Origin of the sequence: Nocardioides sp. NPDC059952, from assembly GCF_042730435.1 — a bacterium.
Lineage (GTDB): Bacteria > Actinomycetota > Actinomycetes > Propionibacteriales > Nocardioidaceae > Nocardioides.
The window spans coordinates 1-48,256 of record NZ_JBHWLY010000044.1; the positions used below are offsets into that span (position 1 = coordinate 1).

Annotated in this window: 47 protein-coding genes; 35 read left to right on the plus strand and 12 right to left on the minus strand. The window is 69.7% G+C overall.

Annotated features, from left to right (window positions below; all coding sequences use genetic code 11):
• Positions 1-369: 369 nt before the first annotated feature.
• On the minus strand, positions 370-1,236 hold the full coding sequence (locus ACFV9G_RS19245; protein ID WP_378729121.1) for a GNAT family N-acetyltransferase: 867 nt from the start codon (positions 1,234-1,236) through the stop codon (positions 370-372).
• Positions 1,237-1,252: 16 nt separating this feature from the next.
• On the minus strand, positions 1,253-2,302 hold the full coding sequence (locus tag ACFV9G_RS19250) for a DUF695 domain-containing protein (protein WP_378729122.1): 1,050 nt from the start codon (positions 2,300-2,302) through the stop codon (positions 1,253-1,255).
• 94 nt (positions 2,303-2,396) lie between these two features.
• On the opposite strand from ACFV9G_RS19250, the gene ACFV9G_RS19255 reads away from it, so the two are divergent.
• Together ACFV9G_RS19255 and erpA are read left to right on the plus strand one after the other, a co-directional pair.
• A complete protein-coding gene (locus ACFV9G_RS19255; RefSeq protein ID WP_378729123.1) occupies positions 2,397-3,494 on the plus strand; it encodes a glycerate kinase in 1,098 nt (365 codons plus the stop codon).
• A gap of 63 nt (positions 3,495-3,557) precedes the next feature.
• Positions 3,558-3,911, plus strand: coding sequence for an iron-sulfur cluster insertion protein ErpA (gene erpA / locus ACFV9G_RS19260; protein ID WP_091049906.1), 354 nt, complete (start codon positions 3,558-3,560; stop codon positions 3,909-3,911).
• An 81-nt stretch (positions 3,912-3,992) separates the two neighbouring features.
• Here the strand turns inward: erpA and ACFV9G_RS19265 are convergent, their stop codons facing one another.
• A complete protein-coding gene (locus ACFV9G_RS19265; protein WP_378729124.1) occupies positions 3,993-4,208 on the minus strand; it encodes a hypothetical protein in 216 nt (71 codons plus the stop codon).
• Positions 4,209-4,327: 119 nt separating this feature from the next.
• Here ACFV9G_RS19265 and ACFV9G_RS19270 point away from each other — a divergent pair, with 119 nt between their 5' ends.
• Entirely contained in the window at positions 4,328-5,311 is a 984-nt protein-coding gene (locus tag ACFV9G_RS19270; RefSeq protein WP_378729125.1) for a carbohydrate kinase family protein, read from the plus strand.
• 5 nt (positions 5,312-5,316) lie between these two features.
• Here ACFV9G_RS19270 and ACFV9G_RS19275 read toward each other — a convergent pair whose 3' ends face one another.
• On the minus strand, positions 5,317-5,553 hold the full coding sequence (locus ACFV9G_RS19275; RefSeq protein WP_091049914.1) for a sulfurtransferase TusA family protein: 237 nt from the start codon (positions 5,551-5,553) through the stop codon (positions 5,317-5,319).
• Positions 5,550-6,659: a cysteine desulfurase family protein gene (locus ACFV9G_RS19280; protein WP_378729127.1), complete on the minus strand. Its 1,110-nt coding sequence runs from the start codon at positions 6,657-6,659 to the stop codon at positions 5,550-5,552. Before ACFV9G_RS19280 ends, ACFV9G_RS19275 begins: the two co-directional genes overlap by 4 nt.
• Positions 6,660-6,834: 175 nt before the next feature.
• On the opposite strand from ACFV9G_RS19280, the gene ACFV9G_RS19285 reads away from it, so the two are divergent.
• The 10 genes from ACFV9G_RS19285 to ACFV9G_RS19330 all read left to right on the plus strand — a co-directional run bounded on the left by ACFV9G_RS19285 (position 6,835) and on the right by ACFV9G_RS19330 (position 16,388).
• The gene (locus tag ACFV9G_RS19285; protein ID WP_378729128.1) at positions 6,835-7,728 is read left to right on the plus strand and encodes a cytochrome c oxidase subunit II; all 894 of its coding nucleotides are present in this window, start codon (positions 6,835-6,837) and stop codon (positions 7,726-7,728) included.
• Complete coding sequence (gene ctaD, locus ACFV9G_RS19290) at positions 7,725-9,407, plus strand: cytochrome c oxidase subunit I (RefSeq protein ID WP_378729129.1); 1,683 nt, start codon at positions 7,725-7,727, stop codon at positions 9,405-9,407. The genes ACFV9G_RS19285 and ctaD overlap by 4 nt, the downstream gene beginning before the upstream one ends.
• Before the next feature lie 5 nt (positions 9,408-9,412).
• Positions 9,413-9,829 carry a cytochrome c oxidase subunit 4 gene (locus tag ACFV9G_RS19295; protein WP_378729130.1) on the plus strand — a complete coding sequence of 139 codons (417 nt, stop codon included), beginning with the start codon at positions 9,413-9,415 and terminating at the stop codon, positions 9,827-9,829.
• A 151-nt stretch (positions 9,830-9,980) separates the two neighbouring features.
• Complete coding sequence (locus tag ACFV9G_RS19300; protein WP_378729131.1) at positions 9,981-11,189, plus strand: Ig-like domain-containing protein; 1,209 nt, start codon at positions 9,981-9,983, stop codon at positions 11,187-11,189.
• 209 nt (positions 11,190-11,398) lie between these two features.
• The gene (locus tag ACFV9G_RS19305; RefSeq protein WP_378729132.1) at positions 11,399-12,124 is read left to right on the plus strand and encodes an HAD family hydrolase; all 726 of its coding nucleotides are present in this window, start codon (positions 11,399-11,401) and stop codon (positions 12,122-12,124) included.
• On the plus strand, positions 12,118-13,083 hold the full coding sequence (gene phnD, locus ACFV9G_RS19310; RefSeq protein WP_378729133.1) for a phosphate/phosphite/phosphonate ABC transporter substrate-binding protein: 966 nt from the start codon (positions 12,118-12,120) through the stop codon (positions 13,081-13,083). The genes ACFV9G_RS19305 and phnD overlap by 7 nt, the downstream gene beginning before the upstream one ends.
• Positions 13,080-13,844: a phosphonate ABC transporter ATP-binding protein gene (gene phnC / locus ACFV9G_RS19315; RefSeq protein ID WP_378729134.1), complete on the plus strand. Its 765-nt coding sequence runs from the start codon at positions 13,080-13,082 to the stop codon at positions 13,842-13,844. The genes phnD and phnC overlap by 4 nt, the downstream gene beginning before the upstream one ends.
• A complete protein-coding gene (phnE, locus tag ACFV9G_RS19320) occupies positions 13,841-14,665 on the plus strand; it encodes a phosphonate ABC transporter, permease protein PhnE (protein WP_378729135.1) in 825 nt (274 codons plus the stop codon). The genes phnC and phnE (ACFV9G_RS19320) overlap by 4 nt, the downstream gene beginning before the upstream one ends.
• Complete coding sequence (gene phnE, locus ACFV9G_RS19325; RefSeq protein WP_378729136.1) at positions 14,662-15,540, plus strand: phosphonate ABC transporter, permease protein PhnE; 879 nt, start codon at positions 14,662-14,664, stop codon at positions 15,538-15,540. Before phnE (ACFV9G_RS19320) ends, phnE (ACFV9G_RS19325) begins: the two co-directional genes overlap by 4 nt.
• On the plus strand, positions 15,537-16,388 hold the full coding sequence (locus ACFV9G_RS19330; protein WP_378729137.1) for a MurR/RpiR family transcriptional regulator: 852 nt from the start codon (positions 15,537-15,539) through the stop codon (positions 16,386-16,388). The genes phnE (ACFV9G_RS19325) and ACFV9G_RS19330 overlap by 4 nt, the downstream gene beginning before the upstream one ends.
• Positions 16,389-16,473: 85 nt before the next feature.
• Here the strand turns inward: ACFV9G_RS19330 and ACFV9G_RS19335 are convergent, their stop codons facing one another.
• The 5 genes from ACFV9G_RS19335 to ACFV9G_RS19355 all read right to left on the minus strand — a co-directional run bounded on the left by ACFV9G_RS19335 (position 16,474) and on the right by ACFV9G_RS19355 (position 21,379).
• The gene (locus tag ACFV9G_RS19335) at positions 16,474-16,824 is read right to left on the minus strand and encodes a hypothetical protein (RefSeq protein WP_378729138.1); all 351 of its coding nucleotides are present in this window, start codon (positions 16,822-16,824) and stop codon (positions 16,474-16,476) included.
• 110 nt (positions 16,825-16,934) lie between these two features.
• The gene (locus tag ACFV9G_RS19340; RefSeq protein WP_378729139.1) at positions 16,935-18,662 is read right to left on the minus strand and encodes a cytochrome bc complex cytochrome b subunit; all 1,728 of its coding nucleotides are present in this window, start codon (positions 18,660-18,662) and stop codon (positions 16,935-16,937) included.
• Positions 18,659-19,822 carry a Rieske 2Fe-2S domain-containing protein gene (locus ACFV9G_RS19345; protein WP_378729140.1) on the minus strand — a complete coding sequence of 388 codons (1,164 nt, stop codon included), beginning with the start codon at positions 19,820-19,822 and terminating at the stop codon, positions 18,659-18,661. The genes ACFV9G_RS19340 and ACFV9G_RS19345 overlap by 4 nt, the downstream gene beginning before the upstream one ends.
• On the minus strand, positions 19,819-20,700 hold the full coding sequence (locus ACFV9G_RS19350) for a c-type cytochrome (RefSeq protein WP_378729141.1): 882 nt from the start codon (positions 20,698-20,700) through the stop codon (positions 19,819-19,821). Before ACFV9G_RS19350 ends, ACFV9G_RS19345 begins: the two co-directional genes overlap by 4 nt.
• A gap of 13 nt (positions 20,701-20,713) precedes the next feature.
• On the minus strand, positions 20,714-21,379 hold the full coding sequence (locus ACFV9G_RS19355) for a heme-copper oxidase subunit III (protein WP_378729142.1): 666 nt from the start codon (positions 21,377-21,379) through the stop codon (positions 20,714-20,716).
• 138 nt (positions 21,380-21,517) lie between these two features.
• Here ACFV9G_RS19355 and ACFV9G_RS19360 point away from each other — a divergent pair, with 138 nt between their 5' ends.
• Positions 21,518-21,928, plus strand: a complete 411-nt coding sequence (locus ACFV9G_RS19360) for a hypothetical protein (protein WP_378729143.1) — start codon at positions 21,518-21,520, stop codon at positions 21,926-21,928.
• Positions 21,925-22,962 carry an anthranilate phosphoribosyltransferase gene (gene trpD, locus ACFV9G_RS19365; RefSeq protein ID WP_378729144.1) on the plus strand — a complete coding sequence of 346 codons (1,038 nt, stop codon included), beginning with the start codon at positions 21,925-21,927 and terminating at the stop codon, positions 22,960-22,962. The genes ACFV9G_RS19360 and trpD overlap by 4 nt, the downstream gene beginning before the upstream one ends.
• 115 nt (positions 22,963-23,077) lie before the next feature.
• On the opposite strand, the gene ACFV9G_RS19370 is transcribed toward trpD, so the two are convergent.
• Complete coding sequence (locus ACFV9G_RS19370; RefSeq protein WP_378729145.1) at positions 23,078-24,121, minus strand: methyltransferase domain-containing protein; 1,044 nt, start codon at positions 24,119-24,121, stop codon at positions 23,078-23,080.
• A gap of 26 nt (positions 24,122-24,147) precedes the next feature.
• Positions 24,148-25,140 (minus strand): glycosyltransferase family 2 protein, encoded by a 993-nt coding sequence (locus ACFV9G_RS19375; RefSeq protein WP_378729146.1) that lies wholly within the window; start codon positions 25,138-25,140, stop codon positions 24,148-24,150.
• 153 nt (positions 25,141-25,293) lie between these two features.
• Between ACFV9G_RS19375 and ACFV9G_RS19380 the strand changes: the two genes are divergently transcribed.
• From ACFV9G_RS19380 to ACFV9G_RS19475, 20 genes are all read left to right on the plus strand, one after another.
• Positions 25,294-25,548: a hypothetical protein gene (locus tag ACFV9G_RS19380; RefSeq protein ID WP_378729147.1), complete on the plus strand. Its 255-nt coding sequence runs from the start codon at positions 25,294-25,296 to the stop codon at positions 25,546-25,548.
• A gap of 18 nt (positions 25,549-25,566) precedes the next feature.
• A complete protein-coding gene (gene ftsY / locus ACFV9G_RS19385; protein WP_378729166.1) occupies positions 25,567-26,709 on the plus strand; it encodes a signal recognition particle-docking protein FtsY in 1,143 nt (380 codons plus the stop codon).
• A gap of 30 nt (positions 26,710-26,739) precedes the next feature.
• Positions 26,740-27,945: an ROK family transcriptional regulator gene (locus tag ACFV9G_RS19390; RefSeq protein ID WP_378729148.1), complete on the plus strand. Its 1,206-nt coding sequence runs from the start codon at positions 26,740-26,742 to the stop codon at positions 27,943-27,945.
• Positions 27,946-28,100: 155 nt separating this feature from the next.
• Entirely contained in the window at positions 28,101-30,233 is a 2,133-nt protein-coding gene (locus tag ACFV9G_RS19395) for a PQQ-dependent sugar dehydrogenase (RefSeq protein WP_378729149.1), read from the plus strand.
• A 232-nt stretch (positions 30,234-30,465) separates the two neighbouring features.
• On the plus strand, positions 30,466-31,746 hold the full coding sequence (locus ACFV9G_RS19400; RefSeq protein WP_378729150.1) for an ROK family protein: 1,281 nt from the start codon (positions 30,466-30,468) through the stop codon (positions 31,744-31,746).
• On the plus strand, positions 31,743-33,302 hold the full coding sequence (locus tag ACFV9G_RS19405) for a sugar ABC transporter ATP-binding protein (RefSeq protein ID WP_378729151.1): 1,560 nt from the start codon (positions 31,743-31,745) through the stop codon (positions 33,300-33,302). Before ACFV9G_RS19400 ends, ACFV9G_RS19405 begins: the two co-directional genes overlap by 4 nt.
• Positions 33,299-34,351 (plus strand): ABC transporter permease, encoded by a 1,053-nt coding sequence (locus ACFV9G_RS19410; protein ID WP_378729152.1) that lies wholly within the window; start codon positions 33,299-33,301, stop codon positions 34,349-34,351. Before ACFV9G_RS19405 ends, ACFV9G_RS19410 begins: the two co-directional genes overlap by 4 nt.
• An 80-nt stretch (positions 34,352-34,431) precedes the next feature.
• Positions 34,432-35,469, plus strand: a complete 1,038-nt coding sequence (locus tag ACFV9G_RS19415; RefSeq protein ID WP_378729153.1) for a substrate-binding domain-containing protein — start codon at positions 34,432-34,434, stop codon at positions 35,467-35,469.
• Positions 35,470-35,561: 92 nt separating this feature from the next.
• A complete protein-coding gene (locus ACFV9G_RS19420) occupies positions 35,562-36,737 on the plus strand; it encodes a Gfo/Idh/MocA family protein (protein WP_378729154.1) in 1,176 nt (391 codons plus the stop codon).
• Positions 36,738-36,815: 78 nt separating this feature from the next.
• Positions 36,816-37,637 (plus strand): ThuA domain-containing protein, encoded by an 822-nt coding sequence (locus tag ACFV9G_RS19425; RefSeq protein WP_378729155.1) that lies wholly within the window; start codon positions 36,816-36,818, stop codon positions 37,635-37,637.
• A complete protein-coding gene (locus ACFV9G_RS19430) occupies positions 37,634-38,797 on the plus strand; it encodes an inositol-3-phosphate synthase (RefSeq protein WP_378729156.1) in 1,164 nt (387 codons plus the stop codon). Before ACFV9G_RS19425 ends, ACFV9G_RS19430 begins: the two co-directional genes overlap by 4 nt.
• Positions 38,794-39,642, plus strand: coding sequence for an SCO3242 family prenyltransferase (locus ACFV9G_RS19435; RefSeq protein ID WP_378729157.1), 849 nt, complete (start codon positions 38,794-38,796; stop codon positions 39,640-39,642). Before ACFV9G_RS19430 ends, ACFV9G_RS19435 begins: the two co-directional genes overlap by 4 nt.
• Positions 39,639-40,517 carry a sugar phosphate isomerase/epimerase family protein gene (locus tag ACFV9G_RS19440; protein WP_378729158.1) on the plus strand — a complete coding sequence of 293 codons (879 nt, stop codon included), beginning with the start codon at positions 39,639-39,641 and terminating at the stop codon, positions 40,515-40,517. Before ACFV9G_RS19435 ends, ACFV9G_RS19440 begins: the two co-directional genes overlap by 4 nt.
• A complete protein-coding gene (locus ACFV9G_RS19445; protein WP_378729159.1) occupies positions 40,514-41,110 on the plus strand; it encodes an EboA domain-containing protein in 597 nt (198 codons plus the stop codon). The genes ACFV9G_RS19440 and ACFV9G_RS19445 overlap by 4 nt, the downstream gene beginning before the upstream one ends.
• The gene (locus ACFV9G_RS19450) at positions 41,110-41,967 is read left to right on the plus strand and encodes a TatD family hydrolase (protein WP_378729160.1); all 858 of its coding nucleotides are present in this window, start codon (positions 41,110-41,112) and stop codon (positions 41,965-41,967) included. The genes ACFV9G_RS19445 and ACFV9G_RS19450 overlap by 1 nt, the downstream gene beginning before the upstream one ends.
• The gene (gene eboE, locus ACFV9G_RS19455) at positions 41,964-43,148 is read left to right on the plus strand and encodes a metabolite traffic protein EboE (protein ID WP_378729161.1); all 1,185 of its coding nucleotides are present in this window, start codon (positions 41,964-41,966) and stop codon (positions 43,146-43,148) included. The genes ACFV9G_RS19450 and eboE overlap by 4 nt, the downstream gene beginning before the upstream one ends.
• Positions 43,145-44,509 (plus strand): alkaline phosphatase family protein, encoded by a 1,365-nt coding sequence (locus ACFV9G_RS19460; protein WP_378729162.1) that lies wholly within the window; start codon positions 43,145-43,147, stop codon positions 44,507-44,509. Before eboE ends, ACFV9G_RS19460 begins: the two co-directional genes overlap by 4 nt.
• A gap of 17 nt (positions 44,510-44,526) precedes the next feature.
• Positions 44,527-45,534: a sugar phosphate isomerase/epimerase family protein gene (locus ACFV9G_RS19465; protein ID WP_378729163.1), complete on the plus strand. Its 1,008-nt coding sequence runs from the start codon at positions 44,527-44,529 to the stop codon at positions 45,532-45,534.
• Positions 45,535-45,565: 31 nt separating this feature from the next.
• Positions 45,566-46,522: a sugar phosphate isomerase/epimerase family protein gene (locus ACFV9G_RS19470; RefSeq protein ID WP_378729164.1), complete on the plus strand. Its 957-nt coding sequence runs from the start codon at positions 45,566-45,568 to the stop codon at positions 46,520-46,522.
• A 175-nt stretch (positions 46,523-46,697) separates the two neighbouring features.
• Positions 46,698-48,256, plus strand: a 1,559-nt coding sequence (locus tag ACFV9G_RS19475) for a glycosyltransferase (protein WP_378729165.1), incomplete at its 3' end; no start/stop codon positions are given.

Here is a 48,256-nt window from a genome sequence, read left to right on the forward strand (position 1 = left end):
AAACATAGACGCTTCTTTTCTCGATCTGGCCCGGAGTCCAGGACCGCCGAAGGCGGCCGGCGAAGCCGGCGCCCGCAGGGCGTCCTTGACGCCGGACCAGATCGAGAACACCCTCCCGGAAGGGTCGGCGGCCCACGGTCCCCCGAGAACCAGTCTCCAACCGATGTCCATCAGGGGATCGCGGCAACCTTGCCGGGAGCAGACCAGACACCGGAAGCGACCGTGTTGGTCTCGACACGCTCGCTGGCGCTCGCGGCTCGACCAGCGGCGCAGGCGGTCTTGTCGACGAGACAGATACGCCGATTCGGCGAGACTCTCGGGAACCTAGCGGCTACGACGATTGGCAACTTGATCAGGCAAGGTGTCGTTCTAGAGAAGCGCCCCATGATGCAGGTAGAGCGACGGCGGAGCCATGCCGCGTACGCCCAGAAGACCCTCGGCGCCGATCGCCAGCCGGGCAGCCAGGCCGACGTCGACGGCCCACTGGTTGGCGCCGGTGACATGGCCCACCGTGGCCGGGCCAGTGGTGCGAGCGAGGCACTCCCACATCAGCCGGATAGCCGTCGACTCGTCGAGCGCGGCGAGCAGGATGGGACCGCTGAGCTCGGTGTAGGCGTACCCTCGCCCGGCGGTGTCGACGACAAGGGTTCCCGCGGCGCTGAGCGCCGCATGATCGCGCCCGTGACCGGCGCCGCGGACCTTGCGGTCGATGTCGTCGACGAGATCGAGGTCGGATGCGGTTCCTTCGCGGACGCCGTCGACGGCAACCAGCAGCGAGCGGTCGATGGTTCCGTGGAGCATGAGCTGGGGATGGAGGTCGAAGCCGGCCAGCCGATAGCGCCGCAGCGCCTTGGGGTCGTCGCTGGCCGACAGCATCCAGCGCGGGCACCCGGAGCCGTACGTCATCGCAGCATCCAGCAGCCGCTTGCCGAGCCCGAGGCCTTGGAGCCCGGGGCGGACGGCGAAGGTGGACAGGATCCACAGGACGTCGTCGCGCCGGATCGAGGCGGCGAAACCGGCCAGCCCTTCGGAGTCGTACGCCACGAAGCAGCCCTCCGCGTCGGTGGCCAGGAACTTCGTGGTCCGAGCGATCCAGCTCGCCACCCGGGCCTCGGAACGCCGCTGCGCGGGTGGGTCCGAGGCCCGGCGCGACTGGACCGCGGCCTCGTAGAAGGCGTCGTCGCTGAGCTGCTGAGCCAGCGGCACGTCCTCGGGGTCCATCGGCCGGATCTCCATGGCCGGTGAACGTATCTCAGGCGCGCAGGGGCCGGACGGCCTCCCAGGCAGGGTCGGTGTCGACCCGGGTGACGACGTCGCCGTGGACCCAGCCGTCGACCGTCTCCTCGAGTCGTTGCGGGGCTGAGGTGGTGGGGTCGACGTAGGCGTGCAGAAGGCGTACGCCGTTGGTGGTCTCGTGCGCCACGACACGGCCGTCGGGGCCGAGGGTCGAGGCGAGCCGGTCCTCGAGCTGGTCGAGCTCGAGCAGAGCGTCGGGGGAGGGGAGACCCCGCTCGGCGAAGCCGACATAGGGGACCATCACGCCGACATGATGGGTCAGGTTGGGTGCGGTGACCGGGTGCAGGGGCACGACCGCGCTCGCGATCACCGGTCCCTGCGGGCTCTCCGCGTGGAGCAGCACCCAGGCCGGGTTGCCGTCGGGGTCGACGTACTCCGTGCGGAGGTTGCCTACGGCGACGCGCAGCCCGTCGAGGCCGAAGCCGTCGCGGGGGCGGGCGGCGGTCGTCTCGACCTCGCCGATCCACAGCTCCGTGCTGGACTCGCCCAGCGCCGTGTCGAGGGCGTGGAAGGCGACCTGGAGGCGAGCGTCGTCGGTGAGGTCGGGAAAGGCCGGGTGGAAGAGGGTGAGGTCGAAGTGGGCGCCGTTCTGCCGGGCAGCGACCAGCACGTCGGCCAGCCGGATCGCGTCGCCGCCAGGGGTGGTGAGCACCGCCTCGACCGGATCGTCGACGGGCGGGCGCTGGTCGCTGAACTCCCAGGCCGAGACGTCGTCGGGCTCGGGGGCGGCGAGCAGCCAGCGGCGGGCCAGCGCACGATGGTCCGGGTTGCCGCCCGCGGAGACGACCAGCAGTCGGCCGCCCAACGGCCCGGGCCCGACCTCCCAGCTCAGGCCCGCCTCGATCGCGTCGATCCGCCTGGCCAGCAGTGCGACGAGAGCCTTCTGGTCGTCGGCGTCGAGCGCCGCGCCGCAGGCCAGAGCGCCCTTCTGGGCCCACCAGCTCCAGAAGCCGTTGATCCGCCTGGTCTCTGAGTCGCTGGCCCCGCGCCGCCCGAAGATCCGCACGAAACGACCTTAACGCGACGCATGCGGAATGTTTGCGACACCGAGAACCTCAGGTGGAACGTCCGATGCTTCCGTGCGCGGGTAGGTTTCGGCCATGCGAGTGCTGATCGCCCCCGACAAGTACGCAGGCACCCTCACCGCCTCCCAGGCGGCTGCCGCGATCGCGGAGGGCTGGCGGCGTACGGCGCCCGGGGATGAAGTCGTTCTGGCGCCGATGTCCGACGGCGGGCCCGGGTTTATCGACGTTCTCTACGAGACGCTCGGGGGAGAGATCGCAACATCATACGTGCGCGGCCCGTTGGAGGAGATGGTCATTGCGCGGTGGCTGCTTGTCGATGACACGGCCTACATCGAGTGTGCCGAGGCGGCCGGGCTCCACCTGGCCGACGGCACTGACGCCGCCATGGCCGCGCGGGCGAGCTCTGCCGGCGTTGGCGACCTGATCTTTTGCGCGTGCGAGGCTGGAGTGTCAAAGATCGTGGTCGGGCTCGGCGGTTCGGCGACTAGCGATGGGGGAGCAGGGCTGCTGGCGGCGCTCGGGGCAACCGCTGATCGGCCGCTCGACCAAGGAGTCGCTGGGATCGAGGGGGTCACGTCCGTCACCCTTCATGATCGTCGTCCACCAGCGGAGATCGTGATCGCGTCAGACGTCGACAACCCGCTGACCGGGCTCTTTGGTGCGATCAAGGTGTTTGGGGCCCAGAAGGGTCTCGCCGAGGAGGAGATGCCGCGTTGGGACGGAGTGCTCCAGGACTTCGCCGCCGCGACCTCCCGTGCGATCGCGACCGAGAAGGGCGCCGGTGCCGCGGGTGGGATGGGGTTCGCGCTGCTGCTTCTCGGCGGCACTCGGCGATCCGGGTTCGACGTCGTCGCCGGGTCCAACGGACTGCGTGAGCAGGCAGCACGCGCCGACCTGGTGATCACCGGCGAAGGCTCCTTCGACCCGTCCAGCACCGCCGGCAAGGTCCCGATCGGCGTGGCGAAGGCCGCGGTCGACGCGCTGCGCCCCTGCATCGTGCTGGCAGGCAAGGTCAGCATGAGCGGGCGGGAGATGCGTACGCTCGGCATCGACGCCGCCTACTCCCTGGTCGACAGCGTCGGCGAGGACCAGGCGCTCGGCCAGGCGTACGACTCCCTGGTCCAGGTCGCGGCCAGGGTGGCCAGGACCTGGTCCGTCGACCATCGGGAATAACCGAGGATGTGCGACGATTGACCTTGAGACACACCCGCACCCACGCACAGGGAGCCCAGCTACATGACCGAGCAGACGACCGAACGCCGCGCCGACTCCATCAACCTGAGCGACGTCGCCGCCGGGAAGGTGAAGAGCCTCCTGGAGCAGGAGGGTCGCGACGACCTGAGCCTGCGCATCTCCGTGCAGCCCGGTGGCTGCTCCGGCCTGCGCTACCAGCTCTTCTTCGACGAGCGCACCCTCGATGGTGACGTCGTCACCGACTTCGACGGCGTCTCCGTCGTCGTCGACCGGATGAGCGTCCCCTACCTCAACGGCGCCATGATCGACTTCGTGGACAGCATCGAGAAGCAGGGGTTCACCATCGACAACCCCAACGCCACCGGCTCCTGCGCCTGTGGTGACTCGTTCCACTGAGTCTCAGCACGTCAGCAGCCCCTGCCCGGTAGGCAGGGGCTGCTGGTATTTGGTGGCCCCTCGTTGCGGGGCCGAGACCGATCAGGTCAGGGCGAGGTCGTCGGCGACATGGCCGCAGGCCTCGAGCATGGCGGTGTGACCCGGCTCCCGGGCCTGCATCCGCACGGCCGGAGCCGGGCGGGCCGTATCGCGCACCCGTGGCGCGGGCAGGCGCAGCGCGCTGTCGGCGGCGGCACAGTCGGCGCAGAGCTGCGCTGGGCTGTCGAGGTCGTCGTACGGAACGCGGATGTCGGTCATGCAAACGACGGTAAGCACTACCAACGGGTAGCAGAAGGCGGACTCAACGGTAATATTTCATCTCCCGTCCACGGCCGAGCCTTAACATCGCCCGAGGTCTCGCCGGTAGGGTTCCGCGCATGTCCGGTTCACTCCTGATCGCAGGCTCCATCGCCACTGACCACCTGATGAGCTTCGGTGGAAAGTTCGCCGATTCGCTGGTCGCCGACCAGCTCGACAAGCTCTCGGTGAGCTTCCTGGTCAACGACCTCGAGATCCGCCGCGGTGGCGTCGGCGCCAACATCTCCTTCGGCCTGGCCAACCTCGGTCTGGCGCCGGTGCTCGTGGGCGCGGTCGGCGAGGACTTCGCCGACTACCGTTCCTGGCTCGAGCGTCACGGCGTCAACTGCGACCACCTGCACGTCTCCGAGACGCTGCACACCGCCCGGTTCGTGTGCACCACCGACACCGCGATGGCGCAGTTCGCGAGCTTCTACCCGGGCGCGATGGCCGAGGCGCGCGAGATCGAGCTCGGCCCGATCGCGGACAAGGTCGGCGAGCCGTCGTTCGTGCTGATCGCGCCGGACGATCCCGACGCGATGAAGCGTCACACCCAGGAGGCGCGTCAGCGCGGCTACACCTTCATCTCCGACCCGAGCCAGCAGCTCGCGTTCGGCGACGGTGAGCTCATCCGCGAGCTCGTCGACGGCGCCGCCTACCTGTTCACCAACGAGTACGAGTCCCACGTCCTCCAGCAGAAGACCGGCTGGTCCGCCGACGAGGTCCTGGCCCGCGTCGGCACCCAGGTCACCACCCTGGGCAAGGACGGCGTACGCATCCAGCGCAAGGATGGGGACTCGATCGAGCTGCCGGCCGCGAAGAACGTCGACGCGGTCGAGCCCACCGGGGTCGGCGACGCCTTCCGGGCCGGATTCCTGGCCGCGCTGGCCTGGGACTGCGAGCTGGAGCAGGCCGCCGAGGTCGGCTGCGTCCTGGCCGCCTACTGCGTCGAGACCGTCGGCCCGCAGGAGTACTCCTTCACCGCCGAGGAGTTCGTGGCCCGGGTCCGTGAGTCCTACGGCGATACCGCCGCCGACCAGATCGCACCGCACATCAAGAACTGATCCGTTCAGCTCAGACGGCGTATCCGATAGACGGGTACGCCGTCTTCTGCTTCCACCTCGCCGACGAACTCCTGCCCGCGCATGCGGGCCCAGGCGGGTACGTCGTGATGGGCTGCCACGTCGTCGGCCGCGACGGCGATGACCTCGCCGACCTCGACGTCGCCGAGGTGGCGGCCGAGCTCGATGATCGGTCGCGGGCAGGCTTGGCCGCGGCAGTCGAGGGTGACGATGGGCGCGCTCATAGCCCGGCCTCGGCGCGCAGGTCCTTCACGATCCCGGGCAGTGCGTCGAGCACGCGCTCCACATCCTCTCGCGTCGTGTCGCGGGTCAGCGACAGCCGAACGTTACCGTGTGTCAGCGCTCCCATGGCAGCAAGAACGCGAGAAGGTTCGCGGGTATCGGACGTGCAGGCCGAGCCGCTGGCGACACCGGCGCCGATGCGGTCCAGCGCGGTCACCAACGCCTCGCCGTCGACGTACAGCGCCGAGAACGTCACCAGGTGGGGGAGCCGGTCCTCGGCAGGGCCGGCGACGTCCACGTCGGGGATCTCGGCCCTGACCCGTTCCCTCACCAGCGCGACGAGCTCGTGCTGGCGGGCGTTGACCTCCTCGCGCTCGGCGACGACCGCCTGGAGCGCTGCCGCGGCCGCCAGCGCCCCGGGGATGTTCGTGAACCCCTGATCCGTACGCGACCACTCATCGCCCGGGAACGGCCAGCACCACCGGGCGGATCGGCGCACGACCAGCACTCCGACGCCACCGGGGCCGCCCCACTTGCGGGCGGAGCCGGCGATCGCGTCCCCGACCGAGGGCAGCGGCAGCCGTCCCATGGCCGCGCCGGCGTCGACGAAGAGGGACGCCGGGCCGGCGGCGGAGGCGACCTCGTCGAGGGGCTGGAGCGTGCCGACCTCGTGGTTGGCCTGCTGGACGGCGACCACATCGACGTCTCCGGTCTGCACCGCCTCCCGCACCGCGTCCACCTCGACTCGTGCCTCGCCGTCGACGGTCAGCTCCGTGACGGGGGAGCGCTGCGACCAACGTGCGGCGTCGATGACCGCCTGGTGCTCGACGGCACTGTGACCGATGCCACGTGATCCGAGCCCCAGCAGGCCCGCGTGCACGGCGGAGGTGCCCGACGATGTGAAAAGCACCTCATCGCGACGTACCCCCAGTGCCTCGGCGACGACCTCGCGGGCGTTCGAGAGCAGAAGCCCGGCGCTACGGGCCGGCCGGTGGAGGCGGCGAGGGTCGGCGTACCCCTGCTCTGCCGCGGCGAGCAGCACTTCTCGTGCGGCGGGATGGAGCGGTTCGGCCGAGGCGGCGTCGAGGTAGGTGAAGCGGTCGGTCACAGAACCCAACGGTAGCCATACGCGACATGAGGAACCCCTGAAGATGAATCCGGAGTCGCTCGCGGTAGTCTGCCGACATCTGAGTGTTCGCATGAGAGAGAGGCTCGTAGTGGGTCTGCACTTGCCAGGGGCCGGATCGACTCCGTCCCACGCCCGCGCCCGACGTGGTGCGCTGGTGGCGACGCTGACGGCCGGCGCCCTCCTGCTGAGTGGCTGTTCGGACGAGGCGGCGCGCTTCGGCTTCCCCGAGCCACGTTCTGAGCAGGGGGAGCACAACCTCGCCCTGTGGCAGGGCGCGTGGATCGCCGCGTTGATCACGGGTGTCCTGACCTGGGGGCTCATCTTCTGGGCGATCTGGCGCTACCGGCGCCGCAGTGACGCCGACGTCCCGGTCCAGACGCGTTACAACCTGCCGTTGGAGATCTTCTACACGATCGCCCCGGTCCTGATGGTGATCGTGTTCTTCGACCACACCGTCAAGGTCCAGAACGAGATGCTGGACAACGGCAACCCGACCAACGTGATCGAGGTGACCGGCCAGCAGTGGCAGTGGACCTTCAACCACGGCATCGGTGAGCCCGACCTCGCTGCCGATGACAACCTCGTCGACGACGAGTTCGCCTACGACAGCTACGGCTACGTCGTGGGCACCGGCTCGCACATCCCGACGCTGGTCCTCCCGGAGAAGACCACCACGCGGTTCAACCTGCGTTCGGCCGACGTCATCCACAACTTCGGCGTTCCGGAGTTCGGCATGAAGATGGACGTCGTCCCGGGTCGGGTGAACCACTACTCGATCACCACGAAGGAGGCCACGGCCACCTTCGACGCCAACGCGGAGGACCTCATCGATGGCACCACCTTCCGTGGCGCCTGCTACGAGCTCTGCGGCGTCTACCACGCCCGGATGATCTTCAAGGTCGCGATCCTCTCCGAGAGCGACTACAAGTCCTACGTCGACACGCTGGCGCAGAACGGCTTCGAGGCCGATCGCCCGCTGCTCGGTGGTGGCAAGTCCACCCGCCCCGCCGACGACGTCGCCGCTCACAACGAGGAGGAGGGCGAGTGACCGCCACCGCTGCACCCCCGGTCGCAGGCGGCCGCAAGCCGCTCGGCAAGCAGATCTACCAGCTGCTGACCACCACCGATCACAAGCTGATCGGCAAGATGTACCTGGTCACGTCGTTCGTCTGGTTCCTGATCGGCGGCCTGATGGCGCTGCTGATGCGTTCGGAGCTGGCGTTCCCCGGACAGCAGGTCGTCAACGACGAGCTGTTCAACCAGCTGTTCACGATGCACGGCACGATCATGCTGCTGCTCTTCGCGACGCCGCTGTTCTTCGGTTTCTCCAACGTCATCATGCCGCTGCAGATCGGCGCTCCTGACGTCGCCTTCCCGCGACTCAACATGTTCAGCTACTGGCTCTACCTCTTCGGTGGTCTGATCGCGGCCAGCGGCTTCTTCACCCCGACCGGCGCGGCCGACTTCGGCTGGTTCGCCTACACGCCGCTCTCCAGCGCGCAGTACTCGCCGGGCGTCGGCGGCGACCTGTGGATCATGGGCCTCTACATGGCCGGTCTGGGCACCATCCTCGGCTCGGTCAACTTCATCACCACGATCATCTGCATGCGGGCGCCGGGCATGACCATGTTCCGGATGCCGATCTTCACCTGGAACACCCTGATCACCGCGCTGCTCGCGCTGATCGCGTTCCCGATCCTGGCCGCCGCGCTGCTGATGCTCGAGTCCGACCGCCAGTTCGGTTCCCACGTCTTCGACGCCGCCCATGGTGGCCCGATCCTGTGGCAGCACCTGTTCTGGTTCTTCGGTCACCCCGAGGTCTACATCATCGCGCTGCCGTTCTTCGGCATCATCTCCGAGATCCTCCCGGTCTTCAGCCGCAAGCCGATCTTCGGCTACATCGGCCTGGTCGCCGCGACCCTCGGCATCGCGATCCTCTCGGTGGCGGTGTGGGCGCACCACATGTTCGTCACCGGCGCGGTCAACCTGCCGTTCTTCTCCGGCATGACCTTCCTGATCGCGGTGCCGACAGGCGTGAAGTTCTTCAACTGGATCGGCACGATGTGGGGCGGATCGGTCAGTTTCGACACCCCGATGCTCTGGTCGATCGGCTTCCTGACGACCTTCCTCTTCGGTGGTCTGACCGGCATCATCCTGGCGAGCCCGCCGCTCGACTTCCAGGTCTCCGACTCCTACTTCGTGGTCGCGCACTTCCACTACGTGGTCTTCGGGACCGTCGTGTTCGCGATGTTCGCCGGCTTCTACTTCTGGTGGCCGAAGATGACCGGCCGGATGCTCGACGAGCGCCTCGGCAAGGTCCACTTCTGGCTGCTGTTCGTCGGCTTCCACGCGACCTTCCTGGTCCAGCACTGGCTCGGTGTCGAGGGTATGCAGCGACGCATCGCCGACTACCTGCCCAGCGACGGGTTCACCTTCCTGAACCAGTTCTCGACGGTGGGCGCGTTCCTGCTGAGCCTGTCGATGCTGCCCTTCTTCTACAACCTCTACGTCTCCCGCAACGCTCCCAAGGTCGAGGTGGATGACCCCTGGGGTTGGGGCCGTTCGCTGGAGTGGGCCACCGCCTGCCCGGCGCCGCGCCACAACTTCGTCTCCATCCCGAGGATCCGTTCGGAGTCCCCGGCCTTCGACCTCCACCACCCGGAGATCGCCGCGCTGGAGAACGATGAGGACGACCTCGCCTCCACCAGCTCCAACAAGGAAGGCTGACCCCGATGAAGTCTGAAGCCTGGATCTTCGTGGTCTGCACCGTGTTCATGGTGCTGGTCACGCCGGCCTACTGGTTCATCACCGCGGCCTCCGAGGAGGGCGGCGACTGGACCGGCACCTCGGCGCTGGTGATGTGCACGCTGCTGTTCACGATGATCACCATCTACCTCGGCTTCCACGCCATCAAGATGGACCCGCGTCCCGAGGACCGCGAGGACGGCGAAATCGCCGAGGGCGCCGGGGAGTACGGCTTCTTCCCGCCGTTCTCCTGGTGGCCGCTGTGGGCCGCGCTCACCTTCGGCCTGGTCGTTCTCGCCGTCGCGATGGCCGCCTGGTGGCTGGTCATCATCGCCGCCGTGCTCGGCATGCTGGCCACCGCCGGCTGGAACTTCGAGTACTACCGAGGCGAGTTCAAGCACTGAGCAGATGAACGCCAGCGGGGCCCGATCCAACCCGGATCGGGCCCTGTTCGCATTCTTGGGCAGCTCTTGGTGATGCCCGGTAGGGTTATCGCGCCCACGCCCCGGTTCGGGGCGCGGAGGTAAAATGAATCAGGTCTGGAGCAGCCTCACCGTGTCAACGCAGTCACCGTTTCACCGTTCGTCCCTGCTCGCCCGCCGCCGGGTGCTGTTGACCACGGCAGCAGCGGCCCTCGCGCCGGTGCTGGCCGCGTGCGGGGCGGACTCGGCCTCGAAGGAGCCCAAGAAGCCGGCCGAGCCGACGGTGCAGATCACGCCCAACATCGAGAACGACGCCACCGGCGTCGCGGTGGACAAGGTCGTCAAGGTCGATGTGGCCAAGGGGCGTCTCGACGAGGTCATGCTGACCGGTGCCAAGGGCACCAAGGTGCGGGGCACGATGACCGAGGACGGGCTCAGCTGGAGCGCGGGGGAGGTGCTCGAGCCGACCGCCTCCTACATCCTGGCGGTCACCGCCACCGGTGACGACGGGCTGGAGCAGACGAGCGAGATCAAGTTCTCGACCGAGGATCTCGGCCTGGACCGCCAGACCTTCCCGTCGATCGCGCCGCTCGACGGCGAGACGGTCGGTGTGGGGATGCCGATCATCGTGACGTACGACCTGCCGGTGAAGAACAAGGCCGCCTTCGAGAAGAAGATGATCGTCGAGTCGACCCCGAAGCAGGAGGGGTCCTGGTACTGGGTCAGCGACAAGGAAGTGCACTACCGCCCGCGCGAATACTGGCAGGCCAACTCCACGATCAACGTGAAGCTCAACATCAACTCGGTTCCTGCCGGTGGCGGGATCTTCGGTCAGAAGGACCGTGAGATCACGTTCAAGACCGGTGACGCGCACATCTACCGGGCCAACGCGCAGACCCACCAGATGGAAGTCATCAAGAACGGGCAGAAGATCAGGACCATCCCGATCACGACCGGCAAGGAAGGGTTCATCACCCGCAGCGGCGTGAAGGTGATCATCGAGAAGTTCAAGCGTAAGACCATGAACTCCGAGACCATCGGGATCAACCAGGGCGACCGGGAGTACTACAACATGGAGGGCGTGAAGTGGGCCATGCGGCTGACGTTCTCCGGAGAGTTCATCCACGGCGCGCCGTGGTCGGTCCCGCAGCAGGGCAATGCCAACGTCTCCCACGGCTGCACCGGGATGAGCGACGAGAACGCCAAGTTCCTCTACGACATGACCCGCCGTGGTGACGTCGTCGAGACTGTCGGCACCAACCGGGAGATGACCTTCAGCAACGGCTGGGGCGACTGGAACACCTCCTACGACGAGTACCGGGCGGGGTCTGCCCTCGCCTGATCGCGGCACGCCGTCGCCCCGGCGTGAGTCTGATCGACCGGTGTGAGTCGTTATTCTGCACTGCAGTAAATAACGTGTGACATCGAGCGGTTCGCGCTTGCCCTCAGAAGCCGCATTACCTACGTTCCGAAGAACACGTAATCGCGTTGCGCGACGCCGACCCCCGACGGCCCCGCGCTCTGGAAGGTGGGCTCGTTTTGCCTCGGCCGGTGCTGGTTCTCGACCTGGACGGCACGGTGTGTCTCGGAGACACGCCTGTGCTCCTGTACGCCGAGAGGGTGGCCGCCTTCACGGCGGCCCCTGAGGCGCTCCTGGAGGCCACTGAGGCCTTCTTGGGGCAGAGGCTTCCCGAGACCGCCCCCCAGACGCTCACAGGGGCTCAGGACGGCTACGAGGCGGTCAAGATCATGGGCCTGACCGCCGGGGCCTCCGAGGAGCAGTTGAGCGCCGCGTACGTCTCGAGCCGGGCGGCGATCAGCGAGCACCCGGGTGACATCCGCACGCCGGAGGGACTGGTCGATCTGCTCGGCGGGATCGACGCGCACCGGGTGGTCCTGACCAACTCGCCCGGCGGCAGCGGCCTGGACGCGATCCTGGAGCACCTCGGCGTACGCGACGTGGTCGACGAGGTGCTCGCCGACGCGCTCAAGCCGACGCGGATGATCCAGCACCTCGACGCCCTTCTCGGCGCCGCGGGGGCGGCCGCGGCACCTGAACGTTTGATGTCGGTGGGCGACATCTGGCGCAATGACCTTGCCCCCGCCGTCGAGCGTGGTTGTGTTGCTGCATACGTTGACGCCTTCGACCGCAGGCAGGGACCGGCCCATGTTCGTGCAGGATCGTTCGTGGACCTGTACCCCGCGGCCTCGGACTGGTCGAATGACCCGTCATCCTTCATAGCAGCTCACCCCCTCAAGGAGTCTGTCCAATGTTGAGAACCCCCCGGTTGCTGGCGGTCGGTGCCGCCGCATCGCTCGCCCTCTCGCTCGCCGCCTGCGGCGAGGACAGCACTGCGCCCGCGGAGGACCCCGAGGAGATCGTGCTGTCGTTGGTGCCCTCCGGCGACGTCGACTCGATCACGGAGAGCGCGAAGGGCCTGGAGTCGTTCCTCAGCGACAAGATCGGGATCCCCGTACGCGCTGAGGTGACCGAGAGCTATGCCGCCGCGATCGTGGCGATGAAGGCCGACCAGGCCCAGGTCGCGATGCTCGGCCCGATCGGCATGGTCCAGGCCGAGGACCAGGCCCGTGCGGTGCCGGTCCTGCAGTCGGTGCGCTTCGGCTCCGGGACCTACCACACCCAGTGGTTCACCAATGACCCCGAGACCTACTGCGCCGACGAGGTGAAGGTGGTCGAGGGCTTGAAGTACTGCAACGGCACCGACGCCGCCGAGACCGGTCCCGCCGGCGAGGAGGCGATCGCCAAGATCAAGCCCGGCACCTCCATCGCCTTCGTCGACCAGGGGTCGGCCGCCGGCTATTACTACCCGGCCACGCAGTGGGGTCAGGTGACCGGTGGCGACGCGCTGGTCGACCTCGACGCCCAGTTCGCCGGCGACCACGACGCCGCGGTCCTGGCCGTGGCGCGCGGCGACTACCCGGTCGGGGTGAGCTTCGACGACGCCCGCGAGGAGGTCGCGGCCGACGAGCCCAAGGTCGCCTCCGACGTGGTCGTGTTCGCCTACTCCGCCGAGATCCCCAACGACGGCATCGTCGTCGCCGGTGGTCTCTCCAAGGAGCTGCGTACGAAGGTCACCGACGCGTTCACCGCGATGGCGAAGGACCCCAAGGGGCTCAAGACGTTGGCGGCGGTCTACGACATCGAAGGCCTGACACCGGTCGACGCCGAGGCGCTGAAGAAGGCGAAGGCCGTGGAGGAGAACTTCGGCGGGTGAGCATCGTCTTCGACGACGTCTCGGTCGTCTACCCGAACGGCACCCGCGGCCTGGACAAGGTCTCCCTGACCATCCCGGCGGGGGAGTTCGTCGTGGTCGTCGGGCTCTCCGGGGCCGGGAAGTCGACGCTCATCCGCACGATCAACGGCCTGGTGCCGGTCACCTCGGGATCGCTGTCGGTGGGCGGGACCGAGGTGGCCACGGCGCGCGGGCGTCGGCTGCGGCGGCTGCGCGCCGAGATCGGGATGATCTTCCAGGGGTTCAACCTGGTGACCCGCCGCTCGGTGATGGGCAACGTGCTCACCGGCCGGCTGCACGCCCAGTCGCCGCTGCGGTCGGCGTTCGGCGTGCACACCCGGGCCGACAAGGAGATCGCCTTCGAGGCGCTGGAGCGCGTCGGCATCGTCGAGAAGGCGTGGGTACGCGCCTCCCAGCTCTCCGGCGGTCAGCAGCAACGGGTCGCGATCGCCCGTGCGCTGGCGCAGCAGCCGTCGGTGGTGCTCGCCGACGAGCCGGTCGCCTCCCTGGATCCGCCCACGGCCAACCTGGTGATGCGTGACCTGCAACGGATCAACCGCGATCTCGGTATCACCACTGTGGTCAACCTGCACTTCCTCGATCTGGCGCGGCGCTACGCCGACCGGATCATCGGCATGCGCGCGGGTGAGGTGGTCTTCGACGGCACCGCCGCCGAGGCCGACGACGCCGTCTTCGAGAAGATCTACGGCCGCTCGCTGACCGCCGAGGACGTCTCTGCATGAGTCAGGCCACACTCGACCGGCCAGGCGGCTCGCCGAAGCAGGTACGTCCTGCGCAGCCGCCGCCGAGCCCGCTGCTCATCGGGGGCATTCTCGGCGCAGTCGCGGTGACCGTGGTGGCCGGTTGGGCGATCGACTTCTCGCTCGCGCCCGTCATCGAGCAGTGGCCGATGCTGACGATGATCCTCGAGGAGGTCGTGCACCCCGAGTGGGCCGAGATCACCGACCCGTCCTCGCGGCTGTGGATCGCGCTGAAGGAGACCGCGGCCATCGCGGTCATCGCGACCTTCGTCGGCTCTCTGATCGCCCTCGGCGTGGCTCTGCTGGGCTCCGAGGTCAGTGCGCCGCCCGCGGTCTTCCGGGTCACCAAGTCGGTGATGTCGATGATCCGGTCGCTGCCCGACATGGCCTACGCGCTGGTCTTCGTCGCCGTCGTCACCGGCCCGCTCCCGGGGATCCTGGCGCTGACCATCTTCAACATCGGCATCGTCGCCAAGCTCACCGCGGAGAGCATCGACGCCGTCGATCCCGGGCCCCTGGAGGCGCTCGACGCCGCCGGGGCGACCCGCTGGCAGCGTGCCCGGGTGGCGATCGTGCCTGCCGTGCTGCCCAACTACGCCTCGTACGTCCTCTATGTCTTCGAGCTCAACATCCGCGCCTCCGTGGTGCTGGGCGCGGTCGGGGCCGGCGGGGTCGGGCAGCTGATCATGCTCTACTTCAACCGGGCCGACTATGCCCGGCTGGCGGCGGTCGTGATCGTCATCTTCGTGGTGGTCATCGCGATCGACCTGCTCTCCCAGTTCCTGCGCCGGAGGCTGGTATGACCTCGGCGACCGCGACCATACGGCCGAAGTCGCCGCCGAAGTGGCCCTATACCGTGGCCGGGCTGGCGCTGATCGGCATCGTGCTGGTGGCCGGATGGTCGCTGGACGATGCCAAGTGGCAGCGGCTGCCGCAGTTCCCCGGCGAGATCCTGCAGTACGCCGGCCAGATGCTCGACGGCGTGCTCGCCTGGCCGGGAGCGCATCCCGAGGGCCAGTCCGACCCGGATCTCACCTATGGGGACTGGTGGCTGCAGGCGCTGAAGCTGATGGGGGAGTCGGTGGCGCTCGCCTGGATCGGCACCTGTGTGGGCGCGCTGTTCTCGTTCCCGCTGGCGTTCCTGGCCGCCTCCACCACCGCGCCGATGGTCCTGCGCGTGCCGGTGCGACTCTTCTTCAACGCCATCCGCGCGGTCCCGGAGATCCTGCTCGCGGTGATCGTGATGCTGCCGCTGTTCGGGCTCAACCCGATGGCCGGAGCGATGGCGATCGGCATCCACTCGATCGGCTCGCTCGGCAAGCTGACGCTGGAGAACATCGAGGCGGTCGACCCCGGCCCCGTCGAAGCCGTCGCGGCGGCCGGCGCGACCTGGTGGCAGCGGATCCGCACGGCCGTCATCCCGCAGATGATGCCGGAGACCGTCGCGTTCTGGCTCTACCGCTTCGAAGTGAACATCAGGGCAAGCGCGATCCTCGGAGTCGTGAGCGCCGGCGGAATTGGTGCGTTATTAAACCGTGTCCTTCGGGGCCGGGAATGGGAGTGGGGTGGAATCATGCTAGTTGTGATCATCATCGTGACGATCCTGGTAGACCAGCTGTCCGCAGCGCTGCGTCACCGGATCCTGCACGGCGCCGAAGCCACTGCGGTGGCGGCATGACCAGCGCGCCGGTTCTCCCAGCCATCAGGGCCGCGATGCCGCGGCTCAACCCTTCCGAGCGCGCGGTCGCCGAGGTCGTGCTGACCCGTTCGGAGTGGGCCATCGAGGCGACCACCGCCGAGATCGCCGCCGAGGCTTCCGTCTCGACCGCGACCGTGGTCAGAGCCGCGCAGAGACTCGGGTTCCGCGGCTTCCCGCACCTCAAGGTGCTGCTGGCGCGCGACCTGGGCACGGCCAAGACCGAGACGACCGAAGGAGGCAGCCCGCTGATGGTGGTGCGCTCCTTCTTCGCCGACATCGCCGACTCCGCCTCCGACATGGTCGGGCTCCTCTCCGAGGAGCAGGTCAGCCGGGCCGTGGAGCTGCTCGCCGAGGCCCGCTCGATCCTGGTCGTCGGCACCGGGGTCTCCTCGCCCGTAGCCAAGGACATCGCGATGAGACTGGGCTCCCAAGGGTTGAACACCGTCGCGCCGGACGACCACCTCGACCAGCTCATCCGGGCCCGTCTGCTCCAGCCGGGCGATGTCTGCGTCGTCGTCAGCGGCACCGGCGCCACCGCGCCGAGCATCCAGGTCGCCCAGGCCGCCGTCGCCGGGGGAGCGGCCGTCATCGCGCTGACCTCCTTCACCGGCACCCAGCTGACCAAGCTCGCCGAGGTCGAGCTGGTCACCCCGCAGGGCGGTCGCGCCGGGTTCCGCCAAGAGCTCGACTCGATCATCCGGATCCCGCAGCTCATCCTCGGCAACGCGCTCGTCGCCGCCGTGGCGGCCCGCGACCCAGAGGCCGCGGCCAACGTACGTGCCCGGGTGCTCGAGGTCGTCGGCGGCGAGCTCGACCCGCAGGGCTGAGCACCCCGACCCAGCCGAGTCGGCTCGTTCGTACGCGAAGAAGCACCGAGTCGGCGCGTTAGAACGCGCCGACTCGGCATGCTTTTCAGAGGTACGCCGCGAGCAGCTCCGCCTCGGCGCGGAGCTGCTCCGCTTTCTCGCCTGCGCCGTGAGACTCCAGGTCCGTCGCGGCGGCCCGCCGCTCGGTCTGCTCGGCCGAGATGATCCCGCGGATGTCATCGTCGCTCAGGTCGCGCCTCGCGGCCTCGGTCGCGCCGACGCCGGTCGCGGCGCCGGCGATCGGGCCGTCCCCGGAGAGGGCAGTCTCCACGACCGGCAGCGCCTCGGCGTTGCTGATCGCAGCGAGCGTCGAGCGGAGCACGGCTGTGGCCGCGGTGTCGCGGGCCTTGCGGGCGGTGAGGAGGTCGGCGCGGAGGCGAGCCTGGAGACCGGTCATGTGCGGGACCCTAGGTTCCCGTGCGATCGCCGGGCAACCGGGTTTCGTCGGGAAAACGGACGTGGCGCCGTCCCCTGGAGGGAACGGCGCCACGTGGCGTACCAGCCGGATCAGCGGCTGAGAGGCTCCTCGATCGCCGAGTGACGGTGATCGTCGAAGTCGTGACCGTCGACCTGGTGACCCTCGTGGGTGGCCAGCTCGTGCGCCACGTGCTCGGCGTGGTGGTGCGCCTCGCTGAGCTCCTCGGGGGTCGGCTTGTCCACGTCGTGGTCGTAGTAGAAGGCCCGGAGCTTCGCGCGGAACGACAGCTTGCCGTTCTTCTTCAGCTCCGGCTCCTCGCCGACCCGGCCGCGGTCGCGGACGGTCATCGCGTAGGCCTCGCCCTCGGGAAGCGGCAGGTGCTTCTCGTGGTAGGCGCCCTCCGGCGTACGGATGACCGTGCCGGTCTCGTAGCCGTGCAGCAGCTTCTCGTTGTCGTGACGCTGCAGCGAGATGCACCAACGACGCGTGATGATGAACGCCACGATCGGACCCAGGAACACGAACGCCCGCAGGAAGTAGGTGATCTGGTTGATCGAGAGGTCGAACTTGATCGCGATGATGTCGTTGCCGCCCGCGGCCCAGAAGCCCGCGTAGAACGTCATCAGCGCGACGAACGTGGCGGTGCGGGTCGGAGCGTTGCGCGGGCGCTGGAGCAGGTGGTGCTCGCGCTTGTCGCCGGTGATCCAGGCCTCGATGAAGGGAAGCATCAGCACGACCATCCAGGCCGCCATCGGCAGCACGATGACCGGGAAGAAGATGTTCCACGACCAGGTCGAGCCCCAGAAGTGCGACTCCCAACCCGGCATGATGCGCAGCGCGCCGTCGGGCCAGCCCATGTACCAGTCAGGCTGCGAGCCCGCGGTGACCTTGGTCGGGTCGTAGGGGCCGAACTTCCACACCGGGTTGAGCGAGAAGAAGGCGCCGAGCAGGGCGGTCACACCGAAGGTGATGAAGAAGAAGCCGGTCATCTTGGAGATGTAGTTCGGCACCATCGGGTAGCCGACGACGTTCTTCTCGGTGCGTCCGGGTCCGGGCCACTGGGTGTGCTTGTGGTAGATCAGCAGGATCAGGTGGGCACCGATCAGCGCCAGCAGCAGCGCCGGGATCAACAGCACGTGGATCGTGAACAGGCGCGGGATGATGTCGTCGCCTGGGAACTCGCCGCCGAACAGGAAGAACGACATGTACGTCCCCACGATGGGGACCGCCATCATGAACCCGTCCGCGGCCCGGATGCCGGTGCCGGAGAGCAGGTCGTCGGGGAGCGAGTAGCCGGTGAAGCCTTCGAGCGTGCCGAGGAGCAGCAGCGTCGCGCCGATGACCCAGTTGATCTCACGCGGCTTGCGGTGCGCGCCGGTGAAGAAGACGCGCATCATGTGGATCATCATCGAGGCGATGAAGAGCATCGCCGCCCAGTGATGGACCTGGCGCAGCAGCAGACCGCCGCGTACGTCGAAGGAGATGTCCAGCGTCGAGGCCATCGCCTCGGACATGTCGATGCCGCGCAGCGGCGCGTAGGAGCCCTGGTAGGTGATCTCGGCCATCGAAGGCTTGAACCACAGGGTCAGGAAGGTGCCGGTGACCAGCAGGACCACGAAGCTCCACAGCGCGATCTCACCCAGCATGAACGACCAGTGGTCGGGGAAGATCTTGCGGGAGAGGAACTTGCTCAGACCGCCGATGCCGAGGCGCTCGTCGGCCCAGTTCGCCGCCGCACCCGCCTTGGTCGGCTTGCCCGCCGGGGCAGCGGCTTCGGTGCCGTTGCTGGCCGCAACCTTGGACGTGTCGGTGCTCACTGGCCGCCCTCCTTGTAGCCGTACTGCTCAGCATCGGCGGCGTGGTCCTTGGACCAGTCGTCGAAGATCGTGTCGATGTCGTAGGTGTTGCGCTCCCAGAAGCTGACGCCCACAGGCTCAGGGTAGTCCGAGAGGGCAACCAGGAAGCCGTCCGCGTCGACGCCCAGGGGCAGCTGCGGGAGGTGCCGGCCGGCCGGGCCGAAGATGACCTTGCCGTGGTCGGCCAGGTCGAAGGTCGACTGGTGGCACGGGCACAGCAGGTGGTGCGTGGTGCGCTCGTTCAGCGAGATCGGGCAACCGACGTGGGTGCAGATCTTGGAGTAGGCCACGATGCCGTTGACCGACCAGTTGCGGGTCACGTCGTTGTCGATGTCGTTGGGGTCCATCCGCAGCAGGATGGTGGCCGCCTTCGACTTGGCGATCTGCAGCGGCGCGCCGTGCAGGCTGCCGTCGAAGATCGTCGCCGGCTCGGCGTTGACCAGGTCACCGACCTCCAGGTCGCCCGGGCGGATCGGGGTGCCGACCACGTCGCGTACGACCCGCACGCCGGCATCCCAGACGGTGTGCTCGAGACCGGCGCCCGGGTAGGGCTGCTCCTCGGTGATCTGGGCGTTGGTCTGACCCAGGTCCCTGAGGATGACGACCGCGGGCAGACCGAGCAGGGCGGCCGAACCGATCATCGCGTTGCGGATGAAGGGACGGCGGGCCATGCCGGACTCGTGGAGCGCGGCCTTGAGTTCGGCGACGGCGGCCTCGCGGGTGGCCGGGGAGGAGGCAGCCGGGTGGCGATCCTCGGAGTGCTCGATGTCGATGACGAGCTTGCGGGCCCACTGGATGACGCCGATGCCGAGGAAGAGCAGGGCGAAGCCGAGGCTCGATCCCAGCGCCAGGTTGGAGGCGCCGAAGCCGGCCCAGACGTCACCGTCGTAGCCGGGCTCGATGGCGAAGTAGGCAACGACGAACAGCACCGAGCAGATCGCCGAGAGAGCGAAGAAGAGGCTCACCTGACGCTCGGCGCGCTTCTCCGCCTTGGGGTCGACGTCGGTAGGACGCCAGTGATGCTCGTGCATGCCCGGGTCGGGCAGCAGCGCGTCGGTGTGCGCGTTGAGCTCTGGGTGCGAGTCGTCGTGCTTCTCGATCTCGCTGAGGTCGCTGCTCACTTGGCAGATCCCTTCTTGGTCTGGTTGGTGCGCGTGGTGTGCGCGGCGATCCAGATGGCGAAGGCCACCAGGACGCCGAGCCCGACCACCCAAGCGACGATACCTTCGGTCACCGGACCGAGCGCGCCGTTGTTGAAGCCGCCGTAGTCGGGCTGCTCCCTCATCGACTCGACGTAGGCGATGACGGCCTTCTTCTCCTCCGGGCTGATGTTGCCGTCGGAGAAGGTGTCCATCGACTGCGGACCGGTCAGCATCGCCTGGTAGATGTGCCTCGGGTCGGTGTCGAGGATGCTCGGCGCCTCGCCGCCGCGCGGCATCGCGCCGCCGGCACCGGTGAAGTTGTGGCAGGCGGTGCAGTTGGTCAGGAAGATCTGGCCACCGAGGGCGACCGCTTCCTCCCTCTCCTCATCAGAGGCGAAGGTGTCCGGGTCGTACTGCTCCCGGTCCGGGACGGCCGGGCCGGGGCCGAGGCTGGCGACGTACGCGGCCAGGGCGTCGATCTCGTCCTGGTTGAAGCTGGGGTCCTTGACCTCGACCTGGGCGCCGGGCTGGGCCATCGGCATCCGGCCGGTGCCGACCTGGAAGTCGACGGAGGCGGCACCGACACCGATCAGGGAGGGGCCGTAGAGCTTCCCGTTCTGGGTGGTGATGCCCTCGCCGTTGGAGCCGTGGCAGGTGGAGCAGTTGATCATGAAGAGCTCTTTGCCCTCGGCGACGAGAGCAGCGTTGTCCTTCTCCTGCTCGGCCTGGGAGGCCGGGGCGAGCGCGGCGTACGCGCCGCCGGTGCTCAACAGGGCGACCAGGAGCACGGCGGCACCGGCCAACGGGCGGCGACGGTGCCGCGACAGTCGACCGACGGAGCGGTTCAGTAGACGCACATTCAGTCCTTGGTCACTTGAGGAGGTAGATGGTCGCGAACAGGCCGATCCACACCACGTCGACGAAGTGCCAGTAGTAGGACACGACGATCGCGGAGACGGCCTGCTCGTGGGTGAAGCGCTTGGCGACGTAGGTCCGGCCGAGCACGAAGAGGAAGGCGATCAGGCCGCCGGTGACGTGCAGACCGTGGAAGCCCGTCGTCAGGTAGAAGACCGAGCCGTAGGGGTCGTCGGGACCGGTGATGCCGCTGTTGAGGGCGATGCCCTCCTGCACCAGGGCTGCGTACTCGGTCGCCTGACCGGCGATGAAGACCGCGCCCATGAGGTAGGTGAGGATGAACCACTCACGCAGGCCCCACAGGCGGACCGCGAGCAGGGAGCCCTTACGTCCGACCTGGCCGCGCTCGGCGGCGAAGACGCCGAACTGGCAGGTGAACGACGACAGCACGAGGATGGTCGTGTTGACCGCCGCGAACGGGATGTTGAGCCCGTCGGTGTTCGCCTGCCACTGCTCGGGGCTGACCGCGCGGATCGTGAAGTAGGCCGCGAACAGCGCCGCGAAGAACATCAGCTCGCTTGCGAGCCAGATGATCGTCCCCACGCTGACCATGCTCGGACGGTCGTGATGCCCGTGCAGGCGGGCTGTTGGAAGAGTCGATACTGTCGCCACGCCCGCCATTATGTCCTGCCCCTTTCCCAGAGTCTTCTTGGGACCCTGTGTGTCGTGTTTCAGGGTGCTGCTACACCTTGAGACACCGCTCAGGTTCCAGGTGTGACATGTGGCCGCAGGGCATGGTGTTGGCGCTAGCATCGGGGTGTGACCGACACCACCTCGAATTCACTGAAGATCCTCGTCTACAGCGACGACGTCGACGTACGCAAGCAGGTGATCCTCGCTCTGGGGCGCCGCCCTCATCCCTCCCTCCCGGAGGTGGAGTACGTCGAGGTGGCCACCGAGCCGGCCGTGCGCGCGCAGCTCGATGCCGGCGGCCTGGCGCTGGCGGTGCTCGACGGCGAGGCCGCCCCGGCCGGCGGGCTGGGGATCGCGAAGGCGATCAAGGACGAGGTGCCGGACGCTCCGCCGATCGTGGTGCTCATCGGTCGTCCTCAGGACGCGTGGCTCGGCACCTGGTCGCGTGCGGAAGCCACCGTGCCGCACCCGCTCGACCCGTTCGAGCTGGCCCGGACGGTCGTGGGGCTGTTGCGGCCCGTTAACGTTGGCGCATGACGTCCGCGCCCAACTCCTGGCCCGAGGTCCTCACCACGCTGGTCGCGGGACAGTCACTGTCCGCGCATCAGGCGGCGTGGGCGATGGAGGAGATCCTCTCGGGAGAAGCGACGCCCGCGCAGGTCGCCGCCTTCGCGGTCGCCCTGCGCGCCAAGGGCGAGACCGTCGACGAGCTCGCCGGGGTCGCCGACGGGATGTTGGCCAAGGCCAACCCGATCTTCGTGCCCGGGCGCGTGCTCGACATCGTCGGCACCGGTGGTGACCGGTCCTTCTCGGTCAACATCTCCACGATGTCGGCGATCGTCGCGGCCGGCGCCGGGGCCAAGATCGTCAAGCACGGCAACCGGTCCGCCTCCTCCAAGTCGGGATCGGCCGACGTGCTCGAGGCGCTCGGCATCCGGCTAGACCTCGACGTCTCCCGCGTCGGTGAGGTGGCTGAGGAGGCCGGGATCACCTTCCTGTTCGCCGCGGCCTTCCACCCCGCGATGCGCCACGCCGCCGCCGCGCGGCGCGAGATCGGCATCGCCACCGTCTTCAACCTGCTCGGTCCGCTGACCAACCCCGCGCGTCCCGCGTCCTCCGCGATCGGCTGCGCGGATCCTGCCGCCGCCCCCGTGATGGCCGGCGTCTTCGCCCGGCGTGGTTCTGACGCCTGGGTCTTCCGCGGCGACGACGGCCTCGACGAGCTCACCACCACCACGACCTCGCACGTGTGGATGGTCTCGCAGGGAGTCGTGACCGAGGCGACCGTCGAACCCCTCGACCACGGCATCGGCCGTTCCACCGCCGAAGACCTGCGCGGCGACGACGCGGCCTACAACGCCTCGGTCGTCCGCCGTCTGCTCGCCGGGGAGAAGGGGGCCGTACGCGACGCGGTGGTGCTCAACGCCGGCGCTGCCCTCGCGGTCCACGACGCCGGCTCCGGGAGCGTCGACGAGCGGCTCGCCGGGGGCATCGCGCGTGCTGCTGACGCGATCGACTCCGGGGCTGCTCAGGCAGTTCTTGACCGGTGGGTCGCGGCTACTTCGCGCTGAGTCGGTTTTCGGGAGACTGTGGAGGATTACGCGCCGAGTCGGCGCATCCGCACGCCTCGCTCGCTTCGCTTCGCTCCAAGGCGTGCAGTTGCGCCGACTCGGCTACACACCAGGACTACTTCTCGAAGACTGCCTGGTCCAGGACGCGGCGCTCGTCGTCGGCGAGGACGACGAGCTCCTCGCGGGTGAGGCCGGTGCCTTCGCCGGTGGGGGAGAGGTTGATGAAGAACTCGTGCTTGACGGTGTCGTGGAAGGACGTCTCCCGCATCGAGACGAGGTCGAGGTCGGCGAGGTCCTGGAGCAGCAGGCGGAGGTGGTTCGGGGTGCAGACCCAGTTGTGGGTGTCGATGTAGCGCTCGCCGCGTCGGGCCTCCTCGCCGTTGGCCTTCACGGTCTCCAGGCCGTTGGCGAAGCTGTAGTCGCCCTTGTGGCGCGGGCCCCAAGCGGTGATGCCGCCGTGCTTGGCCGCGTTGAGACGCTCCTCGATGACCGCGCCCATCGTGTGTACCGACGACGGGTAGAGCGAGGCGTCGATGACGCGCGAGAGCGAGGCGCGCTCGCGGAACCGGTCGAAGCAGTAGCGGTGGTCGGGGATGACCAGCGCCAGCACCCCGTCAGGACGCAGCAGCTTCTCGCACTCGTTGAGGAAGTCGATCATCGAGGTGGTGTGCTCGATGACGTGGGAGGCGACGACGAGGTCGAAGCGTTCCGGGATCACGTCCGACCAGGGCGTTCCCGGCCGGAAGACGTAGTCGACCTCCTCGATGTCATCGGGGTCGTACTGCGAGAAGCCGGCATAGCGCTGAACCAGACCCCCGCGGTCGAGATAGTCGACGATGCGTACGTCATAGCCGTCCCGCTTGGGCAGGATCGCGTTGTGCGCGGGGCCGATCTCCAGGATCAGGGCGTCGGGCTTGACCCCGGCGAGCACCTGCTCGCGGCGCAGCTCGAGCCGGTCCAGGCCGGGGATGGCCGGGACCGCGGTGGTGCGGTTTCGGTCGCCCTGCAACCCCTCCACCTTCGTACGCAGCTTCTGGTTGCGCTGCTTGAGCTCGTCGATCCGGCCGTGCAGGCGCGCGGCCTCGGCATCGGCGGCACGGACGGTCTGCAGACCTGCGGCGGCGAGGCCGCGGCGTACGGCGCCCCTGAAGGTGGGCAAGACAGGTCCTCCTGGTGATGAGAGTTTCAGCGTTTGCGGGGTGGGATGTAAGGCTCGGCGGCCAGTGCGGCCCGGCCGCGCTCGGCACCGAGCGCGTGCTCGTCGTCGGGGACGGCCTTGTCGTTCGCGGGGTCGAGAACGTCACGCATGAGATCGGGGACGAGCGCGCGGCCGAGCACGATGTGCAGGTGGTGGGTCAGCCAGTCGTCGAACGAGTAGTCCCCGGAGAAGGCGCCGGCGGCGAGCTCGGCTCGGGTGGGCGTGCGCGCGAGGTAGGCGTCCTGCAGCGTGCCGTTCAGGTAGCGCTGGTAGTCGCGCATCCCGTGGTGGCGGGGGCTCGGCTTCAGGTCCGGGTTGGCCGCGTAGCCCTTGCCGGCGTTGATCACCTTGCGCTCGAGCTGGGCCCAGGAGCGCCACGGGAGGTGGAGCACCTCGAGAGCGACCTCGTCGGCGGGCTGGCCGTTGCTCATCATCGAGACGAAGTGGTTGCCCTGGACGACCTTGATGTCCGACTCGCCGCGGTGGATGGCGTTGGGCGTCGGGTGGGCGTGGAGCCCGACCGCCTCGAGGCGCTCGTCGGGGCGTCGGTCGCGCCACTGGAGCCGGTTGATGCCGCCGCCCGTCCAGGCGGGCGGGCCGACGAGGTTCTCCACCTCGACGGTGAACGCGTTCAGCGACAGGGGAGTGGCCTCGAGCGCCTGACGTACGGTCAGGCCCTTGTCCTTGGGCACCAGGAACTCGTCGGCGTCGAGGTTGAGGACCCAGTCGGCGCGGAAGTGGGTGCGGGCACGTCGGGCCATCGAGGTGACGACCTTGCCCTGCTGCTTCTCGTGGACGGGGTCGCGGTGGAGCTCGACCCGTCCCGTCGCGGCGTAGCGCTCGAGCACCTCGGCGGTGCCGTCGACCGACGCGTTGTCAGTGACGATCAACGTGTCGACACCCTGGTCCAGGTGGTGCTCGATCATCGCGGCGACGATGTCGACCTCGTCCCGGACCATCATTGTCCCGATGATCCTCATGCCGTGAAACCCTACCGGCCTGGTGCGGGTTGTCGAGATCCCGCGCCGTACGCCGGGATGCGCGCGGGCGCGCGCGGCGTTGTGGGCTCCGGACGCGAGGTGTGCAAGGGTGGACGCCGTCCGTGCGTATCCAGAAGGGGGCTGGCCGAGCCAGTGCTGACCATCCTTGTCATCTTCGTGGCGATGCTGCTCATCGTCACGCTGGCCGGACTCGTGATCGTCTACACGGTCTTCCCCCACCGCGGACAGAAGATGCCGTACGTCTCCAAGCTCGGCGAGGCGATGGAGCGGGCCGTCGACACGGCCCCCACGCTCAGCCCGGCCACACGCCTGCAGGCCCGCCGCGAGGACCGTCTCACCGAGCTGTTCGGTGAGCGCAAGCCAGGAACTACGGAAAAGAACCGCTAGTTTGATTGGATGAGGCCCATGGACATGGTCACCCTCATCGTCATCATCGCGGTCGCCGCTGTCGCGATCATCGGCGGCGGCATCGTCGGTCTGGTCACCAGCACCCGGCGCCGCAAGGAGCGTTCGCTGCCGACCCAGGCGGGGACCGACACCATCACCCGTCCGGAAGAACCGACGGTCGAGGAGGCCACCCCCGGGGAGGCCGAGCCGGCGACGGCGGAACCCGCCGCGCCGGTCATCGAGAAGCCGGAGAGCACCGCCTCGCGCCTGGTGCGGCTGCGCCAGCGCCTGGCCGGCTCCAACGCGCTGGGCCGCGGGCTGCTCAACCTGCTCTCGTCCGACCAGCTCGACGAGGACACCTGGGAGGCCATCGAGGATCTGCTGCTCACCGCCGACATCGGCGTCGCCCCGACCCAGGAGCTGGTCGACGGGCTGCGCACCCGGCTGCGCGTCGAGGGTGGCAAGTCCGACGCCAAGGCGGCGCTGCGCGACGAGCTGATCAAGCTGGTCGACCCCGGCATGGACCGCCGGCTCCAGGTCAGCGGCACCGACGGCGCCCCCGGCGTGGTGCTGATGGTCGGCGTCAACGGCACCGGCAAGACCACCACCACCGGAAAGCTCGCCCGGATCCTGGTCTCCGAGGACCGCAAGGTCGTCCTCGGTGCCGCCGACACGTTCCGTGCCGCGGCCGCCGAGCAGCTGACCACCTGGGGTGAGCGGGTCGGCGTCGAGGTCGTCCGCGGCCCGGAGGGCACCGACCCGGCCAGCGTCGCCTTCGACTCGGTCAAGGAGGGGCTCGACACCGGCGTCGACACCATCATCGTCGACACCGCCGGCCGGCTGCAGAACAAGGCCGGCCTGATGGACGAGCTCGGCAAGGTCAAGCGCGTCATCGAGAAGCAGACCCCGGTCACCGAGGTCCTGCTCGTCCTCGACGCCACCACCGGCCAGAACGGCCTCATCCAGGCCCGCGTCTTCAGCGAGGCCGTCGCGGTCAGCGGCATCGTCCTGACCAAGCTCGACGGCTCCGCCAAGGGCGGCATCGTGGTCGCCGTCCAGCGCGAGCTCGGCGTCCCGGTCAAGCTCGTCGGCCTCGGTGAGGGCCCCGACGACCTGGCCCCGTTCACCCCGGAGGCCTTCGTCGACGCGCTCCTGGGCTAGGTCGCCCGTCCGCATGGCAAGATCGCGGCTATGCGCCATTCACTCGCCGGCCGGGCCGAGACCTCCATGCAGGCACGACTGCTCGCCCAGCTCCGCGACGAGGGCCCGCTGTCGCGGGTTCAGCTCGCCGACCGGCTGAGCGTCTCCCGCACCACGATCGCGGCCGAGGTCGGCCGGCTCACCGAGCTGGGCATGGCCCACGAGGTCGGGCCGGCGGCCTCCCGGGGCGGTCGCCGCTCGACCCTGGTCGACCTCGCGCCGGACATCCGGTTCGTCGGCATCTCGATCGGCGCCACCAGCATGTCGGTGGGCCTCACCGACGGTCGGCTGTCGGTGATCGGCACCCGCACCCGGGCGTGCGACATCCGCAGCGGCCCGGAGAAGGTGCTCGCGACCGCGCTCGACGAGGTGCGCGCGCTCCTGGACGAGCACGGCGTCTCCGAGCCGATGGGCGCGGGGATCGGCGTACCCGGACCGGTCGACTTCCACCGTGGCGTCTCGGTGTCGCCGCCGATCATGCCCGGCTGGGACGGCTACCCGGTGCGCGACGCGGTCGCCCGGGAGCTGGGCTGCCCGGTCGTGCTCGACAACGACGTGAACGTCCTTGCGGCCGGGGAACAGCACGCGGGCGTCGCCCGGACCGCCCGTGACTTCCTCTACGTCAAGATCGGCACCGGCATCGGCTGCGGGATCGTCGTCGACGGCGACCTCTACCGCGGCGTCGACGGCTGCGCCGGCGACATCGGCCACATCCGCGTCGAGGACTTCGGACCCACCTGCGCGTGCGGCAACACCGGCTGCCTGGAGGCGTTCTCCGGAGGCGCTGCGCTGGCCCGCGAGGCGCTCGCCGCGGCCCGTTCCGGACGCTCTCCGGTGCTGGCCGAGCTGCTCGCCGAGAAGGGTGAGCTGAGCGCCGAGGACATCGCCGTCGCGGTGGCCCGCGGCGACGCCCAGGCGGTCCAGCTCATCCGGGAGAGCGGACACCGCATCGGCCAGGTGCTCGCCAGCCTGGTCTCGTTCTTCAACCCCGGCCTGATCGTCATCGGCGGCCGGGTCAGCAAGCTGGGTCACGGGCTGCTCGCCGAGATCCGCAGCGTGACCTACCGCCGCTCGCTGCCGTTGGCGACCGGCAACCTCCCGATCGTGCTCAGCGAGCTGGGTGACGAGGGTGGCGTCATCGGGGCCGCCCACCTGATCAGCGCCTCGGTCTACGCGCCCAGCAGCGGAGAGGCGTAGACCCGGCTCCCGACCGCCTCAGAGGCGCACTATCGTTCCATCTTTCGAAATCTTCTTGCGAAAGTACGCAAGTCACTTGACGTGACCGGCGTCACATCGCTACGTTCGCGAACGATCTCGCTCCCCTCCACGACAGCGAGAGAAGGAGATGGACCGTGCGCAGATTCACCCTCTGGAGCGTCGCCACCACCGTGGTCTCCGGCCTCCTGGTTCTCCCCATCACCACGTCCGCGGACGCGGCCCCCACGGCCGCCCCACCGCCGGACACCGACTTCGAGAAGGTGACGCTCAACGACCGGCCCGGTGAGCCGATGGACCTCGCGGTCCTGCCCAACGGGGACGTCCTCCACACCACCCGTGCCGGGAAGGTGTGGCTCAACGACGCCGACACCGGCGTCAACACCGTCGCGGCCGAGTTCGACGTCTACCAGCACGACGAGGAGGGGCTGCAGAGCATCGCTCTGGACCCCGGATACAACGGCCGCAGCAACAAGTGGGTCTACGTCTACTACTCACCCGTCCTGGATACCCCCGTCGACGACCCGGCCACTCCCGGCGTCAACGAGGGCGACGCCCCGGCGAACGGCACCCCGGCCGACTTCGAGCCGTTCAAGGGCGCCATCCGCCTCTCTCGCTTCCAGTTCTCACGCGGGGAGATCGACCTTTCCACCGAGCAGCAGATCCTCGACGTACCTGTCGACCGGGGCCGCTGCTGTCACGTCGGCGGCGACATCGTCTTCGACTCCCAGGGCAATCTGATCCTCGCCACCGGCGACGACACCGACCCGTTCTCGTCCGACGGGTACGCGCCGCTCGACGACAGCGAGGGTCGCAGCCCGGCCTTCGACGCGCGGCGCACCTCGGCCAACACCAACGACCTGCGCGGCAAGCTGCTCCGGATCAAGCCGGGACGTACCGGCGGCTACACCGTCCCGAAGGGCAACCTCTTCAAGCCTGGTACGCCGAAGACCCGTCCGGAGATCTACACGATGGGTCTGCGCAACCCGTTCCGGATCGAGATCGATCCGGAGTCCGACCGGATCTTCGTGGCCGACTACTCGCCCGACGCCTCCTCGGCGAACCCCGACCGCGGCCCGGCCGGCCAGGGCAAGTGGACCGTGGTCGGCAAGCCGGCCAACTACGGTTGGCCGCTGTGCGCGACCTCCGAGATGCCCTACCGCGACTACGACTTCGCGACCGGGACCTCGGGGCCGGCGTTCGACTGTGACGCCCCGGTCAACGACTCGCGGCACAACACCGGCCTGACCCAGCTCCCGCCGGTCAGCCAGCCGACCGTCTGGTACACCTACGGCGCGTCCGCCGAGTTCCCCGAGCTCGGCACCGGCGGCATCGCTCCGATGGCCGGCCCGGCGTACGACTACGACAAGGCGGCCACGAAGGACCCGCGCTCGGGCGCCTGGCCGAAGTACTACGACGGCATCCCGATCTTCGCGGAGTGGGGCCGGGACTACCTCAAGGGCATGCGGATCGACGATGACGGTGAGCTGACCGGGATCGAGGCGGTGCTCTCCACCTTCGTCACCGACAACGTGATGGACCTGGAGTTCGGCAAGAACGGCTCGCTCTACATGCTCGAGTACGGCGACGGGTTCTTCAGTGAGAACGAGGAGGCCCAGGTCTCCCGGATCGACTACATCGCCCGCACCGGCAACCACACCCCGAAGCCGGTGATCAGCGCCGACAAGACCGGAGGTGACGCGCCGCTGAGCGTGGCCTTCGACAGCGCCGGGACGACCGACCCCGACGGTGACCAGCTCACCTATCAGTGGGACTTCGACGGCGACGGCAGGTTCGACGCCACCGGGGCGACCGCCACCCACACCTACGGCGAGCCGGGGGTCTACAAGGCCACCCTGACGGTCACGGACAAGGGTCGCGCTCCGGGGCGCGGCAAGCACGCCTCGGCCGACGTCGACGTGATCGTCGGCAACGCCGTCCCGGTGGTGACGCTGACGACCAGCCCGGCTCCGGGTGAGGCGTTCCACTTCGGCGACACCGTCCAGTTCCAGGTCGAGGTCGCCGACGACCAGGCGGTCGACTGCTCCAGGGTCTCGGTGACGTACGTCCTGGGTCACGACGAGCACGGGCACCCGCAGACCACGGCGAACGGCTGCAGCGGTTCGATCGTGACCACCGTCCCCGGCGGTCACGACCCGGGCGAGGACGAGCTGAACGCCGTCTTCGTGGCGGAGTACACCGATCCGGGCGAGGGTGACATCCCGGCGCTGACGGGCAGTGACGAGGTGGTGCTCGCACCCAGCGAGTGACCCTCGAGATCCATCGGGAAGGGGCATCCGGCCGATCGTGGCCGGGTGCCCCTTTCGCCTACTTTGTCCAATCACGTTTCAAAGTTCGACAGAAACTTTGCAGAAACCGCCACGAAAGGGTTGTACAACGTGAGCGGTGTCACTAGTTTGTCTCTCAGCCACCGAATTCTGTGACTGCCATCACAGGCCGCGTCTGTGGTGGACGCCTATATACCCCGGACAGGAGACGACCGTGCGCGACGCAGACATCACCGTGCGGGTCTCCGCCACCGCCGACCCGGCCGCCGTCCGGACCGCGCGGATGGGCCTGCTCCTGCGGTCGCTGCGCGAAGGCGGGCCGCGCTCGCGGGGCCGCCTGGCCGAGGAGACCGGACTGACCCGTACGGTCGCCAACGGCCTGGTCGACGAGCTCGCCGAGCTCGGGCTGGTCTCCTGCGAGGACGCCGACCGCCGCGGCGCCGGCCGCCCCGGTGTCCAGGTCCGACTCAACGGCAGCTCGGTGTGCGGGGTCGGCGCGGAGATCAACGTCGATCATCTCGCCGTCGTCGCCGTCGACCTCGCCGGGACCGTGATCGCCGAGTTCCGCCGCGGCATCGACGGCCGGAGTCTTGCCCCCGAGGGCGTACTGGCTGAGCTCGCCGGGCTGGTCGCCGACGCCCTCGCCGAGGCACGGACCGCCGGTGCCGCCGTCACGGGCGTCACCGTCGGCGTCGCGGGCCTCGTCGACACCGCCACGCAGCGGGTCACCCTCGCCCCCAACCTCGGCTGGCGCGACATCGACGCCGCCGAGGACGTACGCCGCCGGCTCAGCGCCAAGGCCGGGTCGGTGCGGCCCGTGCCGCCGGTGCGCGTGGCCAACGAAGCCACCCTCGCCGCCACCGCCGAGCTCGACCCCACCGACGCCGACCGCGCCGACATGGTGGTGCTCTACGGCGAGGTCGGCCTGGGTGGCGCGATCGTCAGCGGCGGCCGAGTGGCCCCGGGGCGGCACGGCTGGGCCGGGGAGATCGGCCATCTCCCGGTCGACCCTCGCGGTCGGCTCTGCGGCTGCGGCCGCACCGGCTGCTGGGAGACCGTGGTCGGTCTGCGGGCGCTGCTGGAGTCGGCCACCGACCCCGACGACCCGGTTCGCGACCCCGTGCTGACCCTGGAGGAGCGGCTCGCCACCCTGGTCGAGCGGGCCCGGCTCGCCGACGGCCGCACCCTGGCGGCGCTGGACGAGGTCGGCACCTGGCTCGGCACCGGCGCAGCCGTGCTCGTCAACACGCTCAACCCCGGCACCGTCGTGCTCAGCGGCTACTTCGCCGTGCTCGGCGAGTGGCTGCGTCCGGCCGTCGAGGCACGGCTCGCCGCCGACGTCCTCGCGCCGCGCGCCGGCGGCACCCGGGTCGCGATCTCGGCCTTCGGCCCCACCGCCGCCGTCCGCGGCGGCGCACTGGTCTCCCTGGAGCCGGTGCTCTCCGACCCCACCGCCCTCGCCGATCTGCCCGAACTGCACGGAGGAACCCGATGACCCAGAGCCCGAAGCCGTCGCCGGACGGCCCCGCCGCCAGCGCAGAGGGGGGTGGCGTACTGCTCGAGATGACCGGGATCGTGAAGCGGTTCCCCGGCGTGCTGGCCCTCGGCGGCGTCGATCTCGACGTCCGCGCGGGGGAGGTGCACTGCCTGCTCGGCCAGAACGGCGCCGGCAAGTCGACCCTCATCAAGGTGCTCTCGGCGGCGTACCAGCCTGACGAGGGGGAGATCCTCTGGGAGGGCGAGCCGGTCCGGCTGACCACGCCGGTCGCCGCCATGAAGCGCGGCATCTCGACGATCTACCAGGAGCTCGACCTGGTGCCCGGCCTCACCGTCACCGAGAACATCTTCCTCGGCCACGAGCTCGCCACCGCCGGGTTCAGCCGCCGGGCGGAGGCGACCCAGCGGGTGCGTACGCTCCTGGCCCGGCTCGGCCACAGCGAGGTCGACCCGAACCGCCTGGTCGGCGACCTCTCGCCCGCCGGGCAGCAGATCGTCAGCATGGCCCGCGCGCTGTCCCACGACACCCGCCTGCTCATCCTCGATGAGCCGTCAGCCGTCCTCGACCAGGAGGAGGTGGACAACCTCTTCCGGGTGATGCGCGGTCTCACCGCGGAGGGTGTCGCGATCATCTACATCTCCCACCGCCTCGAGGAGATCCGTCAGATCGGCGACCGGATCACGGTCCTCAAGGACGGCCGCACCGTGGCGACCGGCCTTTCGGTCGAGGAGACGCCGACCCGGGAGCTGATCACGCTGATGACCGGCCGCCAGATCGAGTACGTCTTCCCCGAGCGCCCCGCGACGCGACCCGGTCAGGACGGCACGCCGGTGCTCGAGGCCACCGGCCTCTCCGGCGACCGCTTCCACGACGTCGACCTCCGTGTTCACGCGGGCGAGATCGTCGGTCTGGCCGGTCTGGTCGGCTCCGGCCGCTCGGAGATCCTCGAGACCGTCTACGGCGCCCGCCGCTCCAGCGCGGGCACGGTCACCGTCAACGGCCGCCGGCTGCGCCGAGGTTCGGTGCGAGCCGCGGTGGCCGCCGGGATCGGCCTGGCTCCCGAGGAGCGCAAGAGCCAGGCGCTGCTGCTCGACCAAGCGGTCTACCGCAACGTGACCGTCTCGTCCATGAGCCGGTTCTCCAAGGCCAGCTTCCTCGACAGCGGCGCCGAGCGCCGGGCCGCCGAGGAGCTCAGCCGCTCGCTCGACGTACGTCCGGCCGGGGTGGACCGGCCGGTCCGCAACCTGTCGGGCGGCAACCAGCAGAAGGTCGTGCTCGCCCGGTGGCTGTTGCGCGACTGCAAGGTGCTGCTCCTCGATGAGCCCACCCGGGGCGTCGACGTCGGGGCACGCACCGAGATCTACAACCTCGTCCGCCGCCTGGCCGACGAAGGTGTCGCCGTGGTCGTGGTGTCCAGCGAGGTGGAGGAGGTGCTCGGTCTCGCCGACCGGGTCCTCGTCATCAGCGAGGGCTCCGTCGTCCACGAGGGACCCGCCACCGAGATCGATGAGTCGAAGGTCCTGGACCTCGTGATGGAAGGAGAGGTCGCATGAGCGACAACCCGACGAACGCTGCTGTGGCCCAGGGGGACACGGCTCGGGTCGAGAAGGAGGCGGCCCGCCGGGAAGAGCCCGGTGGTCTCGGCCAGCTGCTGCGAAGCGGCGCGGGCCACAACCTGGGTCTGGTCCTGGCGCTGGCGCTGCTGGCCGTCATCGGCACCGCTACGGCCGGTGAGCGGTTCGCCTCGGTCGACAACGTGATGACCATCTTGCGACTGGCCGCGGTGATCGGCGTGGTCAGCATCGGGATGACCTTCGTCATCACCGGTGGCGGCATCGACCTCTCCGTGGGTGCGCTGGTCGCGCTCTCCTCGATCTGGTGCACCACGGTGGCCACCCAGACGATGGCGAACGACATCCACTGGATCATCATCGTCACCACCGCCCTTCTGGTCGGTGCCGGCGCTGGCCTGATCAACGGGTTGTTGATCGCATACGGCGGGGTGGTCCCGTTCATCGCCACGCTGGCGATGATGGCGAGCGCCCGCGGTCTGGCCGAGATCATCTCGGCGCGCAAGACCCAGATCATCAGCGTGCCGGGCTTCACCGACGCGTTCTCCCGAGACATCCTCGGCATCTCGGTGCTGATCTGGATCTTCGCCATCGTGGCCGTGATCGGCTGGGTCCTGCTCAACCGCACCACCTTCGGCCGACGCACGCTGGCCATCGGCGGCAACCCGGAGGCCTCGCGCCTGGCCGGCATCAACGTACGCCGCCACACCGTGCTCCTCTACGTGCTCGTCGGCCTCTGCTGCGGCATCGCCGCGGTGATGCTGATCAGCCGCACCACGACCGGCAGCGCCACCCACGGCCAGCTCTACGAGCTGGACGCCATCGCAGCGGTCGTCATCGGCGGCACCCTGCTCGCCGGCGGGCGCGGCAACATCGTCGGCACCGTCTTCGGGGTGCTGATCTTCATGACCCTCACCAACGTGTTCGTGCTCAACAACCTCTCGATCTCCGCCCAGGCCTTCACCAAGGGCCTGATCATCATCGCCGCCGTGCTGCTGCAGAAGCGGTTCTCACGACAGCCCGGGTCATGACCGCCCGACGCCGTCCTCCCAGCCGTCCTCGGGTCTCGGACTCATCCCTCCTCCACCCTTCCACGCTCTAGGAGCACCTCATGAAACTGAAGTCCACAGCAAAGATCCTCGTCGCCGGTCTCTCGGTGCTCGCCCTCTCGGCCTGCATCAGCAACACCCCCGAGAAGTCCGAGAACGTCGGTGGCACCTCCAACGCCGAAGCCGGTTCCAACGACGAGAAGGGCGACACGGTCGTCATCGGCTTCTCGGCTCCCGCCGCCGACCACGGCTGGATGGGTGCGATCAGCGAGCAGGCCAAGACTGCTGCCGAGGCCTACGAGGACGTCGAATTCCGCCTGGCGGAGGGCACCAACGAGGTCGGCCTGCAGATCAGCCAGGTCGAGACCTTCATCAACGACAAGGTCGACGCCATCGTGCTGCTGCCCTTCGACGGCGCCGCGTTGACGCCGGTGGCTCTCAAGGCGATGGAGGCCGGCATCCCGGTCATCAACGTCGACCGTGAGTTCAACGACCCCAACGCCGCCCGGGTCACCGTCCTCGGCGACAACTACGGCATGGGCGTCTCGGCCGGTGAGTACGTCTGTGAGCAGGCCGACGGCAAGACCGACGCCGTCGTCGCCGAGATCGCCGGCATCGACTCGCTGCCGCTGACCCAGGACCGCAGTAAGGGCTTCAAGGACGCGCTGGCCAAGTGTGACCTCGACGTCGACAACCGGGTCGCCGCGGACTTCACCGTCGAGGGCGGCGAGAAGGCGGCCTCCAACCTGCTCCAGGCCGCGCCGAAGATCGACTTCCTGTGGAACCACGACGACGACCAGGGCGTCGGCGTGCTCGCCGCGATCAACAACGCGGGCCGTGACGAGTTCACCATGGTCGGCGGTGCCGGCTCGGCCAACGCGATGCGCGAGATCGAGGCCGACAAGGGCGTCCTCAAGGCGACGGTCATCTACCCCTCCACCCAGGCTGCCGACGGCATCAAGCTCGCCCGGCTCCTGGCGCAGGACAAGGCCATGTCCGACCTGGTCGAGGTGACCGTGCCGCGCACCATCCAGCTGGACGCGCCGGTCGTCACCAAGGAGAACGTGGAGGAGTTCCTCCCCACGGCCTTCGAGTCCTGACCGAGCCAGACACGGCCCGACCCAGCCTGACCGCAAGATCGCTCCGTGCTCGGGCACGGAGCGACACCACCGAAACACAGGATCGAGTTCCGATGACCGAGCAGAAAGCCACGCTCGGTGTGGGGATGATCGGCTATGCCTTCATGGGCGCCGTCCACTCCCACGCCTGGCGCAGCGCCCACCGCTTCTTCGACCTTCCCCTGACCCCGCGGATGCAGGTCCTCTGCGGCCGTGACGCGACTCGCGTGGCCGAGGCCGCCACCCGGTTCGGCTGGGAGGAGAGCGTCACCGACTGGCGCGACGTGATCGCCCGCGACGACGTCGACCTGGTCGACGTGTGCACGCCCGGTGACACCCACGCGGAGATCGCGATCGCCGCGCTCGAGGCCGGCAAGCACGTGCTGTGCGAGAAGCCGCTGGCCAACAGCGTGGCAGAGGCCGAGCGGATGGCCGCGGCCGCGGCGGTGGCAGCCGAGCGGGGAGTGCGGGCGATGGTGGGGTTCACCTACCGCCGCGTTCCCGCGATCGCGCTGGCCCGGAAGCTGGTCGCCGACGGTCGTCTCGGAGAGCTCCACCACGTCCGCGCGCAGTATCTCCAGGACTGGCTGGCCGACCCCGAAGCCCCGCTGAGCTGGCGCCTCGACAAGACCAAGGCCGGCTCGGGAGCGCTCGGTGACATCGGCGCCCACGTCATCGACCTGACCCAGCACATCACCGGTGACCGGATCCTGGAGGTCTCCGGGATGCTGGAGACGTTCGTCAAGGAGCGCCCGGTGGCCGAGAGCTCGTCCGGGCTCTCCGCCACCGCCGGGGCCGAGCGCGGGCCGGTCACCGTCGACGACGCCGCGCTCTTCCTGGCGCGGTTCGCCGGGGGAGCGGTCGGTTCCTTCGAGGCCACCCGGTTCGCCACCGGTCGCAAGAACGCGATCCGGATCGAGATCAACGGGTCGAAGGGCAGCCTGGCCTTCGACTTCGAGGACATGAACGTCCTGCACTTCCACGACGCGACCCTGCCGGACACCGAAGGCGGCTTCCGCCGGATCGTGGTCACCGAGCCCGAGCACCCATGGGTCGCGGGCTGGTGGCCGCCGGGTCACGGCCTCGGCTACGAGCACGGCTTCACCCACCAGGTCGTCGACCTCGTCCAGGCACTCGGCGAGGGCGCCGAGCCGACGCCGACGTTCGCCGACGGACTCCAGGTGCAGCGTGTGCTCGCCGCGGTCGAGACCAGCTCCGACACCAGGACGTGGCAGGAGATCCCCACCTGACCCACTCCGCCGCCGCGCCCGCGCCCTGAATCGACCTCTGGAATGACTCAGCCACTCAGCTCGGAAGGGACACTCATCATGAAGTACGGATCGAGAAGGTTCAGAACTCTGATCGCGGGCGCGGCTGTGGTGGCCGTCGCCGCCCTGGTGCCGGCGACGTCCGCCACTGCCGACCGCCCTGCCGACCGCCCTGCTGGGGGTCATGGGCACGGGACGTACGACGTCCTGGTGTTCTCCAAGACCGCCGGGTTCCGGCACGGCTCCATCCCCGACGGCGTCGCGGCGATCCAGAGGCTGGGGGCCGAGAACGGCTTCACGGTGACCGCCACCGAGGACGCGGCGGTGTTCAACGACACCGACCTGGCGGCGTACGAGGCGGTGCTGTGGCTCTCCACCACCGGTGATGTGCTCGATGCGGGGCAGCAGGCGGCGTTCGAGCGCTACATCCAGGGCGGTGGTGGCTATGTGGGTGTGCACGCCGCCTCCGACACCGAGTACGACTGGCCCTGGTACGGCGGCCTCGTCGGTGCCTACTTCGCCGGTCACCCCGCCCAGCAGACCGCGACGGTGAAGGTGCACGGGCACAACACGGCTGCGACCGCCGAGCTGCCGAGGCGGTGGACCCGCTGGGACGAGTGGTACAGCTTCCGCGACCGTCCGGCCGACTCGATCCGGGTCCTCGCCGACCTCGACGAGCGCAGCTATGACCCGGGTCCGTACGCGATGGGCAACCCGCACCCGATCGCCTGGTGCCACCGCTACGACGGCGGCCGTGCCTTCTATACCGGTATGGGGCACACCACGGAGTCCTACACCGAGCCGGAGTTCCTCTCCCACGTGCTCGGCGGCATTCAGATGGTCGCCGGAGCGGCCCGGTTCCGCTGCGAGGCGGACCGATGAGCGCGCGGGTCGGGCTCTGGCTCGTCGGTGCCTGCGGCTCGGTGGGGGTCACGACGACGGTCGGTGCCCTGGCGGTCAGAGCCGGGCTTGCCGGACGGGTCGGGCTGGTTGCCGAGCAGCCGGAGGTCGCGGCTGCCGGGCTGCCCTCCCTCGACGACCTGGTGATCGGCGGACACGATCTGGCGGGCGAGCCGCTGGCCAAGCGGGCCGAACGGCTCGCCGCGGGCGGGGTCGTCCCCGCCGGGATCCTGCCGGCGATCGCCGGTGAGCTCGAGGAGGTCGAGGGGCGGCTGCGTACGGGCTATGACCCGGCGGGCGCCGAGCCCCAAGGTCTCGCGGTCGAGCGGTTGACCGCCGACCTCGTGGCCTTCCGCGAGGAGCACGGGCTCGAGCGCGTCGTCGTGGTGGATGTGGCGAGCACCGAGCCGCCGGCCCAGGTCACCGACGGCGGACCGCTCGCCGATCCCGACGCCCTCGACGCGGCGCTGGCCGCGGGCGAGTCGCCGCTGCCGGGCAGCTCCGTCTACGTCCTGGCCGCCTACCGGGCCGGTTGCCCGGTGGTCTCGTTCACGCCGAGTCCCGGGCCGCGGCTTCCGGTGCTCGTCACCCTCGCCGACCGGGCCGGGCTCCCGTGGGCGGGCTCGGACGGCAAGACCGGGGAGACGCTGCTGAAGTCGGCCCTGGCGCCGATGTTCTCGACACGGGCCCTGCAGGTCAACGCGTGGGCGTCGTACAACATGCTCGGTGGCGGGGACGGTGCCACGCTCGCCGACCCGGCCAACGCACAGAGCAAGCTCGTCACCAAGGCCCAGGGGCTGGAGGCGATGCTCGGTCACCCGGTGGAGGGGCCGATGCACATCGACTACGTGCCCGACCACGGCGACTGGAAGACCGCCATCGACCACGTCTCCTTCGAGGGCTTCCTCGGGGTGCGGATGTCGCTGCAGTTCACCTGGAGCGGCTGCGACTCGGCGCTGGCCGCGCCGCTGGTGCTCGACCTCGCCCGGCTCACCCTGCGGGCGGTCGAGGTGGGGGAGTCGGGACCGCTCCCGTTCGGGTTCTTCTTCAAGGACCCGGCGGGCTCGGACGAGCACCGGCTCGGCACCCAGTGGGAGGAGCTGGTCGCGTGGTGCGGCCGGGTCGGCCAGGTGGGTGCATGACGTCTCGCGCCGGAGCCTTCGCCGAACTCGTCCGGCTGCCGGCGGCCCTCACCGTGCCGGGCGACACCCTGGCCGGGGCCGCCGCGGCCGGTCCGCTGGGGGCGCGCGCGGTCGCGATGCCGGCTGCCTCGGTGGCGCTCTACTGGGCCGGGATGGCGCTCAACGACTGGGCCGACCGGGACCTCGACGCCGTCGAGCGCCCCGAGCGGCCGATCCCGTCGGGTCGGATCAGCCCGCGGCAGGCACTGGGGGTGGCCGTCGGGCTGACCGCGGCGGGCGTCGGGCTGGCCGCTCTCGTCGGAGGCCGTCCGGCCGCGGCGACGGCGGCAGCCCTGGCCGGAACGGTATGGGCCTACGACACCGTCCTCAAGGACACCCCGGCCGGACCGGTCGCGATGGCCGCGGCCCGAGGCCTCGACGTGCTCCTCGGGGCGGCTGCTGCCGGACGTACGCGGGCCGGGCTGGTGCCAGCCGGCCTCCTCGCCGTGCACACCGCCGGGGTCACCCTGCTGAGCCGAGGCGAGGTCCACGGCACCCGGCCCCTCACCGCGGGCCTCGCCGGTAGCGTCACGGTCGCGACCGCGGCCGCGGCGGCCGGCCACGGCCGGGCGGCGCTTCCCGTCGCCCTCGCCGCGACGTACGCACACGGCGTCGGCTCCGCCCAGCTCGCCGCGGTCTCCTCGCCGGATGCCAGTACGGTCCGGCGGGCCACCGGTGCCGGGATCCGCGGGATGATCCCGCTCCAGGCCGCGCTCGTCGCCCGCCGCTCGCCGCTGGCCGCGGTCGCGCTGCTGGCCGCCGGCCCGATCGTCAAGGCCGCCTCGAAGGTGGTGTCGCCGACATGAGCACGACGAGCACGTTGCGGTTCGGCTACGGCACCAACGGCATGCACAGCCACCGGCTCGAGGACGCGCTGAGCCTCCTGGCCGCGCTGGGCTACGACGGAGTCGCGCTGACCCTGGACCACCTTCACCTGGACCCCTTCCGGCCGAACCTGGCGGGCCGGGTCGCCCAGGTCGGCCGCCGGCTGGACGAGCTCGGCCTCTCGGTCGTGATCGAGACCGGCGCTCGCTACATTCTCGATCCGCTCCGCAAGCACTACCCGACCCTGCTGCACGCGGGCACGGACGCGACCCGTCGGGTCGAGTATCTGCACCGGGCGGTCGAGGTGGCCGCCGACCTCGGCGCGGAGGCGGTCTCGTTCTGGTCGGGCACCTTGCCCGAAGGCGTCGACGAGGACCGGGCCTGGGGACGCCTGTGCGACGGGGTGTGGCGGGTTCTCGACCTGGCGCAGCGCCGCGGGGTCGTGTGCGCCGTCGAGCCCGAGCCCGGGCACTTCGTCGACACCCTCGATTCCGTCCTCGAGCTGCGCCGGCGTCTCGACGACCCGGAGCTGCTGCGGGTCACCCTCGATCTCGGCCATGTGGTCTGCAACGAGCCGCGGGGGATGGCCGAGACCATCCGCCGGGCCGGTCCGCTGCTGGCCAACGTGCAGGTCGACGACATGGTCGAGGGCGTACACGAGCATCTGGAGCTGGGCACCGGCGAGGTCGACTTCGCCGAGGCCCTCGGTGCCCTGGTCGAGATCGGCTACACCGGGCTCGCCGCGCTCGAGCTGCCTCGCCAGTCCCACGCCGCCCCGGTCGTCGCCGAGCGCTCCCTCACGTTCCTGCGAGACACCCTCGCGGCCCTTCCCCGGTCCGAGGGGGTGGGCACATGAACGAGAAGCTCCTCGCGCAGTGGTGCGCCGAGATCGAGACCGACCCCACCAAGATCAGATCCCTGTTCCCGGCCGCGGCCAGGGAGGTCGGCCGCACGCCCGGAACCTCGGCCGAGCCCGGCGCGGAGCGGGTCGAGGACGGCGTACGCCTCCGGCTGCTGGTGGCGCTCGGCGGTGCCCTGACCGGTGATCCGGACACGTTGAGCACCGAGGTGCACGACCTCTACCGTTTCGGCGACGCCGACGAGCGGCGGGCGGTCCTGCTCGGCCTCGGGGACCTCGACGACGCCCTCGGCGACCGCGCCCTCGACCTGGTCCACGACGCACTGCGCACCAACGACCTGCGCCTGGTGGCCGCGGCCCTGGGGACGTACGCCTTGCGGCTCGACGACGCCGCGTGGCGTCAGGCGGTGCTCAAGTGCCTCTTCGTCGGCGTACCTCTTCGTCTGGTCGCCGGTCTGGAGAGAGCCGACGACGAGCTGCGCCGGATGGTCGCCGACTACGCCGCCGAGCGGCGCGCGGCCGGCCGCGAGGTGCCCGCCGACGCGCTGTCCTTCCTGCCCGCCCCCACCCAGACCACTCGGGAGTCCTGATGCGCATCTTCGACCCGCACATCCACATGAGCTCGCGTACGACCGACGACTACGAGGCGATGGCGGCCGCCGGGGTCCAGGCCCTGGTGGAGCCGGCTTTCTGGCTCGGCCAGCCACGGACCAGCGTGGACTCGTTCGTCGACTACTTCGACGCGCTCGTCGGCTGGGAGCGGTTCCGGGCCTCGCAGTTCGGGATCGCCCACCACTGCACGATCGCGCTCAACCCGAAGGAGGCCAACGACCCGCGCTGCACGCCGGTGCTCGACCTGCTGCCGCGCTACCTCGCCAAGGACGGGGTGGTCGCGGTCGGCGAGGTGGGCTTCGACTCGATGACGGAGGACGAGGAGAAGGCGTTCAGCCGCCAGCTGGAGCTGGCCCGGGAGTTCGCGCTGCCGGCGCTGGTGCACACCCCCCACCGCGACAAGCTGGCCGGGACCCGACGCACCCTCGACCTCGTCGAGGCGGCCGGGATGGAGCCCGGGATGGTCGTCGTCGACCACCTCAACGAGGTGACGGTCGACGTCGTCGACGAGGCGGGTGCCTGGATGGGCTTCTCGATCTACCCCGACACCAAGATGGACCCCGACCGGATGGTCGCGATCCTCCAGCGGCGCGGTCTCGACCGGGTGCTGGTCAACTCCGCGGCGGACTGGGGGAAGAGCGACCCGCTACGCACCCGCGCGACCGGCGAGGCGATGCTCGCCGCCGGCTTCACCGAGGACGACGTCGACCGGGTGCTGTGGCGCAACCCGGTGGAGTTCTTCGGCCAGAGCGGACGGCTCCTGCTCGATGCTCCCGAGAGCAGCCAGGGTGACACCTTCGCGGGCAACTCGCTGCTGCGAGGTGAGCGCGCATGAGGTTCCGGCACCGCGACGGCACGGTCGTCCACCTCGGCTACTGCAGCAACGTGCACCCCGCCGAGGACGTCGACGGGATCCTCGACCAGCTCCGTCGCTATGCGGGGGAGGTCCGAGCCCGGCTCGGGGTCTCCCGCCTCGGCCTCGGCCTGTGGCTTCCGGCCGCGACCGCGCACGAGCTGGCCGCCGACCCGGCCACCCTCGACCGGCTGCGCGCCGGACTCGATCGCCACGGACTCGAGGTCGTCACCCTCAACGCCTTCCCGTACGCCGGGTTCCACGCCCCGGTGGTGAAGCGCGACGTCTACTCACCGGACTGGTCGACGCGACGCCGCCTCGACTACACCCTCGACTGCGCCCGGGTGCTGGCGGCGCTGCTGCCCGACGATGCGTCCCGCGGCAGCATCTCCACCCTGCCGCTGGGCTGGCGCACCCCGTGGTTCACCGACCGGGACCGGGCCGCGCGGGAGCTGATCGGCGAGCTCGCCGACGGTCTGGCCGGCATCGAGTCCGAGCACGGCCGGACGGTGCGGGTCGGTTTCGAACCGGAGCCCGGCTGCGTCGTCGAGACGACCCGGGACGCGGTGACCCGGCTCGCCGGGCTGGCCCCGGAGTATCTCGGCATCTGCGTCGACACCTGCCACCTCGCCACCCAGTTCGAGGACGCCACCGAGGCGCTCGACCGGCTGCACGTGGCCGGGCTGCCGGTCGTCAAGGTCCAGGTCTCCGCGGCGCTGCACGCCGACGACCCCAGCGACCCGGCGACGCGGGAGGCCCTGGCCTCCTACGCCGAGGACCGATTCCTGCACCAGACCCGCGAGCCGCGCGGAGGACGGGTGGACAGCCGCGACGACCTGCCCGAGGCGCTCACCGGCCATCGTCCGCTGCCGGCCGAGCATCCCTGGCGGGTGCACTTCCACGTACCTCTCCACGCCGATCCGGCCCCGCCGCTGCGCAGCACCCGCGACCACCTCGCCGGCACGCTCGACGCGCTCCTCGGCGGCCCGGTGGCCCACACCGACCACCTCGAGGTGGAGACGTACACCTGGGGAGTCCTGCCCGAGCAGGTCCGCCCCAATGGAGATGCCGGGCTGGTCGCGGGCATCGCGGCCGAGCTGGCCTGGACGCGCGACCGGCTCCTCGAGTCCGGTCTCGAACAGCTGCAGGAGGCCTCCGCATGAGTGACGAGAAGCTGCTGGTCATCGACGTGGTCGGGATGACCCCCGAGCTGCTCCAGCACATGCCGCGGGTGCGGCAGGTGGGGGAGTCGGGGTTCACCGCCGAGCTCGGCACCGTGCTGCCCGCGGTCACCTGCTCGGTCCAGTCGACCTTCCTGACCGGCACGCTGCCGCGCGATCACGGCATCGTCGGCAACGGCTGGTACTTCCGCGACCTCGGCGAGGTGCTCCTGTGGCGCCAGCACAACGCGTTGGTCCAGGGCGAGAAGCTCTGGGACGTCGTCCGCCGCCGGCGCCCCGGAGCGAAGGTCGCCAACATCTGCTGGTGGTACGCCATGGGTGCCGACGTCGACACCACCGTCACCCCGCGCCCGGCCTACCACGCCGACGGCAAGAAGTCGCCGGACTGCTGGACCTGGCCGCCATCGCTCCACGACACCCTCACCGCGGAGCTCGGCCCGTTCCCGCTGTTCACCTACTGGGGTCCCACCGCCTCGATCAAGAGCTCGGCCTGGATCGTCGCGGCCGCCCGCAAGGTCATGCCCGACCACGACCTCACCCTCGTCTACGTCCCGCACCTCGACTACGACCTGCAGCGGTTCGGCCCCGACAGCCCGCAGGCGGCCCAGGCCGCCCGCGACGTCGACGCCACCCTGGCGCCGCTGCTCGACGACGCCGAGGCCGCGGGCGTCCGCGTGGTGCTGCTGAGCGAGTACGGCATCACCCGCGCCACCCGGCCGGTCGACGTCAACCGGCTGCTGCGCCGCGAGGGCCTGCTCCACGTCCACCACAACGCCACCGGCGAGCTGCTCGACCCGTGGACCTCGCGGGCCTTCGCGGTCGCCGACCACCAGATCGCCCACGTGTACGTGAAGGACCCGGCCGACCTGGAACGCGTCCGGGACCTGCTCACCGGCCTCGACGGGGTCGCGGAGGTGCTCGACCGCGCCGGCCAGGCGGCGTACGGACTCGATCACGAGCGCGCGGGCGAGCTCGTCGTGGTGGCGGAGCCGGATGCCTGGTTCACCTACTACTACTGGCTCGACGACGCGAACGCACCGGACTTCGCCCGCGGCGTCGAGATCCACAAGAAGCCCGGCTACGACCCCGCCGAGCTGTTCCTCGACCCCGAGGACCGCTGGGTCAAGCTGCGCGCCGCGACCACGCTGGCCCGCAAGACGGCCGGGCTGCGCTACGCGATGAGCGTGGTGCCGCTCGATCCCGCCCCGGTCTCCGGCAGCCATGGCCGGCTGCCGGACGACCCCGGGCACGGCCCGGTACTCGTCTGCTCCGACGCCTCTGTCAAACGCGACCGGTTCGAGGCCACCGAGGTCCGAGACCTGCTTGCTTCTCTGCTCCCCTGAGGAAGGACAAACACACCATGACCCGACCGATCACGCTCTTCACCGGCCAGTGGGCGGACCTGCCGTTCGAGGAGGTCTGCCGCCTCGCCTCCGAGTGGGGCTACGACGGCCTCGAGATCGCCTGCTGGGGCGACCACCTCGACCCCTGGCAGGCTGCCGAGGACGAGACGTACGTCCGGGCGAAGCTGGACCTTCTCGCCAAGCACAACCTGCAGGTCTTCGCGATCTCCAACCACCTCAAGGGCCAGGCGGTCTGCGACGACCCCATCGACCAGCGCCACCGAGACATCCTGCCCGCCAAGATCTGGGGCGACGGCGACCCCGAGGGCGTACGTCAACGGGCCGCCGAGGAGATGAAGATGACCGCCCGGGCGGCGAAGAACCTGGGCGTCAAGACCGTCGTCGGCTTCACCGGCTCCTCGATCTGGAAGTACGTCGCGATGTTCCCGCCCGTCTCCCAGGAGATGGTCGAGGCCGGCTACCAGGACTTCGCCGACCGGTGGAACCCGATCCTCGACGTCTTCGACGAGTGCGGGGTGCGGTTCGCCCACGAGGTGCACCCCTCCGAGATCGCCTACGACTACTGGTCGACCGTCGCGACGCTGGAGGCGATCGGTCACCGGGAGGCGTTCGGGCTCAACTGGGACCCCAGCCACATGGTGTGGCAGCAGGTCGACCCGGTCGGGTTCCTGTGGGACTTCCGCGACCGGATCTACCACGTGGACTGCAAGGACACGAAGATGCAGACCGGCAACGGCCGCAACGCCCGGCTCGGCTCCCACCTCGCCTGGGCCGACCCGCGCCGCGGCTGGGACTTCGTCTCGACCGGCCACGGCGACGTGCCGTGGGAGCAGTGCTTCCGGATGCTCAACTCCATCGGCTACGACGGCCCCATCTCCATCGAGTGGGAGGACGCCGGGATGGACCGTCTCATCGGCGCCCCCGAGGCGCTCGAGTTCGTCCGCCGGCTCGCCTTCGACGCCCCCGAGGCTTCCTTCGACGCGGCGTTCTCGACCGCCGACTGACCCGCAACACCCAAGAAGAAGGAGTTACGAGATGTGTTTTGGATTCGACGGTGACGGTGCGCTGCAGCGCTCACTCGAACAGCGCGGGCTCAGCCGGCGCTCCCTCATCCGCGGCGCCGCCGCGGGTGCTGCCGCGCTCGGGGTCAGCGGTGCTCTGGCCGCGCCGGCACAGGCCGCCGCCAGCTCCGGACGTGGGCACGGCGGCCGCCGGGTCCCGGCCGACAAGATCAGCATCCAGCTCTACACGCTGCGGTCGATCATGACCGGGGCAGGTGTCGACGCGACGCTGGCGAAGCTGGCGCAGATCGGCTACGACCGGGTCGAGCTGGCCGGTCTCTACGGGCGCACCGCCGCGGACATCCGAGGCGTCCTCGACGGGCTCGGGATCCGCTCCAACTCCAGCCACGACGGCCTGAGCAGCAGCTTCGCGGCGCTCGAGACCAAGTTCGACAACTCCGAGACGCTCGGGGTCCGCTACCTCAACGTGCCCTATCTGGCCTCCAGCTCGCTCTCCGACTGGCAGGCCTGGGCCGACCAGATGAACAACGAGGCGGCGGCCGCGAAGCGGCGCGGCTTCCGCTACGGCTACCACAACCACGCCCATGAGTTCACCACCGATCTCGGTGGCGGAGTCACGCCTTGGGACGTGTTCATGCGGGAGCTCGACCCGGCCTACGTCCACCTCGAGGTGGACCTCTACTGGGCCGTCACCGGCGGGGTGAACCTCGGCATGTCCAGCGACGACGCCATCGACTTCGCGATCGACGTCGTCGACCGGGCGCCGCTCGAGGTCCGCCAGTACCACGTCAAGGACCGCAACGAGGCCACCGGTGACCACGTCGACCTCGGCACCGGGTTCATCGACTTCGCCAAGATCTTCCGCGCCCACCAGGTCGAGGACTACATCGTGGAGAACGACAGCCCCGACGTCACCCCGATCCAGACCGCGGAGGTGGGCTACTCCTACCTGCGTGGCCTGCGCTTCTGACGTACGCCACCCCTGACTCGGCAGCCGCCCCCGACCCTCCCTCCGGGGCGGCTGCCGTCGTCTTCTGGACACTCGGTGAACCGGTCGAGAAGTTGAGATGACGACCATCCCCCAACGGTCGAGCGCCCCGTGTCGGGGGTCGCGAACCCTCGGTGAGGGTCATAGGCTGAAGACCATGCCATCGCCCCGGGTATCGCTGATCACCGCTGTCTACAACCCGCCCGCCGATGCCTTCGAGGACACGATCGCGTCGGTTCTCGGCCAGACCCACGAGGACTGGGAGTGGGTCCTCAGCGACGACCGCTCGCCGGCTCCGTGGGTGCTGCCGCGGCTGAGGGAGCTGGCCGCGAACGAGCCGCGGGTGCGGATCGTGGAGCGCGCGAAGAACGGCGGCATCGTGGCCGCCTCGAACTCGTCGCTGGCCGAGGCGACCGGCGAGCTGATCGCCCTGCTCGACCACGACGACGTGCTCGAGCCGAACGCGCTGGAGAAGATGGTCCGCACCTACGACCGGTTCGAGGACCTCGACTACGCCTACAGCGACCAGGACCTGATGTCGGACGCGGGCGAGCTCCGCGACGCCTACTACAAGCCCGACTGGTCCCCGGAGCGACTGCGCCACCACAACTACTGCACCCATTTCTCGGTGTTTCGCCGCTCCGTCGTGGAGGAGGTCGGCGGCTTCCAGGAGGGCTTCGACGGCTCCCAGGACCACGACCTCGTGCTGCGGGTCAGCGAGCGCGCGCGGCGCATCGTCCACGTCCCCGGCGCGCTCTACCACTGGCGCCAGGTGCCGGGCTCCGCCGCCGCGGACAACCACGCCAAGCCCTACGCCTGGGACGCCGGCGTACGCGCCGTGCAGGCCCATCTCGACCGGCTCGGGATCCGAGCCACGGCCTCGCACGGCGTCTCGCCCGGGCTCTACCGCGTCGAGCGGGAGCCCGACCTGGACACCCCGGTCAGCGTGATCATCCCGACCATCGGCACCAGTGCGATCGTGTGGGGCGAGAAGCGCGCGATGGTCGTCGAGACCGTCCGCTCCGTGGTCGCCTCGACCGAGCACCGCAACCTCGAGTTCGTGATCGTCTACGACACCCCGACCCCGGCCCCGGTGCTGGAGGCGCTGCGGGCGATCGAGGGCGCCGACATCAAGCTGGTCGAGTTCACCGAGAAGTTCAGCTTCAGCGCCAAGTGCAACGTCGGCGCCGCCCACGCGACCGGTGACGTCCTGGTCTTCCTCAACGACGACATGGAGGCCTACTCGCAAGGCGTCATCGAGAACCTGATCGCGCCGCTGCGTGAGGCGGGAGTCGGCATGACCGGCCCCAAGCTCCTCTTCGAGGACTTCCGCATCCAGCACGCCGGCCTGGTCTACGGCAGCGGCACCATCACCCACGCCTACTACCGGTCCCGCCCCGAGGAGCGGGGCAACCACGGCGAGCTGCACATCAACCGGGAGACCTCCGCGCTGACCGGCGCCTGCCTCGCCATGCGGCGCGAGGTCTTCTTCGACGCCGGTGGCTTCAGCGAACGGCTGCCGGTCAACTACAACGACGTCGACCTGTGCCTCAAGGTCCGTCGCTCACTGGGGCTGCGCCTCGTCTGGCTCCACGACGTCACCCTCTTCCACTTCGAGTCCATCAGCCGCGACAACGCCGTCCACGACTGGGAGAAGGACTTCATCAGCAACCGCTGGGGCAACTACAAGGACGTACGCGAGGCCTACTCCAACGG

Coding starts and splice junctions, on each gene's coding strand:
- ACFV9G_RS19245 (WP_378729121.1), bottom strand. CDS start 1,236: ATGGAGATCCGGCCGATGGACCCCGAGGACGTGCCGCTGGCTCAGCAG.
- ACFV9G_RS19255 (WP_378729123.1), top strand. CDS start 2,397: ATGCGAGTGCTGATCGCCCCCGACAAGTACGCAGGCACCCTCACCGCC.
- erpA (WP_091049906.1), top strand. CDS start 3,558: ATGACCGAGCAGACGACCGAACGCCGCGCCGACTCCATCAACCTGAGC.
- ACFV9G_RS19265 (WP_378729124.1), bottom strand. CDS start 4,208: ATGACCGACATCCGCGTTCCGTACGACGACCTCGACAGCCCAGCGCAG.
- ACFV9G_RS19270 (WP_378729125.1), top strand. CDS start 4,328: ATGTCCGGTTCACTCCTGATCGCAGGCTCCATCGCCACTGACCACCTG.
- ACFV9G_RS19275 (WP_091049914.1), bottom strand. CDS start 5,553: ATGAGCGCGCCCATCGTCACCCTCGACTGCCGCGGCCAAGCCTGCCCG.
- ACFV9G_RS19295 (WP_378729130.1), top strand. CDS start 9,413: ATGAAGTCTGAAGCCTGGATCTTCGTGGTCTGCACCGTGTTCATGGTG.
- phnD (WP_378729133.1), top strand. CDS start 12,118: ATGTTGAGAACCCCCCGGTTGCTGGCGGTCGGTGCCGCCGCATCGCTC.
- phnE (WP_378729135.1), top strand. CDS start 13,841: ATGAGTCAGGCCACACTCGACCGGCCAGGCGGCTCGCCGAAGCAGGTA.
- phnE (WP_378729136.1), top strand. CDS start 14,662: ATGACCTCGGCGACCGCGACCATACGGCCGAAGTCGCCGCCGAAGTGG.
- ACFV9G_RS19330 (WP_378729137.1), top strand. CDS start 15,537: ATGACCAGCGCGCCGGTTCTCCCAGCCATCAGGGCCGCGATGCCGCGG.
- ACFV9G_RS19335 (WP_378729138.1), bottom strand. CDS start 16,824: ATGACCGGTCTCCAGGCTCGCCTCCGCGCCGACCTCCTCACCGCCCGC.
- ACFV9G_RS19355 (WP_378729142.1), bottom strand. CDS start 21,379: ATGGCGGGCGTGGCGACAGTATCGACTCTTCCAACAGCCCGCCTGCAC.
- trpD (WP_378729144.1), top strand. CDS start 21,925: ATGACGTCCGCGCCCAACTCCTGGCCCGAGGTCCTCACCACGCTGGTC.
- ACFV9G_RS19375 (WP_378729146.1), bottom strand. CDS start 25,140: ATGAGGATCATCGGGACAATGATGGTCCGGGACGAGGTCGACATCGTC.
- ftsY (WP_378729166.1), top strand. CDS start 25,567: ATGGACATGGTCACCCTCATCGTCATCATCGCGGTCGCCGCTGTCGCG.
- ACFV9G_RS19390 (WP_378729148.1), top strand. CDS start 26,740: ATGCGCCATTCACTCGCCGGCCGGGCCGAGACCTCCATGCAGGCACGA.
- ACFV9G_RS19405 (WP_378729151.1), top strand. CDS start 31,743: ATGACCCAGAGCCCGAAGCCGTCGCCGGACGGCCCCGCCGCCAGCGCA.
- ACFV9G_RS19410 (WP_378729152.1), top strand. CDS start 33,299: ATGAGCGACAACCCGACGAACGCTGCTGTGGCCCAGGGGGACACGGCT.
- ACFV9G_RS19415 (WP_378729153.1), top strand. CDS start 34,432: ATGAAACTGAAGTCCACAGCAAAGATCCTCGTCGCCGGTCTCTCGGTG.
- ACFV9G_RS19420 (WP_378729154.1), top strand. CDS start 35,562: ATGACCGAGCAGAAAGCCACGCTCGGTGTGGGGATGATCGGCTATGCC.
- ACFV9G_RS19425 (WP_378729155.1), top strand. CDS start 36,816: ATGAAGTACGGATCGAGAAGGTTCAGAACTCTGATCGCGGGCGCGGCT.
- ACFV9G_RS19430 (WP_378729156.1), top strand. CDS start 37,634: ATGAGCGCGCGGGTCGGGCTCTGGCTCGTCGGTGCCTGCGGCTCGGTG.
- ACFV9G_RS19435 (WP_378729157.1), top strand. CDS start 38,794: ATGACGTCTCGCGCCGGAGCCTTCGCCGAACTCGTCCGGCTGCCGGCG.
- ACFV9G_RS19440 (WP_378729158.1), top strand. CDS start 39,639: ATGAGCACGACGAGCACGTTGCGGTTCGGCTACGGCACCAACGGCATG.
- ACFV9G_RS19445 (WP_378729159.1), top strand. CDS start 40,514: ATGAACGAGAAGCTCCTCGCGCAGTGGTGCGCCGAGATCGAGACCGAC.
- ACFV9G_RS19450 (WP_378729160.1), top strand. CDS start 41,110: ATGCGCATCTTCGACCCGCACATCCACATGAGCTCGCGTACGACCGAC.
- eboE (WP_378729161.1), top strand. CDS start 41,964: ATGAGGTTCCGGCACCGCGACGGCACGGTCGTCCACCTCGGCTACTGC.
- ACFV9G_RS19460 (WP_378729162.1), top strand. CDS start 43,145: ATGAGTGACGAGAAGCTGCTGGTCATCGACGTGGTCGGGATGACCCCC.
- ACFV9G_RS19465 (WP_378729163.1), top strand. CDS start 44,527: ATGACCCGACCGATCACGCTCTTCACCGGCCAGTGGGCGGACCTGCCG.
- ACFV9G_RS19470 (WP_378729164.1), top strand. CDS start 45,566: ATGTGTTTTGGATTCGACGGTGACGGTGCGCTGCAGCGCTCACTCGAA.